At 71.9% G+C, this 57,067-nt stretch carries 52 protein-coding genes and 2 pseudogenes (2 of these 54 cut by a window edge); 36 read left to right on the forward strand and 18 right to left on the reverse strand.

What is annotated here, in order from left to right; genetic code table 11:
* The 12 genes from LIV37_RS37985 to der all read left to right on the forward strand — a co-directional run.
* On the forward strand, window positions 1-964 hold the end of the coding sequence (locus LIV37_RS37985) for a tetratricopeptide repeat protein (RefSeq protein ID WP_020872373.1). 1,301 nt of this gene lie to the left of the window's left edge; the window shows 964 of its 2,265 coding nt (coding positions 1,302-2,265); the start codon falls outside the window, past its left edge; its stop codon occupies window positions 962-964.
* A 226-nt stretch (window positions 965-1,190) separates the two neighbouring features.
* Window positions 1,191-2,306, forward strand: coding sequence for an alanine dehydrogenase (gene ald / locus LIV37_RS37990; protein ID WP_121825030.1), 1,116 nt, complete (start codon window positions 1,191-1,193; stop codon window positions 2,304-2,306).
* Between the two features lie 560 nt (window positions 2,307-2,866).
* Window positions 2,867-3,883, forward strand: a complete 1,017-nt coding sequence (locus tag LIV37_RS37995; protein ID WP_020872375.1) for a ParA family protein — start codon at window positions 2,867-2,869, stop codon at window positions 3,881-3,883.
* Window positions 3,868-4,449: a hypothetical protein gene (locus LIV37_RS38000; protein ID WP_121824037.1), complete on the forward strand. Its 582-nt coding sequence runs from the start codon at window positions 3,868-3,870 to the stop codon at window positions 4,447-4,449. The genes LIV37_RS37995 and LIV37_RS38000 overlap by 16 nt, the downstream gene beginning before the upstream one ends.
* 68 nt (window positions 4,450-4,517) lie before the next feature.
* Entirely contained in the window at window positions 4,518-5,867 is a 1,350-nt protein-coding gene (locus LIV37_RS38005; protein WP_121824036.1) for a segregation and condensation protein A, read from the forward strand.
* Complete coding sequence (gene scpB, locus LIV37_RS38010; protein ID WP_020872378.1) at window positions 5,864-6,520, forward strand: SMC-Scp complex subunit ScpB; 657 nt, start codon at window positions 5,864-5,866, stop codon at window positions 6,518-6,520. Before LIV37_RS38005 ends, scpB begins: the two co-directional genes overlap by 4 nt.
* Window positions 6,521-6,560: 40 nt before the next feature.
* Window positions 6,561-7,667: a pseudouridine synthase gene (locus LIV37_RS38015; RefSeq protein WP_020872379.1), complete on the forward strand. Its 1,107-nt coding sequence runs from the start codon at window positions 6,561-6,563 to the stop codon at window positions 7,665-7,667.
* A gap of 188 nt (window positions 7,668-7,855) precedes the next feature.
* Entirely contained in the window at window positions 7,856-8,218 is a 363-nt protein-coding gene (aroH, locus tag LIV37_RS38020; protein WP_020872380.1) for a chorismate mutase, read from the forward strand.
* Window positions 8,215-9,300 (forward strand): prephenate dehydrogenase, encoded by a 1,086-nt coding sequence (locus LIV37_RS38025; RefSeq protein ID WP_020872381.1) that lies wholly within the window; start codon window positions 8,215-8,217, stop codon window positions 9,298-9,300. The genes aroH and LIV37_RS38025 overlap by 4 nt, the downstream gene beginning before the upstream one ends.
* A gap of 141 nt (window positions 9,301-9,441) precedes the next feature.
* A complete protein-coding gene (gene cmk / locus LIV37_RS38030; protein WP_020872382.1) occupies window positions 9,442-10,146 on the forward strand; it encodes a (d)CMP kinase in 705 nt (234 codons plus the stop codon).
* Window positions 10,104-10,817 (forward strand): lysophospholipid acyltransferase family protein, encoded by a 714-nt coding sequence (locus LIV37_RS38035; protein ID WP_373920725.1) that lies wholly within the window; start codon window positions 10,104-10,106, stop codon window positions 10,815-10,817. The genes cmk and LIV37_RS38035 overlap by 43 nt, the downstream gene beginning before the upstream one ends.
* 55 nt (window positions 10,818-10,872) lie before the next feature.
* Window positions 10,873-12,336, forward strand: a complete 1,464-nt coding sequence (der, locus tag LIV37_RS38040) for a ribosome biogenesis GTPase Der (protein ID WP_020872384.1) — start codon at window positions 10,873-10,875, stop codon at window positions 12,334-12,336.
* A gap of 91 nt (window positions 12,337-12,427) precedes the next feature.
* On the opposite strand, the gene LIV37_RS38045 is transcribed toward der, so the two are convergent.
* Both LIV37_RS38045 and LIV37_RS38050 read right to left on the reverse strand, forming a co-directional pair.
* Entirely contained in the window at window positions 12,428-12,724 is a 297-nt protein-coding gene (locus LIV37_RS38045; RefSeq protein WP_309471182.1) for a hypothetical protein, read from the reverse strand.
* A 167-nt stretch (window positions 12,725-12,891) separates the two neighbouring features.
* Window positions 12,892-13,830, reverse strand: a complete 939-nt coding sequence (locus LIV37_RS38050; protein WP_373920726.1) for a hypothetical protein — start codon at window positions 13,828-13,830, stop codon at window positions 12,892-12,894.
* Between the two features lie 269 nt (window positions 13,831-14,099).
* Here LIV37_RS38050 and LIV37_RS38055 point away from each other — a divergent pair, with 269 nt between their 5' ends.
* From LIV37_RS38055 to LIV37_RS38065, 3 genes are all read left to right on the forward strand, one after another.
* The gene (locus LIV37_RS38055) at window positions 14,100-15,338 is read left to right on the forward strand and encodes a glycosyltransferase family 4 protein (protein ID WP_020872387.1); all 1,239 of its coding nucleotides are present in this window, start codon (window positions 14,100-14,102) and stop codon (window positions 15,336-15,338) included.
* A gap of 41 nt (window positions 15,339-15,379) precedes the next feature.
* Window positions 15,380-16,240 carry a hypothetical protein gene (locus tag LIV37_RS38060; protein WP_020872388.1) on the forward strand — a complete coding sequence of 287 codons (861 nt, stop codon included), beginning with the start codon at window positions 15,380-15,382 and terminating at the stop codon, window positions 16,238-16,240.
* Between the two features lie 76 nt (window positions 16,241-16,316).
* A complete protein-coding gene (locus LIV37_RS38065; RefSeq protein WP_020872389.1) occupies window positions 16,317-17,276 on the forward strand; it encodes a helix-turn-helix transcriptional regulator in 960 nt (319 codons plus the stop codon).
* Here the strand turns inward: LIV37_RS38065 and ctaD are convergent.
* From ctaD to gvpO, 9 genes are all read right to left on the reverse strand, one after another.
* Window positions 17,245-18,954 (reverse strand): aa3-type cytochrome oxidase subunit I, encoded by a 1,710-nt coding sequence (gene ctaD, locus LIV37_RS38070; RefSeq protein WP_020872390.1) that lies wholly within the window; start codon window positions 18,952-18,954, stop codon window positions 17,245-17,247. The genes LIV37_RS38065 and ctaD overlap by 32 nt on opposite strands.
* Window positions 18,955-19,032: 78 nt before the next feature.
* Entirely contained in the window at window positions 19,033-19,263 is a 231-nt protein-coding gene (locus tag LIV37_RS38075; protein WP_243146253.1) for a gas vesicle protein K, read from the reverse strand.
* Window positions 19,264-19,307: 44 nt separating this feature from the next.
* On the reverse strand, window positions 19,308-19,508 hold the full coding sequence (locus LIV37_RS38080) for a gas vesicle protein (RefSeq protein WP_014059691.1): 201 nt from the start codon (window positions 19,506-19,508) through the stop codon (window positions 19,308-19,310).
* Window positions 19,505-20,422: a GvpL/GvpF family gas vesicle protein gene (locus LIV37_RS38085; protein WP_020872392.1), complete on the reverse strand. Its 918-nt coding sequence runs from the start codon at window positions 20,420-20,422 to the stop codon at window positions 19,505-19,507. The genes LIV37_RS38080 and LIV37_RS38085 overlap by 4 nt, the downstream gene beginning before the upstream one ends.
* Window positions 20,419-20,733: a gas vesicle protein gene (locus LIV37_RS38090; protein WP_121825029.1), complete on the reverse strand. Its 315-nt coding sequence runs from the start codon at window positions 20,731-20,733 to the stop codon at window positions 20,419-20,421. The genes LIV37_RS38085 and LIV37_RS38090 overlap by 4 nt, the downstream gene beginning before the upstream one ends.
* Window positions 20,734-20,813: 80 nt before the next feature.
* On the reverse strand, window positions 20,814-21,002 hold the full coding sequence (locus LIV37_RS38095) for a gas vesicle protein GvpG (protein ID WP_420834371.1): 189 nt from the start codon (window positions 21,000-21,002) through the stop codon (window positions 20,814-20,816).
* Between the two features lie 17 nt (window positions 21,003-21,019).
* Entirely contained in the window at window positions 21,020-21,739 is a 720-nt protein-coding gene (locus tag LIV37_RS38100) for a GvpL/GvpF family gas vesicle protein (protein WP_020872395.1), read from the reverse strand.
* The gene (locus LIV37_RS38105) at window positions 21,736-22,185 is read right to left on the reverse strand and encodes a gas vesicle structural protein GvpA (RefSeq protein ID WP_020872396.1); all 450 of its coding nucleotides are present in this window, start codon (window positions 22,183-22,185) and stop codon (window positions 21,736-21,738) included. Before LIV37_RS38105 ends, LIV37_RS38100 begins: the two co-directional genes overlap by 4 nt.
* 49 nt (window positions 22,186-22,234) lie before the next feature.
* A complete protein-coding gene (gene gvpO, locus LIV37_RS38110) occupies window positions 22,235-22,537 on the reverse strand; it encodes a gas vesicle protein GvpO (protein ID WP_020872397.1) in 303 nt (100 codons plus the stop codon).
* 394 nt (window positions 22,538-22,931) lie between these two features.
* On the opposite strand from gvpO, the gene LIV37_RS38115 reads away from it, so the two are divergent.
* On the forward strand, window positions 22,932-23,147 hold the full coding sequence (locus tag LIV37_RS38115; RefSeq protein WP_020872398.1) for a hypothetical protein: 216 nt from the start codon (window positions 22,932-22,934) through the stop codon (window positions 23,145-23,147).
* 222 nt (window positions 23,148-23,369) lie between these two features.
* Here the strand turns inward: LIV37_RS38115 and LIV37_RS38120 are convergent, their stop codons facing one another.
* The gene (locus LIV37_RS38120; RefSeq protein ID WP_121824032.1) at window positions 23,370-24,404 is read right to left on the reverse strand and encodes a phosphatase PAP2 family protein; all 1,035 of its coding nucleotides are present in this window, start codon (window positions 24,402-24,404) and stop codon (window positions 23,370-23,372) included.
* 321 nt (window positions 24,405-24,725) lie between these two features.
* Window positions 24,726-26,012: a membrane protein gene (locus LIV37_RS38125; RefSeq protein WP_020872400.1), complete on the reverse strand. Its 1,287-nt coding sequence runs from the start codon at window positions 26,010-26,012 to the stop codon at window positions 24,726-24,728.
* Between the two features lie 462 nt (window positions 26,013-26,474).
* Here LIV37_RS38125 and LIV37_RS38130 point away from each other — a divergent pair, with 462 nt between their 5' ends.
* On the forward strand, window positions 26,475-28,217 hold the full coding sequence (locus LIV37_RS38130) for an MFS transporter (RefSeq protein ID WP_020872401.1): 1,743 nt from the start codon (window positions 26,475-26,477) through the stop codon (window positions 28,215-28,217).
* A gap of 341 nt (window positions 28,218-28,558) precedes the next feature.
* The gene (locus LIV37_RS38135) at window positions 28,559-29,746 is read left to right on the forward strand and encodes an acyl-CoA dehydrogenase family protein (RefSeq protein WP_020872402.1); all 1,188 of its coding nucleotides are present in this window, start codon (window positions 28,559-28,561) and stop codon (window positions 29,744-29,746) included.
* 30 nt (window positions 29,747-29,776) lie between these two features.
* Here LIV37_RS38135 and LIV37_RS38140 read toward each other — a convergent pair whose 3' ends face one another.
* Entirely contained in the window at window positions 29,777-30,208 is a 432-nt protein-coding gene (locus LIV37_RS38140) for a cell division protein SepF (protein WP_020872403.1), read from the reverse strand.
* A 233-nt stretch (window positions 30,209-30,441) separates the two neighbouring features.
* On the opposite strand from LIV37_RS38140, the gene LIV37_RS38145 reads away from it, so the two are divergent.
* The 10 genes and pseudogenes from LIV37_RS38145 to LIV37_RS38190 all read left to right on the forward strand — a co-directional run bounded on the left by LIV37_RS38145 (window position 30,442) and on the right by LIV37_RS38190 (window position 43,415).
* Complete coding sequence (locus LIV37_RS38145; RefSeq protein WP_121825028.1) at window positions 30,442-31,659, forward strand: DUF5685 family protein; 1,218 nt, start codon at window positions 30,442-30,444, stop codon at window positions 31,657-31,659.
* Window positions 31,660-32,634: 975 nt separating this feature from the next.
* Complete coding sequence (locus LIV37_RS38150; RefSeq protein ID WP_020872406.1) at window positions 32,635-34,623, forward strand: FAD/NAD(P)-binding protein; 1,989 nt, start codon at window positions 32,635-32,637, stop codon at window positions 34,621-34,623.
* A gap of 205 nt (window positions 34,624-34,828) precedes the next feature.
* Window positions 34,829-35,719 (forward strand): amino acid ABC transporter permease, encoded by an 891-nt coding sequence (locus LIV37_RS38155; RefSeq protein ID WP_020872407.1) that lies wholly within the window; start codon window positions 34,829-34,831, stop codon window positions 35,717-35,719.
* A gap of 5 nt (window positions 35,720-35,724) precedes the next feature.
* The gene (locus LIV37_RS38160; RefSeq protein ID WP_167525827.1) at window positions 35,725-36,477 is read left to right on the forward strand and encodes an amino acid ABC transporter ATP-binding protein; all 753 of its coding nucleotides are present in this window, start codon (window positions 35,725-35,727) and stop codon (window positions 36,475-36,477) included.
* Window positions 36,478-36,602: 125 nt separating this feature from the next.
* The gene (locus LIV37_RS38165) at window positions 36,603-37,565 is read left to right on the forward strand and encodes an ABC transporter substrate-binding protein (protein ID WP_020872409.1); all 963 of its coding nucleotides are present in this window, start codon (window positions 36,603-36,605) and stop codon (window positions 37,563-37,565) included.
* A gap of 37 nt (window positions 37,566-37,602) precedes the next feature.
* Window positions 37,603-38,262: pseudogene (locus LIV37_RS38170) on the forward strand (LLM class flavin-dependent oxidoreductase); the annotation flags it as partial.
* Window positions 38,263-38,675: 413 nt separating this feature from the next.
* Window positions 38,676-39,618: pseudogene (locus LIV37_RS38175) on the forward strand (LLM class flavin-dependent oxidoreductase); the annotation flags it as partial.
* A gap of 315 nt (window positions 39,619-39,933) precedes the next feature.
* Complete coding sequence (locus LIV37_RS38180) at window positions 39,934-40,839, forward strand: S1 family peptidase (RefSeq protein WP_020872412.1); 906 nt, start codon at window positions 39,934-39,936, stop codon at window positions 40,837-40,839.
* Between the two features lie 217 nt (window positions 40,840-41,056).
* Window positions 41,057-41,995 (forward strand): slipin family protein, encoded by a 939-nt coding sequence (locus tag LIV37_RS38185; protein ID WP_121825027.1) that lies wholly within the window; start codon window positions 41,057-41,059, stop codon window positions 41,993-41,995.
* Between the two features lie 343 nt (window positions 41,996-42,338).
* On the forward strand, window positions 42,339-43,415 hold the full coding sequence (locus LIV37_RS38190; RefSeq protein ID WP_020872414.1) for a S1 family peptidase: 1,077 nt from the start codon (window positions 42,339-42,341) through the stop codon (window positions 43,413-43,415).
* Window positions 43,416-43,561: 146 nt separating this feature from the next.
* On the opposite strand, the gene LIV37_RS38195 is transcribed toward LIV37_RS38190, so the two are convergent.
* Both LIV37_RS38195 and LIV37_RS38200 read right to left on the reverse strand, forming a co-directional pair.
* Window positions 43,562-44,005: a subtilase-type protease inhibitor gene (locus LIV37_RS38195; RefSeq protein WP_020872415.1), complete on the reverse strand. Its 444-nt coding sequence runs from the start codon at window positions 44,003-44,005 to the stop codon at window positions 43,562-43,564.
* A 437-nt stretch (window positions 44,006-44,442) separates the two neighbouring features.
* Window positions 44,443-44,904, reverse strand: a complete 462-nt coding sequence (locus LIV37_RS38200) for a PPOX class F420-dependent oxidoreductase (RefSeq protein WP_243146095.1) — start codon at window positions 44,902-44,904, stop codon at window positions 44,443-44,445.
* A gap of 237 nt (window positions 44,905-45,141) precedes the next feature.
* Here LIV37_RS38200 and LIV37_RS38205 point away from each other — a divergent pair, with 237 nt between their 5' ends.
* From LIV37_RS38205 to LIV37_RS38215, 3 genes are all read left to right on the forward strand, one after another.
* Window positions 45,142-48,681: a DNA polymerase III subunit alpha gene (locus LIV37_RS38205; RefSeq protein ID WP_020872417.1), complete on the forward strand. Its 3,540-nt coding sequence runs from the start codon at window positions 45,142-45,144 to the stop codon at window positions 48,679-48,681.
* A gap of 38 nt (window positions 48,682-48,719) precedes the next feature.
* Window positions 48,720-49,772, forward strand: a complete 1,053-nt coding sequence (locus LIV37_RS38210; protein ID WP_243146252.1) for a DNA polymerase Y family protein — start codon at window positions 48,720-48,722, stop codon at window positions 49,770-49,772.
* A gap of 251 nt (window positions 49,773-50,023) precedes the next feature.
* On the forward strand, window positions 50,024-50,917 hold the full coding sequence (locus LIV37_RS38215; protein ID WP_121825026.1) for an esterase/lipase family protein: 894 nt from the start codon (window positions 50,024-50,026) through the stop codon (window positions 50,915-50,917).
* A 96-nt stretch (window positions 50,918-51,013) separates the two neighbouring features.
* On the opposite strand, the gene LIV37_RS38220 is transcribed toward LIV37_RS38215, so the two are convergent.
* Window positions 51,014-51,430 (reverse strand): organic hydroperoxide resistance protein, encoded by a 417-nt coding sequence (locus tag LIV37_RS38220; RefSeq protein ID WP_121825025.1) that lies wholly within the window; start codon window positions 51,428-51,430, stop codon window positions 51,014-51,016.
* Between the two features lie 122 nt (window positions 51,431-51,552).
* Between LIV37_RS38220 and LIV37_RS38225 the strand changes: the two genes are divergently transcribed.
* Entirely contained in the window at window positions 51,553-52,080 is a 528-nt protein-coding gene (locus LIV37_RS38225; RefSeq protein ID WP_020872421.1) for a MarR family winged helix-turn-helix transcriptional regulator, read from the forward strand.
* Between the two features lie 48 nt (window positions 52,081-52,128).
* On the opposite strand, the gene LIV37_RS38230 is transcribed toward LIV37_RS38225, so the two are convergent.
* The gene (locus LIV37_RS38230; RefSeq protein WP_020872422.1) at window positions 52,129-53,028 is read right to left on the reverse strand and encodes a LysR family transcriptional regulator; all 900 of its coding nucleotides are present in this window, start codon (window positions 53,026-53,028) and stop codon (window positions 52,129-52,131) included.
* A 131-nt stretch (window positions 53,029-53,159) separates the two neighbouring features.
* Here LIV37_RS38230 and LIV37_RS38235 point away from each other — a divergent pair, with 131 nt between their 5' ends.
* From LIV37_RS38235 to LIV37_RS38250, 4 genes are all read left to right on the forward strand, one after another.
* Window positions 53,160-53,996: an SDR family oxidoreductase gene (locus LIV37_RS38235; protein ID WP_020872423.1), complete on the forward strand. Its 837-nt coding sequence runs from the start codon at window positions 53,160-53,162 to the stop codon at window positions 53,994-53,996.
* Between the two features lie 101 nt (window positions 53,997-54,097).
* The gene (locus tag LIV37_RS38240; protein WP_020872424.1) at window positions 54,098-55,477 is read left to right on the forward strand and encodes an MFS transporter; all 1,380 of its coding nucleotides are present in this window, start codon (window positions 54,098-54,100) and stop codon (window positions 55,475-55,477) included.
* A gap of 110 nt (window positions 55,478-55,587) precedes the next feature.
* The gene (locus LIV37_RS38245; RefSeq protein ID WP_020872425.1) at window positions 55,588-56,517 is read left to right on the forward strand and encodes an MBL fold metallo-hydrolase; all 930 of its coding nucleotides are present in this window, start codon (window positions 55,588-55,590) and stop codon (window positions 56,515-56,517) included.
* 36 nt (window positions 56,518-56,553) lie between these two features.
* On the forward strand, window positions 56,554-57,067 hold the 5' portion of the coding sequence (locus LIV37_RS38250; RefSeq protein ID WP_020872426.1) for a TetR/AcrR family transcriptional regulator. Its footprint extends 110 nt past the window's final position; only the first 514 of its 624 coding nucleotides appear in the window; its start codon is at window positions 56,554-56,556; the stop codon falls past the right edge of the window.

Consider the following 57,067-nt stretch of genomic DNA (forward strand, 5'->3'; position numbering starts at 1 on the left):
GCTGGAGCGCGCCGTACGGCAGCTGCACGCCTGCCGGCTGGCCGCCGAGCCAGCGGGTTCCCCGGGCCGGAAGAAGCTGGCCGGGATGCCGAAGCCGCTGCGGTTTTCGTCGTCGGCGGAGGCGGCCGGCTGGCTGGAGGAGCGGCTGCCCACGCTGATCGAGGCCGCCCGGCTGGCCGTCGAGACCGGTCAACTCGACACCCTGGCACGGCGGTTGGTGGCCGCGCTGACCCACGCCCTGACCGCCCACCGGGGCTTCGACGGCGCGGCGGTGGAGCTGTACGGGCTGCATCAGCTGGTGCTGGACGTGGCCCGGCGCCGCGATCTGCCGGTGGAGCGGGCGGCCGCGCTGCTGAACCTCGGCGATCTGGACGGTGGGGCGGGCCGGGTGGACAAGGCGCTCGCCCGCTACAAGAGCGCCCTGGAGGCCGCCCGCGCCTCGGGCGATCCGTATACGACCGGGCGTGCGCTGGAGTCGATCGGCGGCACGTACCAGGCGCTGGAGGACTGGCACCGGGCGGCCGACTGGTTCGGACGCGCCCTGGAGCTGCGGCTGAGCCGCCGCGACACGCCCGCGGCGGCCCGGCTGTACGCACGGCTCGGCACCGTCCACGGCTACGCCGGGCGGTGGGGCGAGGCGCTGCGCGACTGGCGCGCCGCCGCGGCCGCCTGCCGCCGGGCGGACGACCGGCCGGGGTATGCCCGGGCGCTCAGCGGTACCGCGGACGCCCAGGAGCGGTCGGGCCGGCCGAGGGAGGCGCTGCGCACCTGGGCGGAGACCGCCGCGGCCGCCCGGACCTGCGGTGACACCGGGCTGCACGCCGAGCTGGCGCGCCATGCGGCGGACGCGATGGACCGGCTCGGCGGGGATCCCGCGGTGGCGCGGTCGCTGCGGCGAACCGCCCGGAGGATCGAGGCGGGCGAGGCGGAAGACACCGGTCCGTCACCTCAGAGTGGGGACTGAAACCCTGTCGACCTACGAAATCAGTAGTGGTCTTCCAAAAGATTGATGCATTGCAAGGCTAGACAGCGCGACGTCCTTCATTAGACTGGCTGTACCGCGATTGTTGCGGTCGTCTCCGGCATGCGGACGCATCTGCCGGTTTGCCTGTCTATGGTCGATGGTGTATTGGCCCATGGCCGGCTATGGCGATATGTTCCTTTTCCCCCATTCAAGGACCGTGATCGACGTGAAGGTCGGTATCCCCCGCGAGGTCAAGAACAACGAGTTCCGTGTGGCCATCACCCCCGCCGGTGTGCACGAGCTGGTCCGAGGCGGCCATGAGGTCGTCATCGAGCGGAGTGCGGGCCTCGGCTCGTCCATCACGGACGAGGAGTACACCGCCGCCGGTGCGCACATCCTCGGCACCGCCGACGAGGTCTGGGCCACGGCCGACCTGCTGCTGAAGGTCAAGGAGCCCGTCGCGGAGGAGTACCACCGGCTGCGCAAGGGCCAGACGCTCTTCACCTATCTGCACCTGGCCGCCTCCCGGGCCTGCACCGACGCGCTGCTGGAGTCCGGCACCACCGCCATCGCCTACGAGACGGTCGAGACCGCGAACCGCGCCCTGCCGCTGCTCGCGCCGATGTCCGAGGTCGCGGGCCGGATCGCGCCGCAGGTCGGCGCGTACCACCTGATGCGCTCGGCCGGCGGCCGCGGTGTGCTGCCCGGCGGGGTGCCGGGTGTGGCCGCCGGGCGGGCCGTGGTCATCGGCGGTGGCGTCTCCGGGTGGAACGCCGCCCAGATCGCCATCGGCATGGGCTTCCACGTCACCCTGCTCGACAAGGACATCAACAAGCTGCGCGAGGCCGACCGGATCTTCGGCAACCGGGTGCAGACCATCGCCTCCAACGCCTATGAGCTGGAGAAGGCCGTCCTCGATGCCGACCTGGTCATCGGCGCGGTGCTCATCCCGGGCGCCAAGGCGCCCAAGCTGGTCACCAACGAGCTGGTGTCCCGGATGAAGCCGGGAAGTGTCCTTGTCGACATCGCGATCGACCAGGGCGGCTGCTTCGAGGACTCCCGTCCCACCACCCACGCCGAGCCGACCTTCGAGGTCCACAACTCGGTCTTCTACTGCGTGGCCAACATGCCCGGCGCGGTGCCGAACACCTCCACCCACGCGCTCACCAACGCCACGCTCCCGTACATCGTGGAGCTGGCCAACCGCGGCTGGCGGGAGGCGCTGCGCAGGGACGCCGCGCTGGCCAAGGGGCTCAACACCCATGAGGGCCAGGTCGTCTACGGCCCGGTCGCCGAGGCCCATGAGCTGCCCGCCGTCGAACTGGGCTCGCTGATCGGCTGAATGGCGCCCGGAGTTCACCGGCCCCGGTCGCCGGGGCCCGTCGACCCGGGTTGCCGGACGGTCAACACCGACCGTCAACCACATGTCAACATCGGGCATCCGGCCGGGTCTTGTCGAAGGACGAGGCCCGGCCGAAGGTGTGTCCGCTGTGCCCCGTATCGCCTGCGGACCACCGCTCGGCCAACTCGCCCTAAATGCAACTATTCAGACGCTTTATGCGGTGGTGAAATCTCCGCGGCACCGTTCACACGCCCTTGACATCGGGGTGTTCGATTGCCGACACATCGTGCCGTGTCCGGTGGATTGTGTTGCTGCGGACCGGTGACACGCCATAGAGTCGCCAACCGTCGGCATGGTGTCACGCTGACCTATAGAGAAATTTCCTGGTCACCAAGGAGGTAGGACGACTTGTGAATGAGTCGACATTTTCTCCCGGGGGTGGTCAACCAGGACCGGCTGCGCGGGGCCAGGGCCCCTCGGGGCTCGAGGCTGTCGGCTCCGTCGCTGTCCGTACCTTCGCAACCCGCCAGAGCCCGACGACAGCCCACCAGAGCCACAGCATGGACGGCCATCACGTGAACGCCATGGCCGGCGACCAGGGGGGCACGGATCCCGCCCGCTTCGCCGACTACGACGACCTCCCCGACGGGCACTTCTACGACCCGGACGCGGAGTACGAGCCAGACCCCGAATACGCGGCCACGCTCGCACCCGACGCTGCCCGTCAGCGCCGCGAGCGGATCGGCCCCACCGGGCGTCCGCTGCCGTACTTCCCGATCCCCGGGCCGCTGACCGACCACGGTCCCGCGAAGATCATCGCGATGTGCAACCAGAAGGGCGGGGTCGGCAAGACCACCTCCACCATCAACCTGGGCGCGGCCCTGGCCGAGTACGGCCGCCGGGTCCTGCTCGTCGACTTCGACCCGCAGGGCGCCCTGTCGGTCGGCCTCGGGGTCAACCCGATGGAGCTCGACCTCACGGTCTACAACCTGCTCATGGAGCGGGGCATGTCGGCCGACGAGGTGCTGCTGAAGACGGCCGTGCCCAACATGGACCTGCTGCCCAGCAATATCGACTTGTCGGCCGCCGAGGTGCAGCTGGTGAGCGAGGTCGCCCGGGAGTCGACCCTCCAGCGCGCGCTCAAGCCGCTGATGGCCGACTACGACTACATCGTCATCGACTGCCAGCCCTCGCTCGGTCTGCTCACCGTCAACGCGCTGACCGCCGCGCACAAGGTGATCGTGCCGCTGGAGTGCGAGTTCTTCGCGCTGCGCGGTGTGGCGTTGCTCACGGAGACGATCGAGAAGGTCCAGGAGCGGCTCAACCCCGACCTGGAGCTGGACGGCATCCTCGCCACGATGTACGACTCGCGCACCGTGCACAGCCGTGAGGTCCTCGCCCGCGTGGTCGAGGCGTTCGACGATCACGTCTACCACACGGTCATCGGCCGTACGGTCCGCTTCCCCGAGACCACGGTCGCGGGTGAGCCGATCACCACGTACGCGTCCAACTCCGTCGGTGCCGCCGCCTATCGCCAGCTCGCCAGGGAGGTGCTCGCCCGGTGTCACGCCGAGTGAGTCTGCCGGGAGCCGACGAACTGTTCCGCACCACGGGAGGGATGGGCCTCCAGTCCTCCGCTCCCGCCGCCGGGCGCCGCCAGGCGAACGGCGAGGGCCCCCGGGTGCCCCCGCCCGCCGCCGAACCCGACGTGGGCGCCGAGCCGCGCGAAGGGCAGGAGCAGCGCGGGGACGGTGAACAGTCCGGCTCGGGCGAACACACGGGACGGGAGACGGCCTCCCAGGACGCGGTCGGCGAGCGGCGCCCCGCCGCCGGGGACCGGCCCAAGGGCCGTCAGGCCCAGGGCGGTTCGGCCACGGCCGAGCAGAACGGCCCGGCCCGCCGCCGCGCCCGTACGCCGAACCGCAGGCCCAGCGGGCGCGAGCGCCACGACGAGAAGATCACCGTCTATGTCTCCGCCGAGGAGCTGATGGACCTCGAGCACGCGCGCCTGGTGCTCCGCGGCGAGCACGGGCTCGCCGTCGACCGCGGCCGGATCGTCCGTGAGGCGGTCGCGGTCGTCCTCGCCGACCTGGAGTCGCGCGGCGACGCGAGCATCCTGGTGCGCCGCCTCCGCGGCCGTTGACCGGGCCGGGCGATAGCCTGCCCGGTCGTACGGGCTGCCCCGCCCGGCCCTGAGCACCCTGGACCGCGATGCCGACGAACGACACCCCCGCCCCGCCGCCCCGCCCCTCCCGCCGCACCCTCGGCCGGGGGCCCGGCACGGCGCCGCCCGGGACGGGTCCGGACCGGTCCACCGAGCCGTCGCTTCCACAGGATGCCTCTCAGAGCCCCGCTCCGCCCCCGGCGGAGGATGCGGCCGAAGAGCCGCAGAACGGCGCCCAGACGGCGCCCGAGGCCCCTGCTGAGCCGTCCGAGGCGCCTGCCCCGCCCGTTGCGCTCGTTGCGTCCGCCGTGCCCGTAGCGCCCGAGGAGCGCGGGACGCGCGAGGTCGTCGTAGAGCCCGAGGCGCCCGCCGCACCCGAGGCCGTCGCGGAGCCTGAGCCGGTGCACGCGCGGGCCGACCTCGACGCGGCACCCCCAGCGGGCGGGCACGGCGGTGAGGCGGCCGGGGCGGCGAGCGGCGAGGCTGATGCGAGCAGTAGGGCTGACGCGAGTGGTGGGGGCGGTCAGGGCGAGGCGCCGGCCCAGGACGGTGGCAACCGGTTCACCGTGCGGCTTGACAACTTCGAGGGGCCCTTCGACCTCCTCCTCCAGCTGATCTCCAAGCACAAGCTGGACGTCACCGAGGTCGCCCTCTCCAAGGTCACCGACGAGTTCATGGCCCATATCCGCGCCATGGGGCCGGACTGGGACCTCGACCAGACCACCGAGTTCCTCGTCGTCGCGGCGACCCTGCTGGATCTCAAGGCGGCCAGGCTGCTGCCCGCCGCCGAGGTCGAGGACGAGGCGGACCTGGCGCTGCTGGAGGCGCGCGATCTGCTCTTCGCCCGGCTGCTCCAGTACCGCGCGTACAAACAGATCGCGGACATCTTCAACGACCGGCTGACCGCCGAGGCGGCCCGGCACCCCCGTACCGTCGGCCTGGAGCCGCACCACGCCGAGCTGCTCCCCGACGTCGTCATCAGCATCGGCCCCGAGGGCTTCGCCAAGCTGGCCGTCAAGGCGATGCAGCCCAAGCCCAAGCCGCAGGTCTACGTCGACCACATCCACGCCCCGCTGGTCAGCGTCCGGGAGCAGGCCGAGGTGGTGGTCGCGCGGCTGCGGGAGCTGGGGGAGGCGACCTTCGCCGCGCTCACCGAGGACGCTCCCGACGTCCTTACGGTCGTCGCGCGCTTCCTGGCGCTCCTGGAGCTCTACCGGGAGCGCGCGATCCTCCTGGACCAGCCGGAGGCGCTGGGGTCGCTCATGGTCCGCTGGACGGGCGAGGCGGGTGAGCGGCCACTGGTCACCGACGAGTTCGACCAGGAGGCCAAGCCCCGTAAGGAGCCCGAGAAGGAGACGGCCACGTCCGAGAAGGAGAAGGAAGAGGTAGCGAGTTGAGCGAGCAGCGGACACCCGCCGGGCTCTCCGAGGTCGCCGAGCTGGACCTCAAGCCCGCCCTGGAGGCCGTCCTCATGGTCGTCGACGAGCCCGCCACCGAGGAGAACCTCGCCAAGGTCCTCCAGCGGCCGCGTCGCGCCGTCGCGGACGCGCTGCGCGAGCTGGCCGACGAGTACGCGACCCAGGGCCGGGGCTTCGAGCTGCGGCTGGTCGCGGGCGGCTGGCGCTACTACACGCGCCCGGCCTACGCCGCCGCCGTCGAGGGGTTCGTCCTGGACGGCCAGCAGGCCCGGCTCACCCAGGCCGCTTTGGAAACCCTCGCGGTGGTCGCGTACCGTCAGCCGGTCAGCCGTTCCCGAGTCTCGGCCGTCCGCGGCGTCAACTGCGATGGCGTGATGCGGACCCTCCTCCAGCGGGGCCTGGTCGAGGAGGCGGGCACGGAACCCGAAACAGGTGCGATCCTGTACAGGACGACGAACTACTTCCTGGAGCGGATGGGCCTGCGGGGGCTGGACGAGCTCCCGGAGCTCGCGCCGTTCCTCCCCGAGGCGGACGCGGTCGAGGGCGAGTCCCAGGAGGGCGTGCCGTCGTTCGATCCGGACGCCATCGACAGCGATGACGCGCAGGACGACGCAGAACGCACGACGACGTAGAACACCGAGCCGACAGCGGCCACTCTCAGACGGAAACTTGATGCGAAGCAGCGGCAGGAACAGCAGGGGCAGCGGTAGCGGCGGCAAGAACTACCGAGGCGCGGGGAACAGGCGCGACGAGCAGCAGCAGCGCGCCGGCCGCCCCCGCCCCGAAGAGCGCCGCTACGACGCGGGCGGCGGCCCCAAGGCGGGCCCCAAGGGCTCCCAGGGCGGACCCAAGGGCTCCCAGGGGTCTCAGGGCGGCCCCAGGACGGGCTCCCAGGGCTCCCAGGGCGGCGGCCCCAAGGCCGGTGGCCCCAAGGGTGGCGGCCGTGGCCGCAAGCCGGGCCCGGCCCGTCCGCGCGAGTACGAGGCGCAGATAGAGGAGCGCAACCGTGCCCGCCACGACAAGCCGCGGGTCAAGATGCCCAAGACCTTCGGTGAGCAGGAGGGTGAGCGGCTCCAGAAGGTGCTCGCCCGCGCGGGCATGGGCTCGCGCCGCGCCTGTGAGGAGCTGATCGACCAGGCCCGGGTCGAGGTCAACGGCAAGATCGTGACCGAGCAGGGGCTGCGCGTCGACCCCGAGAAGGACGAGATCAAGGTCGACGGGCTGACCGTGGCCACCCAGTCGTACCTCTTCTTCGCGCTGAACAAGCCCGCCGGTGTCGTCTCCACCATGGAGGACCCCGACGGCCGCCAGTGCCTGGGCGACTATGTGACCAACCGCGAGACCCGGCTCTTCCACGTCGGCCGCCTCGACACCGAGACCGAGGGCATCATCCTGCTCACCAACCACGGTGAGCTGGCCCACCGCCTCACCCACCCCCGCTACGGCGTGCGGAAGACCTATCTCGCCGCCATCCAGGGCCCGCTCCCGCGCGACCTGGGCAAGCGGCTCAAGAGCGGCATCGAGCTCGAGGACGGCTACGCCCGCGCCGACCACTTCCGGGTGGTGCAGAACACCGGCAAGAACTATCTGGTCGAGGTGAGCCTGCACGAGGGCCGCAAGCACATCGTGCGGCGGATGCTCGCCGAGGCCGGCTTCCCGGTCGACAAGCTGGTGCGGACGGCCTTCGGCCCGATCGCGCTCGGCGACCAGAAGTCCGGCTGGCTGCGCCGGCTGACCAACACCGAGGTCGGCATGCTCATGCGCGAGGTCGAGCTCTGATCCGGACCCGGCGCCGCTGACGGACCCGGCGCCGTTGAGGGCCCCGGCCGTCGGCGGGCCGCCGCGTCTCGACCAGCGGTCGCCCCGGGAGCCTGTCCGACCCGCTCGTTACGCTGATCGGGAGTGCGGCCGAACACCGCGGCCGCGTCCGACGCACAACAGGCACAGCGCGCACAGGGGAGCGAGACGTGGCGGTACGAGCGGTCCGCGGGGCCGTCCAGCTGGACCGGGACGAGCCGGAGCACATGCATGAGCAGGTCTCCGCGCTGCTGACCGCCATCCTGGAGCGGAACACCCTCGACCCGGACGACCTGATCAGCGTGTGGTTCACGGCCACTCCCGATCTGCACAGCGACTTCCCGGCGGTCGCCGCCCGCAAGCTGGGCATCACCGACGTACCGCTGATCTGCGCCCAGGAGCTGGACATACAAGGGGCCATGCCCCGCGTCGTCCGCATCCTGGCGCATGTCGAGACCTCCCTGTCCAAGTCCGATGTCGCCCATGTCTACCTGGGCGCCGCCGGCTCCCTCCGCAAGGACATCGCCCAATGAGAACCGCCCTCGTCATCGGCACCGGCCTGATCGGCACCTCCGCCGCGCTGGCCCTGGCCGGCCGCGGCGTCCAGGTGCACCTCGCCGACCACGACGAGGCCCAGGCGCGCACCGCCGAGGCGCGCGGCGCCGGGACTCAGGGCCAGCCCGAGGGGCCCGTGGACCTGGCGATCGTCGCCGTGCCCCCGGCGTACGTGGCGGTGACGGTGGCCGATGTGCTGCGCCGCGGCCTGGCCCGCGGCGTCCTGGACGTCGCCAGCGTCAAGGGCGGCCCGCGCCGTGAGCTGGAGGCCCTGGGCTGCGATCTGACCCGCTACATCGGCACGCATCCGATGGCGGGCCGGGAGCGCTCCGGGCCGCTGGCCGCCACCGCCGACCTCTTCGAGGGGCGGCCCTGGGTGCTCACACCCACCGGCGGCACCGACACCGAGGTGCTCAACCTCGCGCTCGAACTGGTCGCGCTGTGCCGGGCGGTGCCCGTGGTGATGGAGGACGAGGCCCACGACCGGGCGGTGGCGCTCGTCTCGCACACCCCCCACCTGCTGTCCAGCATGGTCGCCGCGCGGCTCCAGGACGCCGATGAGACGGCGGTCCGGCTGTGCGGGCAGGGCATCCGCGACGTCACCAGGATCGCGGCCTCCGACCCCGCCATGTGGATCGACATCCTGTCCGCCAACCCCGGCCCGGTGGCCGATGTGCTCGCCGCCGTCGCCGCCGACCTGGACGAGACGGTACGGGCGCTGCGCGCGCTCCAGTCCGCCGACGAGGCCAAGCGCGGCGGCGGCGCGGCCGGGATCGAGGACGTGCTGCGCCGGGGCAACGCCGGGCGCGAGCGGGTGCCGGGCAAGCACGGCGCCGCCTCGGCCGTCTATGAGACCGTGACGGTGCTCATCGGCGACCAGCCGGGCGAGCTGGCCCGGATCTTCGCCGACGCGGGCCGGGCGGGTGTCAACATCGAGGACGTCCGGATCGAGCACGCCACCGGGCAGCAGGCCGGTCTGATCCAGCTGGTGGTCGAGCCCTCGGCGGCCCCGGGGCTCACCCAGGCCCTGCGGGAGCGGGGATGGTCCATCCGGCAGTAGCGGCGGAGCGGACCCGCCCACGGCCCCGGCCCGGGGCCGTCCCCCAGGGTGCGAAGCCGCCCGGAGGAAGCCAGTAACCTTGTCCGAGGCTCACATGGCCCGTTCAACTCAGCCCCGTGCACACGAAAGGTGTCTGTCACCGTGGAAACCGCCGCCCGGACCGCCCCGGCCGCAGTGATTGTCGCGATCGACGGCCCCGCAGGCACGGGCAAGTCCAGTACCTCGAAGGCCGTCGCCGCCAAGCTGGGCCTGGGCTACCTGGACACCGGCGCCCAGTACCGGGCGATCACCTGGTGGATGGTGGCCAACGGCATCGACGTCGAGGACGCCGTGGCCGTGGCCGACGCCGCGGGCAAGCCCGCCATCGTCTCCGGCACCCACCCGGCCAACCCGACGATCACCGTCGACGGCACCGATGTCTCCGGGCCGATCCGCACCCAGGAGGTCACCTCGCGGGTCAGCGCGGTCAGCGCGGTGCCCGAGGTGCGGACCGTGATCACCGAGCTCCAGCGGACCATCGCCGCCGAGGCGCCGCGCGGCATCGTGGTCGAGGGCCGGGACATCGGCACCACGGTCCTCCCGGACGCCGACCTCAAGATCTTCCTGACCGCCTCCCCGGAGGTCCGGGCGGCCCGCCGCAGCGGTGAGCTGAAGGGCAAGGAGGCCGGCGACCTGGCCGCCACCCAGGCCGCGCTGGCCAAGCGGGACGCCCTGGACTCGGGCCGCAAGACCTCGCCGCTGGCCAAGGCGGACGACGCGGTCGAGGTGGACACCTCCGAGCTCACCCTCGACCAGGTCATCGAGTGCGTGGTCACCCTCGTCGAGGAGAAGCGGACGGTCGCGTGAGCACCACCGACGGGACACTTCCCAGCGCGGCCGGGGCCGCCGTGGGTCGGCGGATCGGCATCGGTCTGATGTACGGGCTGTGGCGGCCGCGGGTGCTGGGCGCGTGGCGGATCCCGTCCGCCGGGCCCGTCATCCTCGCGGGGAACCACTCCCACAACATCGACGGCCCGATGCTGATCGGCACCTCGCCGCGGCCGGTGCACTTCCTGGTCAAGAAGGAGGCGTTCATCGGCCCGCTGGACCCGTTCCTGCTCGCCATCGGGCAGCTGAAGGTGGACCGTACGAGCGCCGACCGTGCCGCGATCGGCCAGGCCCTGGGGGTGCTGGAGCGCGGCGGGGTGCTCGGGATCTTCCCCGAGGGCACCCGGGGCGACGGCGACTTCGCCTCGCTGCGCTCGGGGCTCGCGTACTTCGCGGTGCGCTCCGGCGCGCCGATCGTGCCGGTGGCGGTGTTCGGCACCGCCACCCCGCGTGACGACGGCCGGTCCAGGCCGCTGCCCCGGCTGCGCAGCAGGATCGACGTGGTGTTCGGCGACCCGTTCGAGGCGGGGGACGGCAGCGGCAGGCGGACGCGGGCGGCCCTGGACCAGGCCACCGAGCGCATCCAGAAGCGGCTGGGTGCGCATCTGGGCACCGCCAGGCGACTGACCGGCCGACCGGATCAGACATAGACCCGCGCACCGCCAAGGGTGGTGCGCGGTACTGAGGGACGACGAGGAAATCTTCATGAACGACCAGATCCACAGCGGCGGCGACGAGCACGGGGAGCTTGGCGACGCCGAGTACGCGGAGTTCATGGAGCTCGCCGCGCAAGAGGGCTTCGACCCGACGGAGGTCGAGGGCGACCTCGCCGCGGCCGGGCACGGCCCGCTGCCGGTGCTGGCCGTCGTCGGCCGCCCCAACGTCGGCAAGTCCACCCTGGTGAACCGGATCCTCGGCCGCCGGGAGGCGGTCGTGGAGGACCGCCCAGGCGTCACCCGTGACCGGGTGACCTACGAGGCCGAGTGGTCCGGCCGCCGCTTCAAGGTGGTCGACACCGGCGGCTGGGAACAGGACGTGCTCGGCATCGACGCGTCCGTGGCCGCCCAGGCCGAGTTCGCGATCGAGGCCGCCGACGCGGTGGTCTTCGTCGTGGACGCCACCGTGGGTGCCACCGACACCGACGAGGCCGTGGTCAAGCTGCTGCGCCGGGCCGGAAAGCCCGTGGTGCTGTGCGCCAACAAGGTCGACGGGCCCAGCGGCGAGGCCGATGCCGCGATGCTGTGGTCGCTGGGCCTCGGCGAGCCGTACGCGGTCTCCGCGCTGCACGGCCGCGGCACCGGCGACATGCTCGACGCGGTCCTGGAGGCGCTGCCCGAGGCCCCGGCCCAGACCTTCGGGGCGACGGTCGGCGGACCGCGCCGGATCGCCCTGATCGGCCGCCCGAACGTGGGCAAGTCCTCGCTGCTCAACAAGGTCGCGGGCGAGGAGCGGGTGGTCGTCAACGAGGTGGCGGGCACCACCCGCGACCCGGTCGACGAGATGATCGAACTCGGCGGCATCACCTGGAAGTTCGTCGACACCGCCGGTATCCGCCGCCGGGTCCACCTCCAGGAGGGCGCCGACTACTACGCCTCGCTGCGCACCGCGGCCGCCGTGGAGAAGGCGGAGGTCGCGGTCGTGCTGATCGACGCCAGCGAGTCCATCAGCGTCCAGGACCAGCGGATCATCACGATGGCCGTCGAGGCCGGGCGCGCGCTCGTCATCGCCTACAACAAGTGGGACACCCTGGACGAGGAGCGCCGCTACTACCTCGAGCGCGAGATCGAGACGGAGCTGGTGCAGATCCAGTGGGCGCCGCGGGTCAATGTCTCGGCCCGCACCGGCCGCCATATGGAGAAGCTGGTCCCGGCGGTCGAGACGGCGCTGGCCGGCTGGGAGACCCGCGTCCCGACCGGGCGGCTCAACTCCTTCCTCGGCGAGATCGTCGCCTCCCATCCGCATCCGATCCGGGGCGGCAAGCAGCCGCGGATCCTCTTCGGGACGCAGGCCGGGACCCGGCCGCCGCGGTTCGTGCTCTTCGCCTCGGGCTTCCTGGAGGCGGGCTACCGCCGCTTCATCGAGCGGCGGCTGCGCGAGGAGTTCGGCTTCGAGGGGACGCCGCTGCAGATCTCGGTGCGGGTGCGCGAGAAGCGCGGCCGTAAGAAGTAGCGGTAGCGCGGTCGCGGGACATGGCGGCGGTCGCGGGACATGGCGGCGGCCGCGCCGGGGGGCTCACGCCGCCCCGGCCCCCGGCACCGCGTCAGTACGTGTGACCCGGCTCCTCGCCCCGGCCGGGCGGGAGCGCGGGGACATAGCCGCGGTGGTACAGCTCGTCGGTGTGCCAGGTCCCGTCGTGGTCGTCCGGGCGGCCGTAGCCGCTGACGAGGCCCCGGGGCTGGCCGATGGCGGCGAACGCCACGAACTCCATGTTCTCCTCGTCCGAGCGGTCACCGGGCAGCGCCCGGAACAGCCTGCGGTACTCCGCGTACAACGCGTCGTAGATCGGCGTGGCGGAGTGGCGCCAGGGATCGTGCGCTGCCTCCAGCGCGGGGCGCATGGCCGGAATGCAGCCGTATGAGGGGGAACGGTAGGAGAGGTCGTATGCGTGCACGTATGTGCCAACGACCCGGCCGCCCGTCGGATGCGGCATCGGTGGCGAATGGGCTGCCCACCAAGGATCGGTGAGGTCCGGGGGCAGGCCCGGGACGGCGGCGGCCATGGCGGTCATGTGCCCGCGAGCGGCATCGAAGCGCCGACCAGAGCGCCGCGCGCGGCGGCCCGGTCCAGCGCCGCGCGCAGTTGGTCCTCGCGCGGCTGGGTGCCGATCGTGCCCGCGGCCGCGGCGTAGACCAGCACCTTCCGGGAGCGGCCGACGGCGCTCCGCCAGCCCTCGCTCAGCGGCATCGGGCTGTGCGCCTGCCACCAGGCCACCGGGTGGCCGCCGCCTGGCGCCGGCATCAGCACCGCGTGCAGCCGCCCCATGGCCAGCAGCACCGACCAGCCCGGGTTGGGCGCGGGCGGCCGGCCCAGATCGACCACCGGGGCGAACCCCTGCTCGCTGAGGAGCTGCAGGAATTCATCGCCGTGGCCGATCGAACCGGGGCGGATGATCGGCGCGGTCGGCTCCACCACCAGCGCCGCGCACGCCTCCTGACCGACCAGCACCACGCCGCTGGTCACACCGAGCACCGCCTGCTGCGGCACCGGCGCGGGCCCGGACGGCGCCGGGGTGTGCGCCACGGCGACGGGCGACACCGGTGCCGGGGCCGGGGCGGGCGACGGGGCCTGGGCCGGGGCCGCCGGGCCGGGGAAGTACGACGTGGCGGCGTGCGACCCGGCCGGTACGGGCGGCGCGTGGGAGGCCTCGGCGGCCGGCGGCGCGGTGTCCTCACCCGTGATGGACCGCACCGCACCGCGCAACTGGTCCTCCGAGACCGGGACGACCTGGGAGGGCACGCAGGTGGCGTGCGCGAAGGCCAGCACCGCCGTCTCCTGCCCCACGAAGAGCACGGTGCTGGTCCGCTCCTGCTCGGTGTTGCCGGGGGTGCGGCAGGACGTGCAGTCGTAGGCGCCCGGGGCGTTGTCCCCGGCGAGCAGCCGGTCGGCTTCTTCGTCGCCGATCTCGGCGCGTACGTCATCGCTGACGTCGAGCATGCGCGGCACGGGTGGCTCCTCGGTCTCGGTGGGTGGGCCGAGTGGTTCCCGGCTCATACGTAGACAACGGGCCATGCGGGGCGTGGGTCACGCGCCCGGCCACCCCGCGGTCTGATGCGCCGTCGGGCCGAAAAGTTCCCCCGACTCCCTACCGATTTCACATCTGTTGGGGCACAAGAAGGTGATGAAACCCAACCCTGTGCCACTTTTCCCGGTCTTACATCGTGGTAGGCGGACGACACACCCGTCCGCGGGGAAGCAGTGGGATACGGGGCCGGATGCACATCTCTTTCCTTATTCACAACGCGTACGGGATCGGCGGGACGATCCGGACCACGTACAACCTCGCCCGCACCCTGGGGGAGCAGCACGATGTGGAGATCGTGTCGGTCTTCCGCCACCGCGACCAGCCGATCTTCGACCCCGGTTCGCAGGTGCGGCTCAGCCATCTCGTGGACCTCCGGAAGAACAGCCCGACCTACGACGGCGGCGACCCTGACCACAGTCGCCCGGCGCAGGTCTTCCCCGCGATCGAGGGCCGCTCCAGGCAGTACAGCGCCCTCACCGACCGCCGTATCGCGGATCATCTGCGCTCGCTCGAGGCCGATATCGTTGTCGGAACCCGGCCCGGGCTCAATGTCCACATCGCCCGGGAGGCCCGCCGCGGTCCGGTACGGGTCGGCCAGGAGCATCTGACGCTCAGCACCCACTCCAACGGACTGAAGCGGGCCCTGCGTGCCGTCTACCCCCGGCTGGACGCGGTGACCACCGTGACCGAGGCGGACGCCCGGACCTACCGCGGTCAGATGCGGCTGCCCGGCGTGCGGGTCGAGGCGGTCCCCAACAGCGTGCCCGCGCCCGGTCTCGACCCCGCCGACGGCACCGGCAAGTGGGTGGTCGCGGCCGGCCGACTGGCCCCGGTGAAACGCTACGACCTGCTGATCCACGCCTTCGCGAAGGTCAGCGAGGCACGCCCCGACTGGCGGCTGCGGATCTACGGCGGCGGCGCCCAGCACGCCAAGCTGCGCGCCCTCATCGACAAGCTCGGCCTCTACAACAACGTCTTCCTGATGGGCCCGGCCAATCCGCTCGACCCCGAGTGGGCCAAGGGCTCCATAGCCGCCGTCACCTCCAGCCTGGAGTCGTTCGGCATGACCATCGTGGAGGCCATGCGCTGCGGCCTTCCCGTGGTCTCCACCGACTGCCCGCACGGGCCCGCCGAGATCATCGACAACGGTGTGGACGGCCGTCTCGTGCCCACCGGTGACACCGACGCCATCGCCGCCGCGCTGCTCGACCTCATCAACAACGACGAGCTGCGCCAGCAGATGGGGCAGGCCGCGTTGAAGGACTCGGCCCGCTTCGACCCCTCGCGGGTGGCCGGGCGCTACGAGACGCTGTTCTCCGAGCTGATCGGCCGCAGCGGCCTGCGGGGTTCCCTGCACCGCGCCCGTGGCTCCCTGATCGGCGGCGCGTTCGCCGCCAAGGACTCCCTGCGGAAGGTGCGTGTCGCATGAGTGCACCAGCACAGGCAACGCAGCACGTCGAGGAGGACAGAATGAGTGAGGCCGCCGAGGCCGCCCCCGCCCGCGCCGACTGCGTGGCGGACTCCGCCGGTGGGCTCACCTTCCACATCGCCGACTGGGCCCGCCCGGCCCCGGGCGGCCACGACGACTGGAGCGGTGCGCTGGTGCTGGTCCGCCGGGGCGGGAGGGACGCCCCCGACGGGGAGGTGCGGCTGCCGCTCGGCCCCACCGCGGACGGCGGGCTGCAGGCCGCCCTGCCCAGCACCGTCGCCCTGCCCGAGGGCCGCTGGGACGTCCATGTGGCGTACCGGGACGCCGAGCCGCGGCGGCTCGCCCCCGGCCTGAACGATCTGCGCTCGCTCGTGGACCGCCGTCCTGGGCCGAGCACCTCCCCGCTGTCCGTCCGCATCCCGTACGCCACCAAGCACGGCAACCTCTCCCTGCGCAGCTGGCGGCGGGCACCCCACGCCGAGGCCGGGGAGATCCGGCTGGAGGACGACACGGTGGCGGTGCGGGGGCGGCTCTACCGTGTCGCGTACCCGTCCGAGTGGCTGGCCGACGCGGTGGTCGAGGCCCGCTGCCGCGGGGGCGAGGCCCCGGTGCGCACGGCACCGCTGGAGGTGGAGGGCCCGGACTTCTCCTTCACGCTCTCCTACGCCGAACTCGCGCGGACCTGGGGCGGCGGCGCGGACGTCTGGGACCTGTGGCTGCGCCCGGCGGACCAGACCATGGCCCCGGCGCGGCTCGCCCGGATCCTGGACGATGTCGCGGACAAGAAGGAGATCTTCACCTATCCGCCGCGTACGGTGGCCGGCCGGCACGGGGAGGCACTGGCCCGGCCGTACTACACCCGGGACAACGATCTCGCGCTGCGGATCGAGGCGCCCGCCTGAGCACGGGATCCTGAGAGCGGACCGAGGACAGCCTTGAGGACGAAGGCTGTCCTCGATCGGTGACAGACTCGGCCGCATGCTGGAGACCTCGGCCCGACTGCTCCGCCTGCTCTCCCTGCTGCAGGCCCACCGCGAATGGTCCGGCGCGGACCTCGCCGACCGGCTCGGGGTCACCCCGCGCACCGTGCGCCGCGATGTCGACCGGCTGCGCGAGCTCGGCTACCCGGTGCACTCCGCGCCGGGCACCGGCGGTGGTTACCAGCTGGGCGCGGGCGCCCAGCTGCCGCCGCTGCTGCTGGACGACGAGGAGGCGGTGGCGGTCGCGGTGCGGCTGCGCCAGGCGACCGGCGGCGGGGTCGAGGGCATCGAGGAGACCTCGGTGCGGGCCCTGGCCAAGCTGGAGCAGGTGCTGCCGGACCGGCTGCGCCGCCGGGTGGGCGCGCTGACCGCCTTCACGGTGCCGCTGTCCGGCCGGAGCGGCGGCCCCGGGGTGGACCCCGGGGTGCTGACCGAGCTGGCCGCCGCCTGCCGGGACTGCCATCAGCTGCGCTTCGAGTACCGTGACCACGGCGGTGCGGTCAGCCGCCGCACGGCCGAACCGCACCGGCTGGTCGCCGCGCAGCGCCGCTGGTACCTGGTCGCCTGGGACGTGGAACGGGCCGACTGGCGTACGTACCGGGTCGACCGGATCACCCCGACCCCGCCGCACGGCCCCCGCTTCACCCCGCGCCGGCCGCCCGCCGACGACATCGCCGCCTATGTGGCACGGGGCATCACCACCTCCGTCTACGCCCAGCGGGCCACCGTGCTGCTGCGGGTGCCCGCCGAGCGGGCGGCCGAGCGTTTCACGCCCACGGTGGGGGTGCTGGAGGCCGTGGACGAGCACAGCTGTCTGCTGCACACCGGCGCCCACAGCCTCGATGCGCTGGTGATTCATATCGCGCTGAGCGGCTTCGACTTCGAGGTGCGCGGGCCGGTGGAGCTGAACGACCACATCCGGGAGCTCAGGAACCGGTTGGACCGGGCCCTGGGCTGACCGGGCCCCGCGGCTTCGGCCGCCGGTCCTTCTCCCGCGTCGGGCTCGCCACCTCGGGATGGTTCAGATCGAAGGCCGGCGATTCGGAGCGGACCCGGGGGAGCGTGGTGAAGTTGTGCCGGGGCGGGGGACAGGAGGTCGCCCACTCCAGGGAGCGGCCGTACCCCCAGGGGTCGTCGACCTCCACCTTCCTTCCGTACTTGGCCGTCTTCCATACGTTGTAGAGGAACGGCAGGGTCGACATGCCCAGCAGGAAGGAGCCGATCGTGGAGATGGTGTTGAGCGCGGTGAAGCCGTCGGCCGCCAGATAGTCGGCGTAGCGGCGCGGCATCCCCTCCACGCCCAGCCAGTGCTGCACCAGGAAGGTGGTGTGGAAGCCGGTGAACAGCGTCCAGAAGTGGATCTTGGCCAGCCGCTCGTCCAGCAGCTTTCCGGTGAACTTGGGCCACCAGAAGTAGAACCCCGCGAACATCGCGAAGACGACCGTCCCGAAGACCACGTAGTGGAAGTGGCCCACGACGAAGTAGCTGTCCGTGACATGGAAGTCCAGCGGCGGTGAGGCCAGGATGACGCCGGTGAGCCCTCCGAAGAGGAAGCTCACCAGGAACCCGACGGCCCACAGCATCGGTGCCTCCAGGGACACCGAGCCGCCCAGCATGGTGCCGATCCAGTTGAAGAACTTCACCCCGGTCGGCACCGCGATCAGAAACGACATCAGGGAGAAGAAGGGCAGCAGAACCGATCCGGTGGCGAACATGTGGTGGGCCCAGACGACCATCGACAGCCCGGTGATGGCCATGGTCGCGCCGATCAGCGTCACATAGCCGAAGATCGGCTTCCGCGAGAAGACCGGGATGATCTCGCTGATGATGCCGAAGAACGGCAGCGCGATGATGTAGACCTCGGGATGGCCGAAGAACCAGAAGAGGTGCTGCCACAGCAGCGGCCCGCCGTACCGGGCGTCGAAGACCACCGCCCCGAACCGCCGGTCCGCCTCCAGCGCCAGCAGCGCCGCCGCCAGCACCGGGAACGCCATCAGGATCATGATCGAGGTGAAGAGGGTGTTCCAGGTGAAGATCGGCATCCGGAACATCGTCATGCCCGGCGCGCGCATCGCCATGATGGTGGTCAGGAAGTTCACCGCGCCCAGGATCGTCCCGAACCCCGCCAGCGCCAGCCCCATGATCCACATGTCGGCGCCGATACCGGGGGAGCGGATCGGGCTGTTGAGCGGGGCATAGGCGGTCCAGCCGAAGTCCGCGGTGCCCGTCGGCACCAGCAGACCGGCCACCACGATCAGCCCGCCGAACAGATACAGCCAGTACGACAGCATGTTGAGGCGTGGGAAGGCCACATCGGGCGCGCCGATCTGCAGCGGCATGATCTCGTTGGCGAACCCCGCGAACGCCGGGGTCGCGAACAGCAGCAGCATGATCGTGCCATGCAGGGTGAACGCCTGGTTGAACTCCTCCTGCGAGACGATCTGGAGGCCCGGACGGGCCAGTTCGGCGCGCATCACCAGCGCCAGCACACCGCCGACCAGGAAGAAGCCGAACGACGAGATCAGATACAGATGCCCGATCTTCTTGTGGTCGGTGGTGGTGAGCCAGTCCACCAGCACGCTGCCCTGCCGCGTCTCCCGTACCGGACCGGCGGTCCGCGCGGTCTCTGTCGCCATCGGGACTCCTCCGTGTCCTGGGCGGGTATCGCCATGATCACCCGGTGGGCGGCGTGATCCGGGGAGCTGCCCCGAGCGTCACTCCCTCGGGGACAGGAGCGGACCGAGTGGCCCAAGGTCCAGATTGAGATCGGAGGGCGCGATGCCGTAGCGGTCGCAGAGCGTGACCATCCGGTCCTCCAGGAGCATCAGCGTCAGCCCGATCCGCTCCTCCTGGTCCTCCGTCAGATCGCCCTGGTCCACCCGGCGCAGCGCCTGCCGCTCCATGAGCTGGCGCAGCAGCTCCACGACGGTGAGCACCAGCTTCATCAGATCGCGCTCGACGGTGTCCTGGTCCAGCTCCACCTTGCGGCTCACGGTTCCTCCCAGGGGGACGGCACATTGGCGTTGACCGAGCTGATGAGCGCGCGCAGGTCGATGCGGACCAGATCGACGTCGGCGATCCGCAGGGTCAGGTCACCGGTGATCACCACGCCGCCCGCCAGCAGCCGGTCCAACACGTCCACCAGGGCGATCTGCTGATGGGCCAGGGGGCCCTCGGGGGCCATCGTCATCCGTCCGCCCCCGCGCTCTCGGTCTCCCCTTCCGCACCGGAGGTCTCGTCGATGGCGGTGGAGGTCTCGTCCACGGAGGTGGAGGTCTCGTCCATGGCGGCGAAGGAGTACGGCGCCCAGGGGCCGGTCAGCTCCACCCGCAGCGCGGGGGTCCGCCCGGCCAGCTCACCGACCCGCTCGGCGAAGTCGGCGCTGTCCGCGCGCCGCACCAGATACGCGGCGTTCAGCACATTGCGGTCGGAGATCCCCGACAGCCGGGGGTCCTGCGGCGGATGCAGCCGGGACTGCTCGGCCAGCCCGCTGAGGGTGTCGTGCACCAGCCGCGCGCCCTCCTCCGTATCGCCCCAGCGTCGCTCGGCGGCCTGCCGCTGGGCCTTGCGGCGGCGCAGATAGTCGCGGCCGGACATGGCGCCCGGGGAGTTCGGGGCGCTCGGGGAGTTCGGGGCGTCCGCGGCGTTCGCGGTCCCGGCGGGCGGCTTCTCGGCGACGGGCTGGGTGGCATACGCCTTGACGCCCCATTCGACCCGGCCCTCCAGCCGGTCAAGCGCCGAGACGAACCGTTCCCGCCCGGTGGCGAGCATTCGCCGCAGCCCCTCGTCGCCGTGGCACACGGTGGCCAGCCGGACCGGTATGACACAGGACTCGGCACCGGCGGTGTCGACCACCCGCTGGTGGGCCCGGGCCATCTTCTCCAGCCAGGCCATGTCCTCCAGCCGCTCCCGCAGCGAGCCCTCGTCGTAGTCCTCGGCCGGTACGGCGCCCGCCAGCACGGCGAGCCCCAGATGGCGTACCGCGTACACCGATTCGTCCGCGACGCCGGTCACCCCCTCCAGGGCGGTGAGGGCGTCCAGGGCGGCCTCCGGCGCACCGGTGTCGCGCACGACCGCGTAGGCGTACCGCAGTCCTTCGGTCATTCGGTGGCCTCCCGGCTCTCCCCGCTGGTCACCTCGGCGTCCTCGCGGCCGTCCCGGCGGGTGACCTCGGCCTTCTCGCCGCCGTCCACCCCGGTCCTGGCGCGTGACGAGAGCGACGGGTCGTGCTCCCACCAGTCGATGCCCATCTCCTTCGCCTTGTCGACCGAGGCCACGATCAGCCGCAGCTTGATCGTGAGAAGTTCGATGTCGAGCAGATTGATGCGGATATCGCCCGCGATCACCACGCCCTTGTCGAGCACCCGCTCCAGGATGTCGGCGAGGTTCGCCCCGCCCTCACCCCGTCCGGCCAGGCCGTACGACCCCGAGGAGCCGAGCGACGACGCCGGTGAGCCGTAGGCGCCGGCCGTCGGGGCCACACCGCCCCGGGTGGTCACAGAGTCCCGTTCGCCCACTGGCGCGCCTCCTCCAACCGGTCGAGCAGCACGTCCTCCTGCCGCTCGAACTCTCGTTCGTCGATCGCGCCCTGGTCGAGCTGGGTCTCCAGCTCGGCCAGGGCGCGCTGGATGTTGGCCGGGTCGTAGTACTCCCGCTCCGCGGCGGCGACGACCTGCCTCAGCACCCAGCCGATCATCAGCATCAGGACTCGACGAAGCTGTACGGCGGCAGCGGACCGTTGATCCGCAGCTTCAGCCAGGGGTGGGCCCGCTCCAGTTCGGCGGCCGCCGACAGCAGTGGATCGGCGGCGTCCTTGCCGAGCAGCAGCGACAGGCTCACGAACCAGCCGCCGCTCTCCGGGCCCGGCCGCACCTCTTCGGCGGTCGGTGCCAGCGCCTCCTCCACGAGCTTGGCGTCCCGCACCTCACGGGCCCGTACCGCGCCCGCCATCAGCTCGCCGAAGCGCACCCGGTCCTCGTAGGTGCCGCCGCCCGCCGCCCGGTTGGCCTCCGCCATCATCCGCAGCTCCGGCTCCTCGGCGAGCACCTGGTGGAGCACCGAGTCCTCGTCGTGCACGGCCTTGACGTTGTACTCCACCCGGTCGGTCAGCCGATTCAGCTGGTCCTGGTAGCGGTCGGCGTGCTCGGCCAGCACGCTGCGGACGTCGTCGTCGCTGGAGGACACGCTGCCGAAGCGCATCGGCAGTACCGCGCGGGAGTCGCTGACCTCGGCCAGCACATGCTGGTGGGCCAGCAGATCGCGGCGGCGGGGCTTGAGCTCGGGCGGGCAGTCGCTGACGATCGCGGCCAGCTCGCCCTCGTTCAGCGCCCGGACCGGCAGCGGGGGGTCGCCGATGCCCAGCAGCCGATCGCCCAGGTCCGGGACCTCGCCCCGCGCGATGCCGTAGACATAGGTGGTCATGAGGACTCCTCGGACTTCCGTGGCGCCGCCTTACGGGCCGGACGGCGCCGGCGTGGCTCCTCCTCTTCCTCCTCCGACGGGCGGATCGCGTCGGCCACGGACTGGGCGGCCTTGGAGACGGTGTCGCCGGCGCCGGAGAGGGCGCCCTTGGTCTTGGACCGCGCGCCGTTCTCGGTGATGCCCTCGACGACCTCGGGCAGCCCGGGGGACTTGCTCGGGCCCGACTCCAGGTCGAGACGGTTGCACGCCTCGGCGAACCGCAGATAGGTGTCGACACTCGCGACCACGATCCGAATGTCGATCTTGAGGATTTCGATGCCGACCAGGGAGACTCGGATGAACGCGTCGATCACCAGCCCTCGGTCGAGTATGAGTTCCAGGACGTCGTACAGGCCGCTGGTGCCGCCCCCGCCCCTGGATTGCTGTGCCGGGACAACAGTGGTCATGTCGGGTGTGTTCCTCTCGTTTCCGGTGGCGTCCGGTCCCCCGCCGGTGTCAGCGGCGGTCGCTCCGGCCGCGCTCGTAGCGGCGCAGGCGTCGGTAGCCGGTCAGCAGGCCGTCCGGGTCGAGGGTCACCTCGTAGAGGGCCATCAGGCTCATCGTCTCCGGCACCCGGGCCAGCTCTGTCACCTCGGCCTCCAGCAGCCACCCGTCGTCGGTCCGCTCCAGACGGGGGAGGGACTCGGGGTGCAGGCCCGTCAGCTCGACGAGCTGCTCACGGGCGGCACGCAGGAGTGCCAGCGGACTCGGGTCGCCGGCCGCCGTCTTCTCGGGGGTCTCATCGGATCTGTCAGTCATGTTGGCTCCGGGGCGGCGGGTACCGCGTCCGGGTGGGGGTAAACCTCGGGCTTCGGCCCCCGGCGATTTGTGGTGGAATTGTGCGCTCCGGAGGGGTCCGGGCCGTGCTTTTCCGGTCGCCGCGGGAATTGTTCGACAGATCTCGCCCGCACACCGCCGCCCATACCGGAGCCGGCCGTTTGGCGCGGGATATCGACGGAAACTCGCAATCATCTTCGAGGCGTCAACACAAGCCCCGGAAGAGTGATGAAGTCGTTCACAAACCCGGGCGTGTTTTCTGTGACACAAGTGTGACGAATGGCGGCCGTGAGAGGCATGCGGCGGTGGTAGTCCCGTGGCGGTTCAAGACAACTCTGGGTTTGCCCCCCGTAGGGAGCCACCTACGGTGGCTCTCATGGGACCTGTACCGAACCTTCCGGGCGAACCCGATGACGACCTCGACAGCTATGTGGGCCTCGACGCCGGCACCGCCGAGGAGCGGGCGCGAGCACGCGGCTGGAGCACCGTACGGACGCTTCCGCCGGGCGCGATCATCACCATGGAGTATCTGCGGGGGCGGATCGACTTCGAGGTGGCCGACGGCACGGTGAAGCGCTGCTGGCGCGGCTGACCGGGCGCGGCTGACGGGCCGCCGCCCGCCGAGGGGCCGGCTCGGCGCCCGTACGCGCCGATACGCGTCGATGGGCCGGTGAGCGGATGTGCCGGTGCGCCCGGCGCGGATACGACCACGGCCCCGGAACGCTCTCGGGGGAGCGTTCCGGGGCCGTGGTGTGGGTCTGACCGGTCGGCGCGCGGGAGGAGGTGCGTACCGCCCCGCGGCCCGGTGGCCGGCTCAGCCTCCGGTGGCCGTCCGGCCCCGGGAGGCGCCGGACGGGCCGAAGGGCGCCGTGGCGCGCGGCACCCGGTCGGCGTGCGGCGGCCGGCGGCTGCCGACCGGGGTGACCGGAGTGCGTTCGGAGCGCATCGTGTGCTGGCGGACCGGGTGGAGGGGCCGCCCGTCGGGGCTCCGGCCGGTGGCGGTGCCGGGCCGGACCACGGCCACGGTCTCGCGGGTGGGCAGCTCGTCGTCGCGGGCGGTGCGCGGGGTGGCCAGCGGAGTCCCGGCGACCGGCCGCCCGGACGGCACCGGCACGGGCGCCCGGCGCTCGCGCAACCGGCGCCACAGGGTCAGCAGCAGCACCTCGGCGCGGGCCATGGCGGGCTCCAGCCAGGGCAGCGCCAGCAGCACCAGCACCCCGGCCGCCCAGCCCAGCACCACATCGCTCAGCCAGTGGGTGCCGAGGTAGACGGTGGTCATGCCGACCCCGAAGGCGAAGCCCGCGGCGATCAGCGAGGCGACCCTGCGGGCCACCGGGGTGGTCGCCAGGTAGGCCAGAATGCCCCAGGTGACCACGGCGTTCGCGGTATGACCCGAAGGAAATATATCGCCGGTGCCCCACATCTCGTTGGACCCCACGGTGGTCGCGTAGTGCGGACCGAGCCGGCCGAAGCCGATCTTCACCGCGCCCACGGTGGCGTTCAGCAGCAGCAGGGAGGTGCCCAGCGCCAGCAGCGGGCGCAGGGTGCGCTGCCGGTAGCAGCACCACCCCAGCCAGGCGGCGACGGCCACGGCGGTGGGCCCGCGCTGGCCCATGACCACGAAGTAGTCCAGGAAGGTGTGGAACTCGGGCCACTGCTTGTAGGGCCGGAAGAGCATGACCTGCCAGTCGAGCTTCACCAGCCATGAGGTGGTGAGCACGCCGATCACGGTCGCCGCGTAGACCGCCAGCGTGGTCCCGAGCAGCCAGAAGCGTGTTCGGGTCATGCGCGGTCGCGCGAGATCGGGCCTTCGCTCCTCGGTCGCGGGGAGCTTGTCTTCGGTACGCACCTAATCGACGTTACATTGCGTGACAGGTGGGTTCAGTCGATCAGGTCGCTTTGTGATGACGATGTGATGTGGAGTACGTCTCGTCCACGGCTTTTGGCCGCGCCCTTTCCAAGGAATGCGTGAGGCCCCGGGACTTTTCTGCTCCCCACCTTCCAATGGGCGTGTCTCAGGGACTTTATGGAATTCTTACAGGGCGTGTTTATCGCCTATTAGCCATAGCGTTCCCCGAAGTTTCCCTCGGTGTCGCCGGGTGGCCTGGAGTGATCGTCCGCGGGGCTCCACCCGGCCGGTCGGGGTGGCCGGATCGCGGCGGTGGCCGGATCAGGGCGGCCCGGAGCCATGCAGCCAGAAGGCCCCGTACACCGCCGAGGCGAGCCCCACAGACCCCAGGACCAGCGCGGTGCGCACCGGGCGCAGCCGGGCCAGGGCGACCGCGACCGGCAGCAGCAGCGGGAAGGCCGGTATCAGCAGCCGGGGCTTGGAGCCGAAGTACCCCTTCGCGGCCAGCGCCAGGGCGAGCACCGCCCCGCCGTAGGCCAGCAGCGGCAGCGGCTGGCGCTGCCGCACACAGCGGACCGCGAGCCAGATCAGCGCCCCGACGCCGAGCAGCAGCCCGAGCCCGCCCACGAAGGGCGGCTCGATCAGCAGCCCCCCGATGAAGCCCGCGAAGGCCAGACCGCCGTCGAAGCCGTTGCCCCAGCCGTTCTGCACGTCGAAGTAGCCGGTGACGCTCCCGGTGCGGAGGGCGACCCACACCACATAGCCCAGCCAGCCCAGCGGCGCGAGCACGACGCCCGCGAGAAGCCGGAGAAAGGGCGCGAAGCGCTTCCGTTGGGGGTGGTGGTGGGCGACGGGTCTGAGAAAGGGCGCGAAGCGCTTCCGTTGAGGGTGGTGGTGGGCGACGGGTGGGCCGCTGCGCCACGCCTGGCGCCGGCGCTCGTGCGGCAGCAGTTCCACGGCGGCCGCCACCCAGACCGCGGCGACCACCGCGGCCCCCACCGGCCGGGTGAGCCCCGCCAGCGCCGCGCACAGCCCCGCCCACAGCCACTGCCGGGTGAGCGCCGCGTAGACCCCCCAGGCGGCCAGCGCCGTGAAGAGGGACTCCGAATACGCCATCGACTGCACGATGCCGACCGGCAGCACACCCCACAGCACGGCCAGCGTGACGCCCACCCGCCGTCCGTACAGCAGGTCGCCGATCGCGAAGATCCCCCAGGCGGCGAACAGGGACGTGACCGAGCTCACCAGCAGACCGGCGTCGGCCACGGCCAGCGGGGTTATGGCCGATATCACTCGCTCCAGCGCCGGGAGCAGGGGGAAGAACGCCAGGTTGGAGTGGACCGCGCCGTCGGGCAGATGGAGTGTGTAGCCGTACCCCTCCGCGGCGATGCGGGTGTACCACAGCGAGTCCCAGCGCGCGGAGAGCAACTGGTGCGGGCTCTTGTCCGCGAAGGCTCCCCAGATCGCGAGAACCACAAGCCCGAGCAGGCGCGTCCCCGCATATGCGAGCAGTGCTGGGGCGGCCCGGCGCAGCGCGCGGCCAGCGGCGCGGCCCGGTCGGCCGTCGTCGCTGAGCGGCGCGGTGCCGGCCTGGGCGAGATCAGTCACGGCGACGATTATCGAGGATGATCCGGGCCGCTCGCGGAGCCTGTGGACAACACTCCGCGGAGGGCCGCGGGGGCTGTGGACAACTACGTCGCGGGAACCGCGGCCGACCGCGGGCGACAGAGACCGGCAGCGGTTGACCGCGGCTGACCGCGACCGGGAGCGGACGACAACGCAGGACGAACGGAAGACGGCCGCCAGTGGGACGCCGGTGGGACGCCGGGAGGACGCAGGAGGGACGGCAGAGAGACAGGGGGACAAAAGGGGAAGTCTGGAACGTACGCCTCCGTAACCATCCGCGGGCAGGTCCCAACATGACCTGCGGCACACGCCCCGCGCGGGGACTCGCGTACCCTGACCTCTCACTCGCGCCTTCGCCACCGGGGTCACCCGGCCGTCCCTACGACGTGACGTACCGCCGTCACGACGGCGGACCGCGAGCGCAAGACCCAGGGAGGTGCGTACATGTCCGGGACGACCACGGCCGGCAATCGGCGGACGGCGGGCGTTCCCCGGCAATGGCGCGGCACCGAGGCGAGCGGCGGGTCGAACCGCTGGGTCGTGCTCCTCGTGCTCTGCGTCAGTCTGCTGCTCGTCGCCGTGGACGCGACCGTGCTCCATGTCGCGGTCCCGGCGGTGACCGAGGATCTGCGCCCCGGCGGGATCGAGCTGCTGTGGATCGTGGACGTCTACCCACTGGTCTGCGCCTCGCTGCTGATCCTCTTCGGCACCCTCGGCGACCGCGTCGGCAGACGACGCGTCCTGCTGCTCGGCTACGGGCTCTTCGGCGCCGCCTCCGCGATCGCCGCCTTCGCCCCCAACCCCCAGATCCTCATCGTGGCCCGCGCCCTGCTGGGCGTCGGCGGCGCGATGATCATGCCTGCCACCCTGTCGATACTGCGCCAGGTCTTCCCGGACCGCCGTGAGCGGGCGCTGGCGATAGGCATCTGGAGCGCGGTCGCCGCCGTCGGCGCGGCCGTCGGCCCGCTGCTCGGCGGCTTCCTGGTGGAGAACTTCTGGTGGGGCTCGGTCTTCCTGGTCAACCTGCCCCTGATGATCGTGGCGCTCCCCGTCGGCCGCTGGCTGCTGCCGGAGTCCACCGGTGACAAGAACGGCCCCTGGGACGTGCTGGGCGCGCTCATGGCCGCCTGCGGGCTGTTCTGCGTCGTCCTCGGCGTCAAGCGGGTGGGCAGCGGCGCGGGGCCGCTGGACGCCGTGACCGCCGCCCCGGTGCTGGTCGGGGCGGTGTTGCTGGTGCTCTTCGTACGCCGCCAGCGCCGCCGTACGCATCCGCTGGTGGACCTCAAGCTGTTCGCCCGGCCCGCCTTTTCGATCTCCGTCGGCTGTATCGTGCTCGCCCTGCTGGCGCTCGTCGGCCTGGAGCTCATAGCCGCCCAGTACCTCCAGCTCGTGCTCGGGCTCACCCCGCTCGAGACCGGTCTGCGGCTGCTGCCACTCACCTTCGCCGCCATGGCCGCCGGGCTCGTGGGGTCCCGGATGCTCCAGTGGCTCGGCCCGCGGGCCATGGTCGCGGTCGGCTTCGCGCTCACCGCCCTCGCCGTGCTCTCGCTCACCGCCATGGGCCAGTCCGACCGGCCCGCCGTGCTCGTCGGCGGCTTCATCGTCCTGGGCTTCGGCCTGGAGACCACGCTCTTCAGCGCGTACGAGTCCATGCTCAACGAGGCGTCGTCCGGTTCCTCGGGCGGCGCGGCCGCCATCGGCGAGACCTCCTACCAGCTCGGCGCCGGGATAGGCATCGCCCTCCTCGGCAGCGTCATGAACGCCGCCTACAAGCCCGGCGTCTCCTCGGTGCCCGGCGTCCCCGCCTCCGCCAGCTCCGACGCGAGTCAGTCGCTGGGCGCCGCGTACAAGGTCTCCGACCGGCTCGGCGGCCACGCCGGGGAGGCCCTGCGCTCGGCCTCCCGCGCCGCCTTCGTCCACGGTCTGCACGTCACGCTGGCGGTCAGCGCCGGTCTGCTGACGCTCGGCGCGCTGGCCGCGCTGCGGCTGCCCAAGGTCATGGAGTGCGCCGCCGACGACGAGGAGTCCGCCCAGGGCCCGGCGGATCAGCAGGGGCCGGCGGATCAGCAGGGGCCGGCGGATCAGCAGGCCCCCGCGGATCAGCAGGGGCCGGACGGCACGAACGCCACGAATGCCACGAACGCGCCGGCCCGCCTCGACCGTGCCACCGTCGCCGCCGAGTCCTGACCGACGACCCGGACCGGACCGGACCGGTTTGGGCTGGGCTGGGGCCTACGGGGTGTCCGCCGGTTCTCGGTTCTTTCCCCTACCCGCCCCTTCCCACAACTGGGGCTCCGCCCCAGACCCCGGGATCCAGGGGCATGGCCCCTGCCGTGGGGCGGGGCCCTCCCGCCGGGCGGGGTCCCTGCCGTATGAGGCCCGGCCTCGTCCTGCCCGAGTGCTGCCCGGCCCCTGATGACCCGGCGTGAGCAGGTCTGGACGCCAGGGGTTACCCGGTCGTAGCGTCGGAGCGGCCGGGCTGATCATCCCGGCGTACCCGGAACCGCACTCACCGGAGGCCGCCACCCATGTCCGCTGGCACCCTGCCGTCGTTCGATCCGCGTGACCCGCTGGGGCTCGACGATCTCCTCGACCCCGAGGACCTCGCGGTCCGCGACACCATGCGGCAGTGGGCCGCCGACCGCGTACTGCCGTACGTCGCCGACTGGTACGAGCGCGGCGAGGTGCCCGGCATCCGCGAGCTGGCCCGGGAACTCGGCTCCCTCGGCGCGCTCGGGATGTCCCTCACCGGCTACGGCTGCGCGGGTGCGAGCCCGATCCAGTACGGCCTGGCCTGTCTGGAGCTGGAGGCGGCCGACTCCGGGATCCGCTCCCTGATGTCGGTGCAGGGCTCCCTGTCCATGTACGCCATCCACCGCTTCGGCTCCGAGGAGCAGAAGGAGCGGTGGCTGCCCCGGATGGCCGCCGGTGAGGTCATCGGCTGCTTCGGGCTGACCGAGCCCGACCACGGCTCCGACCCGGCCGGGATGCGCACCTACGCCAAGCGGGACGGCTCGGACTGGGTGCTCACCGGCCGCAAGATGTGGATCACCAATGGCTCGGTGGCCGGGGTCGCCGTGGTGTGGGCCCGCACCGACGAGGGCATCCGCGGCTTCGTCGTCCCCACCGACGCGCCCGGCTTCTCGGCCCCCGACATCAAGCACAAGTGGTCGCTGCGCGCCTCGGTCACCAGCGAACTGGTCCTGGACGAGGTGCGGCTGCCCGCCGACGCGGTGCTGCCCGAGGTCACCGGCCTGCGCGGGCCGCTGAGCTGTCTGAGCCACGCCCGCTACGGCATCATCTGGGGATCGATGGGCGCGGCCCGCTCCGCGTTCGAGTCGGCGCTGGAGTACGCGCGGGAGCGGGAGCAGTTCGGCCGGCCGATCGGCGGCTTCCAGCTCACCCAGGCCAAGCTGGCCGATATGGCGCTGGAGCTCCACAAGGGGGTGCTGCTCGCCCACCATCTGGGGCGGCGCTTGGAGGCGGGGCGGCTCCGCCCCGAGCAGGTCAGCTTCGGCAAGCTGAACAATGTGCGGGAGGCGATCGAGATCTGCCGTACGGCCCGGACGATTCTGGGCGCCAACGGGATCTCGCTGGAGTATCCGGTGATGCGGCACGCCACGAATCTGGAGTCCGTGCTCACCTATGAGGGCACCGTCGAAATGCACCAACTGGTGCTGGGCAAGGCGCTCACCGGAATCGACGCCTTCCGGTGAGCGGCCCCGGGGCCTGGGCCCTGCTCGGGCCTAGCTCTGGTTGAAAAAGCCCGTGGCGTGGCCGGACTGTCCGCTGACGATCTGGAAGTCGGCCGGGGTGAGGAGGAAGACGCGGTTGGCCACCCGGTCGATCGAACCCCGCAGCCCGAAGATCAGCCCGGCCATGAAATCCACCACGCGCTTGGCGTCGGCGGACTCCATCGTCGTGAGGTTCACGATGACCGGTACGCCCTCCCGGAACAGCTCGCCGATGCCGCGGGCGTCCCGGAATCCGTCCGGGGTGACCGTGGCGATCCGGGTGCCCTGGTCCCGCGCGGTCTCGTCGGCCACCCGCGCGCGCGGGTCGGTCATCCAGGAGCCGCCGGGCTCGGACCCCTCGGCGTAGTCGTCGTCGTAGTAGCGCTCGTCATCGCTGTCGTCGACGAGGCCAAGCCAGGCACTTGCCTTGCGTACCGATCCCATGGACGCCTCCTCTCCCTGATGGTGTGTACTGTCCGCCCCTCTATGGTCGTCCATGATGCGGATGGTCTGCCACGTGGATTGCGGCCGCACAGGGGATTCGTGACGTTACTGGTGCACAACGGCTGGCGCCATATCAGAGTTCCACCTGCTTACGAAGGCTGACGGAGCGGTGGGTAGACTCCGCCGCTGCCGGACGGGTGACGTCGGGGACGTACGGGTGAACGGGGATCGTGGTGTTTGGCATTATCCGGCCTTGTCGGCATCGGCTGTCGGAAAACCTGCGCACTGAGTGGATGGCGCATTTGTGCGGGCTGTGCCTCGCGTTGAGGGGTGACCACGGGCAGTTCGCCCGCATCGCCACCAACTACGACGGCCTGGTGATATCGGTGCTGGTGGAGGCCCAGGCCGGGGGGTCGGAGGGCTGGCGGCGGACCGCCGGGCCCTGTCCGCTGCGCGGGATGCGGACGGCGTCGGTCGCCCAGGGCGAGGGGGCGCGCCTCGCCGCCACCGTCTCGCTGGTGCTGGCCTCGGCGAAGGTACGCGACCATGTGGCGGACGGCGACGGGGCGTTGGCCCGGCGGCCGGTCGCCGCGGCCGCCCGCCGGGTGGCCGGGCGGTGGGACCGGGCCGGGGAGCGCAGCGGCGCCGCGCTCGGCTTCGACACCGCGCTGCTGCTCGACGCGGTCGGCCGGCAGGAGGAACTGGAGTCCCTCGCGGGCCCCGGCACCCCCCTGCTGACCGTCACCGAGCCCACCGAGACCGCGACCGCCGCGGCCTTCGGGCACACCGCGGTCCTGGCCGGGCGGCCCGGCAACCGGGCCCCGCTGGAGGAGGCGGGCCGGCTCTTCGGGCGGCTGGCGCATCTGCTGGACGCGGTGGAGGACCTGGCCGAGGACGCCGAGACCGGCGCCTGGAACCCGATCGCGGCCACCGGGACCGACCTCGCCGAGGTCCGCAGGCTGTGCGACGACGCGGTGCACGGGGTGCGGCTGGCGCTCAAGGACACCGAATTCGCGGGCAAGGGGTCCGGGCGGCTCGCCCACGTACTGCTGGTCCATGAACTGGGGCGCGCGGTCGACCGCGCCTTCGGCACCACCGGCTGTGCGCACACCGGAGGCCAGGGCGCGGGCGCTCCGGGCGCCCCGGAGTCCTCCTTCGGGCCGCCGCAGTCGCCGTGGATCAACCCGGGCGGCCCCGGCGGCGCGCCCCCGGAGCCGCCGCACGGCCGTCGGCGGGGACTGATGGCGGGCTGCCTGGTGTGGACCGGGCTCTGCTGCACTTGCCAGGTGTGCTGCCGCGACCCGTACCACGACCCGTGGTCCGGGCAGCCGCGCGAGGGTCTGTGCCATAAGTGCGGTGACTGCTGCGACTGTTGTGACTGCTGCAGCAACTGTAGCGACTGCTGTAGCTGCGACTGCTGTGATGGTTGTGACTGCGGCTGCGACTGCTAGGGGGTTTCCGGCGGCGCGTGACGCCTGCGGCGGGCTGTTCCCCTACCCGCCCCTTCCCGCAACTGGGGCTCTGCCCCAGCCCCCGGGGTGCGGGAAGGGGCGGGGGGTGGGGGAGTCTCCCGTGCCGCGGGCGGGGGCGGGTCGGGTGGCGTCCGACGGATTGTGGCGCCTGCGGCGGGCTGTTCCCCTACCCGCCCCTTCCCGTAACCGGGGCTCCGCCCCGGACCCCGGGCCGGGCGGCCGCGGTGTGCGCGGGCGCCCGCTCGGTCATCGGCTGCGTCGGCGTCCCGATGACGATCAGTCCGCCGGTGCGGGTGTCGACGGCGGTGACGGTCGGCTCGTGCGCCTGTGGCGGGCTGTTCCCCCTCCCCGGCCCTTTCCCGTAACCGGGGCTCCGCCCCGGACCCCGGGCCGGGCGGCCGCGGTGTGCGCGGGCGTCCGCCCGGTTATCGGCCCCGGGGTGCAGGGGCGGAGCCCTTGGTTGTGGGAAGGGGCGGGGAGGGGAACAGCATCGATATGCGGCTTCGCCGTGTGGTCCGCCAGCCGGGAGGCGGACGGACTGAGGGGAGGGCGGAGCACTGACGTGTGTGGGAAGGCCGGAGGCGCGTGACGACGCGGATGTGCTGCGGCCGCACCGGGGAGGGGATCCGGCGGGCGCGGGCGAAGCCTCGAAGCGCTGGGGAAGGGAGTCCCCCTACGGCAGCGGAGGCGGGCGGTCAGCCCGAACAGGACGACGACCACACCCGACCGAAGTCGATGTGGTCGCGCGTGACCAGTCGCTGCCTTGAGTCCATGGGGCAAGTGGAGCAGCCTTCCGCTTCCTCGTCAACCGCGGTGAGACGCGCTGCTCACAGTTCGGACAGTCTTGACAGCGCACCCTGGGGTCGTCTTAATCTCGGGCTCATGCCGGGCTGAGGGGCTCGGCGTGTGTGAAGGCCATGCGTGTGTTCACTTCAGAACTCACGGAGCCTCCGCATGTCCGCGAACCCGGACCATCCCGCGCATCCGGACCACCCCTTCCGATCACCCGCCACGGTCGTCATCGTCGGCGCGGGCCCGCGTACCACCGGCCTGATCGAGCGCATCGCCGCCAACGCCCCCGAGCTGTACGGCGACGGCGCCCCGTTCGAGCTGCACCTGGTCGATCCGCATCCGCCCGGCGGCGGCCGCATCTGGCGCCCCGACCAGTCCCCGCTGCTCTGGATGAACTCCATGGCCGAGGACGTCACCATGTTCACCGACGAGTCGGTGGAGCGCGAAGGCCCGATACGTCCCGGCCCCTCTCTCGCCGAATGGGCCCGTGAGGTCCGTGAGGCGGGTGGGGTCGGTGGGGTCCGTGGAGCGGCGCCGCCGCACGCCCTGCCGCCCGAACTCGCCGCCGAAGCCGCCGCCCTGACCGGGCGGAGCTTCGCCACCAGACGGCTCCAGAGCGCCTATCTGCGCTGGGTGTACGAGCGCTCGGTGGCCGATCTGCCGCCCGGCACCATCGTGCATGAGCACCGGGACCGGGCCGTACGCGTCACCGGGCCGCGTGACGGACGGCAGCAGGTGTGGCTGGAGGGGCGTACCGCGCCGCTCACCGCCGACGCCGTGGTCCTCGCCCTCGGCCACCTCGACGCCGAACCCGACGCCGAGCAGCAGGCCCTCACCGCGTTCGCCGCCGAGCACCAACTGGTCCACCTCCCGCCGGAGTTCACCGCCGACAGCGATGTGAGCGCGCTGCGCCCCGGCGAGCCGGTGATCGTACGCGGCCTCGGCCTCGCCTTCGTCGATCTGATGGTGCTGCTCACCGAGGGGCGCGGCGGACGTTATGAGCGCGGTCCGGACGGCGAGTTGGTCTACCGGCCCTCCGGCCGCGAGCCCGTGCTGTACGCCGGTTCGCGGCGCGGTGTGCCGTACCACGCCAAGATCGGCTACTCGCTGAGCGGTGAGCGGCCCCCGGTGCCGCGCTTCTTCGGCCCCGCCGAGGTCGATGCGTTGCTCTCCCGCCCCGGGCGGCCGGACTTCCGGCGCGACGTCTGGCCGCTGATCGCCAAGGAGCTGGGGTTCGCCCACTACCACCGGCTGTTCACCGCCCATCCGGAGCGCGTGGCCGGGGAGTGGTCCGCGTTCGAGGAGAAGTACGCCGCCTGCCCGCCCGGCGGCCCCGACCTGGACGTCCTGGTCGCCTCGGCCGTCCCCGACCCGGCCGACCGGCTCGACCTCGACGACCTGGACGTCCTGGTCGCCGCGGCCGTCCCCGACCCGGCCGACCGGCTCGACCTCGACACCCTCGACCGCCCCCTGGCCGGGCTGCGGTTCGGCGACCACGAGGCCCTGCAGCAGGCGCTGCGCGGCCATATCGAGGCCGACCTCGCCCGCCGCCACGACCCCGCGCACAGCCCCGACCTGGCCGTCTTCCTCGCCCTGCTCTCCGTCTACGGCCAGCTGATCCGGCTCGGCGACATCGGCGGCTGGTGGCACGGCTTCTTCAGCTTCCTCGCCTCCGGCCCGCCGGGGCCGCGGCTCGAGCAGTTGCTCGCGCTCTCCCGCGCCGGAGTGGTCCGCTTCCTCGGCGCCGAGACGACCGTGACCGCCGATCCGGTGCGCGGGGTGTTCCGGGCGAGCTCCGCCAGTGTGCCCGGACACGCGGTCGAGGCCCGTGCGCTGGTCGAGGCCCGGCTGCCGGAGCCGAGCGTGGATCGCTCCCGCGACACCCTGCTGCGCTCCCTGTACCGCGACGGCGCCGCCGCCACTCCGGCCGGACTGCTCGCCGTCAGCCCCGCCGACGCCCGGGTCCTGGACCGGGCGGGCCGTCCGCATCCGCGCCGCTTCGCGCTCGGCCCGCACACCGACGCCCGCGCCTCGGGCGCCTTCGCCCGGCCCCGTACCAACGCGCCCGCGTTCCGGCAGAACGACGCCACCGCGCGTGCCCTGCTGCGCTGTCTGCGCGAGCTGTCCTGTCGCGCCACGGTCAACGCCTGAGCCTCACCGTCTGAGCCCTCACGGCCTGTGGCTTACGGCTTGAGCCGCACGGCCTGTGGCTTACGGCTTGAGGCTCATCGCCTGAGCCTCACGGCCTGAGCTTCACCGCCTGAGCCCCACCGCCCAGTGCCCCCGGACCTCCCGGAACCCATCCCCGGAATCCGTCCCCCGCACAACCCTCAGTTCTCCCTCCGAAGGACCCTCCATGTCCCTGACCTCCGATCCACCCGTCGGCAAGGCCGCCGCAAGCGGCGCCGAACGCGAGGACTACTCCGCCCTCAAGGTCGTCCCGGTACGCCACCCCTGGCGCTGGGCCGCCGTCGTCGTCACCGCCGTCCTGGTGGCCCAGTTCGCCCACGGCCTGGTCACCAACGCCGGCTGGGAGTGGGACGTCTTCGCCGAGTTCTTCACCACCCGGACCATCCTCAAGGCGGTCTGGATCACCATCCAGCTCACCTTCTACGGCACCGCGCTCGGCTTCGCCCTCGGCATCGTCCTCGCCTTCATGCGGCTGTCCCAGAGCCCCTTCCTGAAGTCGGTCGCCTTCACCTACATCTGGGCGTTCCGCTCCATCCCGCTCATCGTCCAGCTGCTGTTCTGGTTCAACCTCACCTATCTCTACAAGCGGCTCGACTTCGGCATCCCCTTCGGCCCCGGCTTCTTCTCCTTCGACACCGCGGGTCTGGTCGGGGCGATGAGCGCGGCGGTGCTCGGACTCGCGCTCCACCAGGCGGCTTATGCGGCGGAGATCGTGCGCGGCGGCGTCCTCGCCGTGGACGGCGGACAGCTGGAGGCGGCGGCCGCGCTCGGCATCCCGCGGCTGCGGCAGCTGCGCCGGATCGTGCTCCCGCAGGCGATGCGGTCGATCCTGCCGAACGCCGCCAACGAGGTGATCTCGCTCTTCAAGGGCACCTCGATCGTCTCCGTCATGGCGATCGGCGAGCTCTTCTACCAGGTGCAGGTCATCTATGGGCGCAACGGCCGGGTCGTCCCGCTGCTGATGGTCGCGACCGTCTGGTACATCATCCTGACCACCGTGCTCTCGATCGCGCAGTACTACGTCGAGCGCCACTTCTCGCGGGGAGCCACCCGATGACCGCCATGGTCGACATCCGCTCCGTCCACAAGAGCTTCGGGTCGCTCCAGGTACTGCGCGGCATCGATCTGGAGGTGCGCTCCGGGGAGGTGGCCGTCGTCCTCGGCCCCTCCGGCTCCGGCAAGTCCACCCTGCTGCGTGCCATCAACCACCTGGAGAAGGTGGACAGCGGCTGGATCAGCGTCGGCGGCTCGCTGGTCGGCTACCGCCGCCAGGGCGACCGCCTCTACGAGCTGCGCGAGCGCGAGATCCTCAGGCAGCGCACCCGGATCGGCTTCGTCTTCCAGAACTTCAATCTCTTCCCGCATCTGACGGTGCTGGAGAACATCGTCGAGGCGCCGATATCGGCGTTGCGCCGCCCCAGGAAGGAGGCGGTGCGCGCCGCCGAGGCGCTGCTCGACCGGGTCGGTCTGGCCGACAAGGCGGCCGCGTACCCCCGGCAGCTCTCCGGCGGTCAGCAGCAGCGGGTGGCGATCGCCCGTGCCCTCGCCCTGGAACCCGAGCTGCTGCTCTTCGACGAGCCGACCTCCGCCCTCGACCCCGAACTGGTCGGCGAGGTCCTCGACGTCATCAAGGACCTGGCCCACCAGGGCACCACGATGATCGTCGTCACCCATGAGATCGGCTTCGCGCGGGAGGTCGCCGACACCGTCGTCTTCATGGACGGCGGCCGGATCGTCGAGCGGGGCACGCCCGCCGAGGTGCTCGACGCCCCGCGCCATGAGCGCACCAAGGCGTTCCTCTCCAAGGTCCTCTGAGGCCGCCGATGTCCACGAGATCGCCGATGTTCCCGAGATCGCCGATGTCCGCCAGGTCACCGATGTCCACCAGACCACAGGTCTCCACCAGACCACCGCTGTTCACCTACGCAAGGAGCACCCCCGTGAAGACCCGCCGCACCCTCGTCACCGCCGTCGCCGCGCTCACCGCCACCGCCCTGCTCGGCGGCTGCGGCGATGGCGATGCCCAGGAGACGGTGGGCTCCAAGGGGTCGAAGAACGCCATCAACATCAGCCCGGACCAGCACCGCGTCAGAGGGAAGAAGGTCGACTCGATCGCGGCGAAGGTCCCGGCCGCGATCCGGGAGCGCGGCACCCTGCGCATCGGTGGCAGCGCCGACGCCTCCGCCCCGCTCGGCTTCTACGCGACCGACGACAAGACCCGGATCGGCTCCGAGCTCGACATCGCCACGCTGGTGGCCGACACCCTCGGGCTCAAGGTCGACTTCCAGCCGGTCTCCTGGGAGAACCTCTTCGTCGGCCTGGACAGCTCCAAGTTCGACGGCGTGTTCTCCAATGTGACGGTCACCGAGGAGCGCAAGGAGAAGTACGACTTCGCCACCTACCGGCTGGACGATCTCGCCTTCGAGGCCAAGAAGGGCACCTCCTGGCGGGTCAAGGGGCCGAAGGACGTGGCGGGCAAGACCGTCTCGGTCGCCTCCGGCACCAACCAGGAGAAGATCCTGGTCGACTGGAGCAAGCAGAACGAGAAGGCGGGCCGCGAGCCCGTGGACATCAAGTACTTCCAGAAGGACACCGACTACTACCTCGCCCTCCAGTCCTCCCGTATCGACGCCTACTTCGGCCCCAACCCCACCTCCGCCTACCACGTCGCCTCGGCCGGCCAGACCCAGATCATCGGCCGGTTCTCGGGCGGTGGCGACCAGGTGCAGGGCAAGATCGCGGCCACCACCAAGAAGGGCAGCGGGCTGGTCGACGCCTATGCCGCGGCCCTGGACCACGTGATCCAGGACGGTTCGTACGCCAAGGTCCTGAAGCGGTGGGGGCTCTCCAGCGAGGCGGTGAAGAAGTCCGAGATCAACCCGCCCGGGCTGCCCAAGCCGTGACCAGCTGACCCCCGGAAGAACGAGGAAGGCCCCGACCATGGCCGTACCGACCGGCACCCTGCACCTGGCCGCCGCCATCGACGGCAACGGGCAGTACCAGGCGCCGTACTACGTGGAGCTCGCCCGGCTCGCCGAGGACGGCGTGCTCGACTTCATCACCCTGGACGACAGCTTCGGCCCGCCGGGGCCGGGCCGGGGCAGGCTCGACGCGCTCGCCGTCCTCGCGCGTGTCGCGCCCGCCACCGGGCGGATAGGCCTGGTGCCGACGGTCACCACCACCCACACCGAGCCGTCCCATGTCTCTTCGTCCGTGGCCACCTTGGACCGGGTGAGCCGCGGCCGGGCGGGCTGGCGGATCGAGGTGTCGACGACGGACGCGGAGGCGCGGCTGGTGGGCCGCCGCCCCGCCGCCCCCGCCCGGGGAGCTGTGGGCCGAGGCGGGGGAGGTGGCCGATGTGGTGGCCCGGCTGTGGGACAGCTGGGAGGACGACGCCGAGATCCGCGACACCGCCACCGGCCGCTTCGTCGACCGCGACAAGCCGCACTACGTGGACTTCGAGGGCGCCCACTTCACGGTGCGCGGCCCGGCCATCGTGCCCCGGCCCCCGCAGGGCCACCCGGTGGTGGCCGTCGCCACCACCGACCGGTGACCTGGCAGACCGCGGCCCGACACGCCGATGTGGCGTACATCCGCGCCCGGGAACTCCCCGGCCACGGGCGGCGCGCCGGTCCCGCTGACCGACACGCCCGGCGGTCCCCCGCTGTACCGCGGGGGACCGGTGGAGCTCGCGGGACTTGGGCGGCGACACGCATCCTGTGCGTGGTCCGAGCCCGGGAGGCCAGTTTCCCTGTGCGACCTGGCCATGTAGGTACGGCCAGGGGCGACGGGGAGGCCCCGAACCATCCTCTGGCGGAGCGGGGGCCCGCACACTGGCGCCGTACCGGCGTCCCAGATCGCACGATCAGCTAACCCGCCTGGCCCACGGTGCCGCCAGCCCACGAGCCGACCACCACACGATCGAGCTAGCCCGGCCTCGTGCTCAGTCTCCCGTGCGCACAACGGCCGGATCCACGACCTCGACGTGGTCGGCAGGCCCGAGTCGATCAGGCGGGGGCCGCGCCGCCTGGAACGTGGTGACCTCCTCGGACGCCTTCACCGGCGAGAACTTCCGGCGCGGCGGCTTCCTGGACCGGGCCGACCGCTACACCCGGGCCGCCGAGTTCGTCGCCGCCGCCCGTGAGCTGTGGGACTCATGGACGCCGGACGGCACGCCGCGCCCGTTCGCCCGCACCGGCCGGCACTTCACCATCGACGGTGAGTTCGGCGTGCCGCGCCCGCCGCAGGGCCATCCGGTGGTGATCCAGGCCGGGGACTGCGACGAGGGCCGGGAGTTCGCCGCCTCCACCGCCGACGTCATCTTCACCCGGCACGGCTCGCTGGAGGCCGGGCGCGCCTTCTACGCCGACGTCAAGCGGCGGCTCGCGCGGTACGGACGCGCTCCCGGGGAGCTGAAGATCATGCCCGGGGTGACCCTGGCGCTCGGCGACACCCCGGCCGATGCCCGGGAGAAGGCCGCCGAGATCCGGCGGCAGCAGGTGTCACCGCAGACCGCGATCCTCACCCTGGAGCAGGTCTGGGGTGTGGACCTGTCCGGCTACGATCCGGACGGGCCACTTCCGGACATCGCCCCCGACCCCGGATCCCAGCTGGTCCAGGGCCGGGTGCGGCACGGCGATCCGCCGGCCGTGGCCGCCAAGTGGCGGGCGCTGTCGGAGGAGAAAGGGCTGTCCATCCGGCAGACCGTCATCGAGGCGACCGGGCGTCAGTCGTTCATCGGCACCCCGGAGGCGGTCGCGGCGGAGATGGCGGAATCGTCGCCGCCGACGCCGCCGACGGCTTCATCCTCGTACCCCATCTGACCCCCGGCGGGCTCGATGACTCGTGGACCGGGTGGTGCCGCTGCTCCAGGAACGCGGGGTGTTCCGCACCGCGTACAGCGGTCCGACACTCCGCGACCACCTGGGACTTACCGATCCGGGGGAGCGGGGCTGAGCGGCCGCGCGGCGGCCCGGACACCGGGACGCGATACGTCCGCGCCATAACGGAACCCGATCGCCCGCACGTCCGTCTCACCGGATACCCAAGGGGATGGGAGCACAAGCCCCGGTGGCCTGAACCCGCCGGGGCTATGTGGCGTGTGCCCGACGGCTGTTCCGAATTGTCCTCTTGCGCGCTGCGCCCGGAGCCACGAATACTTCCGGAAGCGCTTGTCAGGGGCACGCCGAATCGGTCATATCGGCGTGCTCATTGACTGCGCCTCACGGGCCTGCCCACCCAAGCGGACCCCCGATTCCCCCGGAGGAAGAGTTGAGGATCAAGCGCAACGCCCCCCACAGCAAGCAGGCGAGACGTATCGCCCTGGTGGCCGCGACCTCCGCCCTGGTGGCCGGAACGGCGCTGGCCGCCCCCGCCGCCTACGCCGGTAGCGACGGCGCCCGCACCTTCAGCGCGGCCGAGGCCAAGTCGGCGAGCGGCGCCGTCCTCGAGGCCGATGTCGCGGGCACCGCCTGGTATGTCGAGAAGGGGACCAACAAGCTCGTGGTCACCGCCGACAGCACGGTGTCCCAGAGTGAGATAGCCAAGATCAAGAACACCGCCGGCTCGAACGCCGACGCGATCGAGGTCAAGCGGACCTCCGGCAAGATTCAGAAGCTGATCTCGGGCGGCGACGCGATCTACGCGAGTAGCTGGCGCTGCTCCCTCGGCTTCAACGTGCGCAACAGCAGTGGGGCCAACTACTTCGTCACCGCCGGTCACTGCACCGACGGCGCCGGCACCTGGTGGTCGAACTCCGGCCACACCACCACCATCGGCCCGACGTCCGGCTCCAGCTTCCCGACCAACGACTACGGTCTGGTCCGGTACAGCGGCTCGGTCACCCCCCAGGGCACCGTCGGCAGCCAGGACATCACCTCGGCCGCCAACCCGACCGTGGGCCAGACGGTCACCCGGCGCGGCTCCACCACCGGCATCCACAGCGGCCGGGTCACCGCGCTGAACGCCACGGTCAACTACGGCAACGGCGACATCGTCTACGGCATGATCCAGACCACGGTCTGCGCCGAGCCCGGCGACAGCGGCGGCCCGCTCTACGCCGGCTCCACCGCCCTCGGCCTCACCTCCGGCGGCAGCGGTAACTGCACCTCCGGTGGCACCACGTTCTTCCAGCCGGTCGTCGAGGCGCTGAACGCCTACGGCGTGAGCGTCTACTGATCGGCGCCGTTCCTGAGCTGATCAACTCCGCACCAGGCTGAGCGAGAGCCCCCGTCCGTGCGCCGGACGGGGGCTCTCCGCGTCGGTGGGAAACGCCTTTCCGGGCGGCCCGACGAGGGTTTTCCACAGCCCTCCCCACTGTTCGGCGGGCGGACTATCGTGGACATCAGTACCCCACGAGGGGCATTGTTCGCGATACGGACGGCAGGTGGCCGTGATGGTCGATGCGCTCGTGACATTGATAGTGGTACTGGCTTGCCTCGGCGCCCTGGGCGTGCTGGCCGCGGCCCGAGTGGTCAAGCAGTACGAGCGGGGGGTGGTCTTCCGGCTCGGGAGGCTCCGCTCGGATATCCGGGGGCCGGGGTTCACCATGATCGCTCCGTTGGTCGACCGGCTCCAGAAGGTCAATATGCAGATCGTGACGATGCCCGTGCCCGGCCAGGAGGGCATCACCCGGGACAATGTGACCGTACGGGTCGACGCCGTCGTCTACTTCAAGGTCGTGGACCCGGCCGACGCGATCATCGCGGTCGAGGACTACCGCTTCGCCGTCTCCCAGATGGCCCAGACCTCGCTGCGGTCGATCATCGGTAAGAGCGATCTGGACGATCTGCTCTCCAACCGGGAGAAGCTCAACCAGGGCCTGGAGCTCATGATCGACAGCCCGGCCGTCGGATGGGGCGTCCATATCGACCGGGTGGAGATCAAGGACGTGTCGCTGCCGGAGACCATGAAGCGGTCGATGGCCCGCCAGGCGGAGGCCGACCGGGAGCGCCGCGCCCGGGTGATCAACGCGGACGCGGAGCTGCAGGCGTCGAAGAAGCTGGCCGAGGCCGCCTCCCAGATGGCCGACACCCCCTCGGCGCTCCAGCTGCGGCTGCTCCAGACCGTGATGGCGGTCGCCGCCGAGAAGAACTCCACACTGGTGCTGCCCATCCCGGTCGAACTGCTGCGCTTCCTGGAGAAGGGCCAGCAGGAGATCCCGGCGGCGGTCCGGGCGGAGGGTGGCGCGGAAGGCGGCGCCCCGGCCGCCGGTCCGGCCGCCGCGCCGGAGCGGGATGCCGCGCCCGCGCGGCCCGCCCAGCCGGCCCAGCCCGCTCGGCAGGCGATGCCGACGCTCACCGAGCGCGAGCCGGAGCCGCATACGGTCGAGTGATGAGCCGTGGGAGGTGATCCGGCAGGGAATCCCGCGAGGATCCCGCGAGGGGATTCCATGGGGTGATCCGCCCGGTTTGACGGCTCGTCCGGATACCTGATTCGGTGCCCGTACACCTCGAAGGTGTGCGGGCACTGCCATGTCCGGACATGAGTCCGCAGTGTAAATTTCACGCCCATGACGTGAACGCGCCCTTGTGCGTGCCCGGTGGTGATGGGAATACTCGGCGGCGCAAATTGGCATGGACGCGCCCCCGAGTGGGGAGAAGCGCTATGCCGTTACGCCCTCCGGGCCCTGGCACCCCACTGCCGACGGGCCCAACCCCCCACTGGAAGGCAGAGAGTTGAAGCACCGCCGCATACCCAAGCGTCGTGTCGTCATAGCCGGAGCCGGCATAGCGGCCCTGGTCGCCACGGGCATCACCCTGCAGAGCGCCAACGCCGCCCCCGGTGAGCCCCAGCCCGACACCCTCTCGGTCGGCGCCGCCGGAAAGCTCGCCAGCACGCTCACCTCCTCGCTCAAGAGCGACACGGCGGGTTCGTACTACGACGCCAAGGCCAAGAAGCTCGTCGTCAACGTGGTCAACAAGGGCGTCGTGGACAAGGTCCGGGAGGCCGGGGCCGAGGCCAAGGTGGTCACGAACACCCTGGCCGAGCTGAGCAAGGCGCGTCAGACGCTGAAGCAGAAGGCCACCATCCCCGGCACCTCGTGGTCGGTGGACCCCAGAAGCAACAAGGTCGTCGTCACCGCGGACAGCTCCGTCAAGGGCACCCGGATGGCCACCCTCAACAAGGTCGCCGACGCGCTCGGCGGCAAGGTCGAGGTGAAGCGCTCGGCCGGGAAGTTCTCCACCTTCATCGCGGGTGGCGACGCCATCTGGGGCGACGGTGGGCGCTGCTCGCTCGGGTTCAACGTCGTCAAGGGCGGCCAGCCGTACTTCCTGACCGCCGGTCACTGCACCGAGGCCATCAGCAGCTGGTCGGACTCGCAGGGCGGCGAGGAGATCGGGACCAACGAGGGCAGCGAGTTCCCCGGTAACGACTACGGCCTGGTCAAGTACACCAAGGACACCGACCACCCGAGCGCGGTCGACCTCTACAACGGCAGCTCCCAGGAGATCACCAAGGCCGGTGACGCCACCGTCGGCCAGAAGGTGACGCGCAGCGGCTCCACCACGCAGGTGCACGACGGCGAGGTCACCGGCCTCAACGCGACCGTCAACTACCAGGAAGGGTCGGTCGAAGGGCTGATCCAGACCAACGTCTGCGCCGAGCCCGGCGACAGCGGCGGCGCGCTCTTCGCGGGCGACACGGCGCTGGGTCTGACCTCCGGTGGCAGCGGTGACTGCTCCTCGGGCGGCGAGACCTTCTTCCAGCCGGTGCCGGAGGCGCTCCAGGCGTTCGGCGCCGAGATCGGCTGATCCGGCCGACCCGGTCGGCCCGGCTCACCCGGCGAGCGTTTCGCTCCCGCGTCTCGCTCCCGCGGTTTGCTCCCGTGTGAGCGGAAGCAGGCCCCCGGACACCCGTGGACGGTGTCCGGGGGCCTTCCCCTTTTCCGGTCAGTCCATCAGAACTCGAAGACCATCGTCGGGGCCGCGCTCTTGAAGCAGTTGTTCGCGAAGGTGTGCTCGTACGACACCCGGCGGCCGTCCCAGATCCCCTCGGCGGTGACGGTGATGGGGTGCCATTCCTTGGTGCACACCCGGCCGGACTCCGCCCCGGTCCGCAGCTGGCCGAACATGCCGCCCACGGAGCGGAGTTCGGCGCATGCCTTGGCGGGGGCCGGGTGGGTACCGGTGGGGGTGGGGCGACAGCTCAGAGTCACCGCCCGCTGGACCTCGGTCGTGGCCGCGTCGGCCCCCCAGCCGACGGTCAGGACCAGCGCGGACGGCGGATACAGGCTCTGCGGCTTGGCGGGCGCGGCGTGTGCCGCGCCGCTCGTGCCGATCCCCAGCACGGCGCTCACGGCCAGTGCGGCTCCCAGTCCGATCGCCCCAGTAGTCTTCCGCATTTCGAACACTCCCTTGCTCGTCGTTGCAGATACCGGACGGAGTTCTACGCGGTGCGCGTCAGGAACGCACGTCGATCGAGCACTTCCGGTCGCTACAAGTAGTCGTTCGGTGGCTTATTGTCGCGTGCGGTGGATGTCCGGGTGCGGAACGCCGCGTGGCGACCGGGTGTGCGGCGCCGCGCGCATTGCGCCCCTCGAGGGACCCCGTCCGCCGTCTCGCACTCCTGTGGACGGCGTGCTCAGCGAGGTGGCCGAGGCGCTCAAATCGATTCAAGAGCGCTCAGGTGAGCGAGATCGAGTGATGCTCGTGATGCCTCTGGGGTGAGGGCTTTCGCGTACCACGCTAGGGCGAGAACCTGCCAGGGCAAGCCGACCGGCGGAGTGGGGTCGGAGCCCGGAATCCGTGGCTCCCTGGCCGCCCTGGCCCAGCTCTCCGCCTAGCCGTCCTGGCCCAGCTCTCCGCTCAGGGGGCCGGCCTGTCGCCCCCAGCCGTAACCGCGCTCCGCGCGCAACCGCACCACCAGCCGCCGCTCGGCCACCATCGCCGCGCGGAACTCCTCCCAGTCCGGATGCTCGCCCTGGATCGCGCGGTAGACCTCCACCAGCTCGTCGGCGGTGGCGTCATGGGGACCGGCGGCGACCGGCGTCAGTTCGGCATCGCCCTCGGCCACCAGATAGGAGTAGTGGTCCCCGCTGGTGACGTAGAAGCTCGCGCGCGGATCGCGGCGCAGATTGCGGGTCTTGGCGCGGTCGTCGGTGACGGAGATCCGGATGAGGCGCGTCGCGGGGTCATAGGTGAAGGCGACATTGGACAGCTGTGGCCGTCCGTCCCGCTTGAGGGTGACGAGCGCGCCGGTGCGCTGCTCCCGTAGCAGATCGAGCAGGGATCCCTCCGTCATGGTGATCAGCATACGCACGGGCCGGTGGCCCGCCTACTGATGCGACCCACCGGCTTCCGCGTGCCGCGTTCGCAAGGGTTCACAAGGCGACACGCGGGATTAAAGGGCGTTTTGGGTGCTTATGGTGGAGAGGGAAGCGTCATCGAAGCCGACTCGCACGCGTGTTCGAGAATGGGGTTATGGTGGGGCGTGGGACATGCAGGGTCGGTCAGGGGGTGTGAGCAGCGGGAGGTGCGGATGCCAGGCTTCACGCATCTGCACACCGCGTCCGGGTTCTCCATGCGGTACGGGGCCGCGCACCCGGAGCGGCTGGCGCGGCGTGCCGCCGAGCGCGGCATGGACGCGATCGCGCTGACCGACCGCGACAGCCTCGCCGGAGCGGTGCGGTTCGCCCGGGCGTGTGAGCGCGCGGGGGTGCGGCCGCTGTTCGGGGTGGACCTCGCCGTACGGATGGAGGCCCCGGAGCCGGGGCGCACCGCCCGGCGCCGTGCACCGGTGCGCGGCGGGGCGTTCATCGACGAGTCCGCGCCCCGGGTGGTCTTCCTCGCCCGGGACGGCGCGCCCGGCTGGGCCGCGCTGTGCGGGCTGGTCTCCGCCGCCCACGCGGGGCTCGCCCGCCCCGGAACCGCCCGGACGAATGGCGAAGGGCCGCCCCTGCTGCACTGGCGCGATCTGGTGAGCGACCCCGGCGCGCTCGCCCCGCTGACCGCGCTGCTCGGCCCGGACTCCGACGTCGGCCGGGCCCTGGCCGCCGGACGCCCCGACCGGGCCGCCCGGCTGATCGCCCCCTGGCGCGAACTCTTCGGCGACGCGCTGCGGCTGGAGGCCGTATGGCACGGCCGCACCGGCACCGGCCCGGGCTCGCTGCGGCTCGCCGCCCGTACCGTCGGCTTCGCCGCCGAGCAGGGCGTCCCGGCCGTGCTGAGCAACGCCGTGCGCTACGCCGACCCGGGGGAGGGGCCGGTCGCCGACGTCCTGGACTCGGCCCGCCGGCTCGTCCCCATCGACCCGCGCACCCCCGGGGCGCTCGACAGCGGTGAGCGCTGGCTCAAGGGCCCCCGGGACATGGCGAAGGCGGCCGAGCGGATCGTGGAGGCGGCGGGGATGCGGCGGGACGCCGCGCACCGGCTGCTGGAGGAGACCCGGCGCACCGCCGCCGGGTGTCTGGTCGACCCCGAGGACCACATCGGCCTGGGCAGTGTCCACTTCCCCGAGCCCCGGCTGGTGGGGGCCGGGCGGCGGAGCGCCGAGCGGGTGCTGCGGTCGCGCTGCGCCGCCGCCATGGTGCTGCGGGAGTACGACCGCGACCGGGCGCGCTGGGAGCGGCTGGAGGACGAACTGCGCACCATCGAACGGCTCGGCTTCGCCTCGTACTTCCTCACCGTCGCGCGGGTCGTCGACGACACCCGGGAGCTGGGCATCCGGGTGGCCGCCCGGGGCTCCGGCGCCGGATCGTTCGTCAACCATCTGCTGGGCATCGCCCATGCCGACCCGGTGGCCAACGGTCTGCTGATGGAGCGCTTCCTGTCGGTGCGGCGGGCCGCGCTGCCCGATATCGACATCGATGTGGAGTCGGCGCGCCGGCTGGACGTCTATCGCGCGATCTTCGAGCGGTTCGGGGCGGAGCGGGTCGCGACCGTCTCGATGCCCGAGACCTACCGGGTGCGCCACGCCGTACGGGACGTGGGCGCGGCGCTCGGCATGGACCCGGCCGAGGTGGACCGGCTCGCCAAGTCCTTCCCGCACATCCGCGCCCGCGATGCCCGCGCGGCGCTCGCGGAACTGCCCGAGCTGCGGGAGCTGCGGGAGGCGACCGTCGAGCAGGAACGTTTCGGCAGGTTCTGGGAGCTGGTCGAGGCGCTCGACGGGCTGCCCCGTGGCATCGCCATGCACCCCTGTGGGGTGCTGCTCTCGGACGCCGGGCTGCTGGCCCGTACGCCCATCGTGCCGACCAGCGGCGAGGGCTTCCCCATGTCGCAGTTCGACAAGGACGACGTGGAGGAGCTCGGACTGCTCAAGCTGGATGTCCTCGGAGTGCGGATGCAGTCCGCGATGGCGCACGCGGTCGCGGAGATCCGGCGGGCCACCGGGCGTGTCGTGGACATCGACGACCCCGAACAGGTGCGGCCCGGCGATTCGGCCACCTACGACCTGATCCGCTCCACCGAGACCCTCGGCTGCTTCCAGATCGAATCGCCCGGTCAGCGCGATCTCCTCGGCCGGCTGCAGCCCACCTCCTTCCACGATCTCGTGGTCGACATATCGCTTTTCCGGCCCGGTCCGGTCGCCGCCGACATGGTCCGGCCCTTCATCGACGCCCGGCACGGCCGCAAGCCCCCGCGCTATCCGCACCCGGATCTGGAGGACGCGCTGCGCGAGACATACGGGGTCGTGGTCTTCCACGAGCAGATCATCAAGATCGTGTCGATCATGACCGGATGTGAGCGGGACCTCGCCGACGAGGCGCGGCGCGCGCTGTCCGACCCCGAACGGCAGGGGCGGGTGCGGGCCTGGTTCCACGCGGAGGCGGAGAAGCGGGGTTACGCGCCGGAGGTGCGGCTGCGCACCTGGGAGATCGTCGAGGCGTTCGGCTCGTACGGCTTCTGCAAGGCGCATGCCGTCGCCTTCGCGGTCCCGACGTATCAGTCCGCCTGGCTCAAGGCGCACCATCCGGCCGCCTTCTACGCCGGGCTGCTCACCCATGACCCCGGGATGTACCCGAAGCGGCTGCTGCTGGCGGACGCGCGGCGGCGCGGGGTGCCGATCCTGCCGCTGGACGTGAACCGGTCGGGGGCCGCCTACCGAATCGAACTGACGTCTGGTGATTCTCGTGACAGCGGTAATAAACGCGACAGCCGCCGTAAAGCGGACGCCGGTATCCGGCTGGCGCTGAGCGACGTCCACGGCATCAGCGAGGCCGAGACCGAGCGGATCGCGGCCGGACAGCCGTACTCCTCGCTCCAGGACCTGTGGCTGCGCGCCCACCCCGGGCGGCCGGTCGCCGAACGGCTGGCCCAGGTCGGCGCGTTGGACGCGTTCGGCGCGAGCCGCCGCGATCTGCTGCTGCAGATCGCCGAACTGCACCGGCAGCAGCGGGGCGCCGCCGCCCGGCACAACGCGGAGGGCCAGCTTCCGTTGGCCGAAACCGGCCCCGCCGCCCCCGCCGGGCTCCCCGACCTCGACGCGGACGAACGCCTCGGCGCCGAACTCGGCATCCTCGGCATGGACGTCTCCCGCCATCTGATGGGCGACCACCGGGACTTCCTGGAGGAACTGGGCGCGATCCCCGCGAAGCGGCTGCGCGACGCGCCGCACGGGGAGGTCGTGCTCGTCGCCGGAGCCAAGGCCGCCACCCAGACCCCGCCGATCCGCTCCGGGCGCCGGGTCATCTTCACCACGCTCGACGACGGTACGGGGCTGGTCGACTGCGCCTTCTTCGACGACAGCCACGCGGCGTGCGCGCACACCGTCTTCCACTCCTGGCTGCTGCTCGTCCGCGGCGTGGTCCAGCGGCGCGGCCCGCGCAGCCTCAGCATCGTCGGCTCGGCCGTGTGGAACCTCGCCGAACTGGCCCAGCTCAGAAAGGAGGGCGGCCTCGGAGCGGTCGCCGCCGAACTGGCGGGGGCGGGCCCGGAGACGGACGAAGCGGACTCCGGCCGCCGCATCGAGATGCCCACCGGCTACGCCATGCACCCCTGGGCCGACCTCCGGCCCGCGGGCGACCAGGCCGCCACCGGCCGCAAACTGTGGCACGCCAGCCCGGGGAGCGCGGGATGACTTCCGGCCGACACCCCTTCCCGACCCGTCTGATGGACATGGCCCTGCCGGGCGGCGGCCGGACCGTGGGCCCGGAGCGGGCGGACGAGGTGCCGCATGTGCTGTACGTGCGGTTCCACCCCGCGCCCGGGGAGGACGTCTACCAGGGGCTGCTCACCCTGCTCGGCGAGCTGACGCCCGTCGTCGAGGCGCTGCCGCCCGACGCCGCGCTCGCGGATGTGCGGGGCGCGCTGCGGTACTTCGGGCGGGACGCGGCAGGGCTGGCCGAAATCGTACGGGTCCGGGCGCTGGCCCGGTACGGCGTGGACTGCACCGTCGGCGTCGCCGCCAACCCCCTGCTCGCGCGCATGGCCGCCCACGAGGCCCAGGAGGCCCGGGGTGCTCAGGAGTCCGGGGCCGTCCGTACCGTGCCAGGCGATCCGGACGCCGTCGCCGCGTTCCTGGCCCGTAAGCCGCCCATCGCCCTGCCCGGGGTGGGGCCCGCGACCGCGCGCGCCCTGAGCGCGTACGGGCTGGACAGCGCCGCGCGGATCGCCGCCGCGCCGCTGTCCACCCTGCAGCGCATCCTCGGCGCGGCGACCGCGCGCCGCGTCCACGCCTGGGCGCGCGGTATCGACCCGGCGCCGGTCACCCCGAACGCCCCCGCCCGTGCGATGGGCGCCGAACACCGCTTCCGCCGCGACGAGTTGGACCCCGTCCGCCGTCGCCGCGCGCTGCTCACCCTCGCCGACGGGCTCGGCGTCCGGCTGCGGACGAGCGGGCAGGTGGCGGCCGCGATCAGCCTCACCGTCCGCTACGCCGACCGCTCCACGACCACCCGCACCCGCACCCTGACCGAGCCGACCGCCCACACCCCGGCGCTGACCGCCGCCGCGTACGCGCTGCATGACGCGCTCGGGCTGCAGCGGGCCCGGGTGCGGTCCGTGGCGCTGCGCGTCGAGGGGCTGACGGACGCCGGAGTCGCCTCCCATCAGCTGACGTTCGACCCCGCGGACGAGAAGTCACGCCGGCTGGAGGCCGCCGCCGACCGGGCCCGCGCCCGCTTCGGCGTCTTCGCGGTCCGGCCCGCCGGGTTCCTCGACGTCGCCTGAGTTCCTCGACGTCGCGTAAGCCGCGGGTCCCACCAGTCCCACTGGTTTTCCCCACTTCGCTCAGCCCGGCGCATTCCTGGACGTCACGTGAAAATCGCGTAGACGTTCCTTCACTGACGGATGGCTGGATGGCTTTGCTACTCGCGCGTAATTTCGAGTGAGCGCACCACTTCTTGTGATCCGGATCGCAGGGCGCAGCGCAAGCGCACCGTCAGCGCGACTCTCTCCCCCACCAGCGAGGAGTTCATATGATGCTGCCCTGGAGGCGTATCCGGCGATTCCGGAAGACCAAGACCCGTACCTTACTACCCGCCCTGGCCCTCGCGGTCGCGGCGACCGCGGCGACCCCCACCGCCGCGCTCGCCACGGACACCGCGTCGGATGCGGTGAGCGGCGGCTGGAACAACTACTCCTGCAAGCCGTCGGCCCAGCACCCCCGCCCCGTCGTCCTGGTGCACGGCACCTTCGGCAACTCCGTGGACAACTGGCTGGGCTTCGCCCCCTACCTGGTCCAGCGCGGTTACTGCGTCTTCTCCCTCGACTACGGCCAACTGCCCCTGGTCCCGCTGTTCCACGGGCTGGGGCCGATCGACAAGTCGGCCGAGCAGCTGTCCGCCTATGTGGACCGGGTGCTCGCCGCCACCGGCGCCGCCAAGGTCGACATGGTCGGGCATTCGCAGGGCGGGATGATGCCCCGCTACTACCTCAAGTTCCTCGGTGGCGCGCCGAAGGTGAACGCCCTGGTCGGCATCGCCCCCACCAACCACGGAACCACCCTGTCCGGGCTGACGAAGCTGCTGGACTACTTCCCCGGGGCCGGTGACATCATCGCCAAGGGTGCCCCGGGGCTGATGGACCAGGTGGTCGGCTCGGACTTCCTGCGGCGCCTCAACGAGGGCGGCGACACCGTCCCCGGAGTGCGCTACACCGTCATCTCGACCAAGTACGACGAGGTGGCCACGCCCTACCGGGCGCAGTTCCTCTCCGGTCCGAACGTCAAGAACGTGCTGATCCAGGACCTGTGCCCGACCGATATCTCCGAGCACGTGACCATCGGGCTGACCGACGGTCTGGCCTTCCACGAGGCCGTCAACGCCCTCGATCCGGAACACGCCACGCCGACGACGTGTGCGTCGGACGACTGACGCTCGACGGCGAGTGGATGAAACGCACGTCATGGCGCGCCCTGCCTCGGTCCGTACGAGCAGGGCGCGTCGCCCGTCGGGCCGGCCGACGTCCGATTACTCGGCGATGAGCTCGACCTCGACGTTGCCCCGCGTCGCCTTGGAGTACGGGCACACCTGGTGCGCCTGCTCGACCAGCTTGCGGCCGGTCTCGTTCTCCAGCTCGCCCGGCAGCTCGACGCGCAGCGTCACCTTGAGCCCGAAGCCGTCGTCCGCCGCGTCCTTGCCGATGCCGACCTCGGCGGTGACGGAGATGTCCTTGGTGTCGACCTTGGCCTGGCGGCCGACGAGGCCGAGCGCGGAGGCGAAGCAGGCGGCGTAGCCCGCGGCGAACAGCTGCTCGGGGTTGGTGCCCTTGCCGTTGCCGCCGAGGGCGGGCGGCATGGCCAGCGGCAGGTCGAGCTGTCCGTCGGAGCTCACGGCCCGGCCGTCGCGTCCGTTGGCCGTGGCCACCGCGGTGTAGAGCGCGTCCATGAAGACCATCCCTTTCGTGTTCCGGCAGTCGGAGGGAGGCGGGGGCTCGGGGCGCCCCGTCTCGCTGAGCAGAAGTAGAGCACACAATTAAGTTGCGTACAACTAAAGGGTACGCTGGAGGCATGTCACACCAGCCCGACCGCACCACCGACAGCACTGCCGACCGCGGCACCGACCGCACCACCACCCCCGAGCCGCGGCCCTCCGACGAACTGCTCCGGCTCGACCGGCAGCTCTGCTTCAGCCTGCATGCCGCCTCCCGCGCCTTCGACGGCCTCTACCGCCGGGTGCTGCGCGACACGGGGCTGACCTATCCGCAGTACCTGGCCATGCTGGTGCTCTGGGAGCACGGGGAGATGCCGGTCAAGCGGCTGGGGGAGCACCTGCGGCTGGACTCCGGCACCCTGTCGCCGCTGCTCAAGCGGATGCAGTCGGCCGGACTCGTCCAGCGCGAGCGCAGCGCGCACGACGAGCGTTCGGTGACGGTCCGGCTCACGGCGGAGGGGTCGGCGCTGAAGGAGCGCGCCCAGGGCGTACCCCTGGCGGCGATGGAGGCCAGTGGCCTCGACCTGAAGGAGGCGGTGGATCTCCAGGCGAGGGTCCGGCGGCTGACGGCGGCCCTGGACGCGGCGCTGGCCGAGGAGGCGTGATCACCGAGCCGGAGTGATGGCGGGCGGGGGAGCGAGGAGGGGTGTGCTTCAGGAGTGCTCCGCGAGGTGGCGGTCGACGAGCTGCTCGAACGCGCGCGCCGCCGCTGAGGGGGTGCGTTCCGCCGGGGTGGCGAGCGAGATGGGCCAGTCCAGGTCGGCGTCGGCGATGGTGAGGGTGGTGAGGTCGTCGTCGGGGCCGACGGCGCCGCGAGGCAGCAGCGCCAGGCCGAGGCGGTTGCGTACGAAGTCCACCCCGGCGGCGATATCGGTGATCTCGATGGTCACGTGCCGCCGGACTCCGGCGGCGGTGAAGGCGCGATCGGTCACGGCCCGGTTCCCGTAGCCGGACGGGAAGTCGATGAAGGGCTCGTCGGCCAGGTCCGGGATCGCCGCCGTGCCGCGGCCGGCCAGGGGGTGCTCTCGTGGGACCACGAGATCGAGCCGTACCGAGGTCAGGTGGCGCAGCCGGGCGGTGGCCGGGCACTGCCCGGGGATCGAGACGAAGGCGAGGTCGAGCCGGCCTTCGGCCAGTGCCGTGATGAGTTCCGGCGATCCCCCGCAGGACGCCGCCGTCGCCAGGCGTACGGACACCTCGGGGTGATCGCGGTGGAAGCGGCCCAGCAGGGCGGCCAGGTCGATCAGCCCGAGTGAGCTCATGGTTCCGATGCGCAGGGTGCCGCGCAGTCCGCCCCGAACGGCGTGGACGACATCGCGGGCGTCCCGGACGGCGTCGAGCGCCACTCGGGCCTTGGGGAGGAGTTCGAGCCCGGCGTCGGTGAGGCTGACCTGTCGGGTCGTGCGCACCAGCAGCGGGGAGGCGAGCTCCTTCTCCAGGGCGGCGATGGTGGCCGACACGGTGGACTGCACGATGTGCAACCGGGCCGCCGCGCGGGTGAAGCTGCGTTCCTCCGCGACGGCGACGAAACATTCCAGCTGGCGTAGTTCCACTTCTCCTATTTATAGCAAGTACCGATGGATGTCATCGGCAATCTTCGTTGGACTCGATGGCAAGGCCGCCGCAGGCTGGTGGCCGGCACCGTTCGCGGGCCGTACCCCAGCTATCGCGAGGAGTGGAACACGTGACCCTCTTGATCACCGGAGCCCGTGGCGGCATCGGCACCGGCCTGCTGTGCCGCCTGCACGAATCCGGGCACAGGGTCCGGGCGGCCAGCCGTGCCCCGGAAAAGCTCGAACTGCCCGCCGGTGTCTCCGCCGTCCCCCTCGATCTCGCGGACCCGACGACTTTCGCCCCCGCGCTGGCCGGAGTCACCGATGTCTTCCTCTACGCCGAACCGGCCGGAATCGAGGCACTGCTGGCCGCCGCCGTCCCGGCCGGGGTGCGGCGGGTCGTGCTGCTCTCATCGGACTCGGCGGCCCTCCCCGACGCGGAGCGCAACGCGCTGGCCCGCCACCACCTGCGGGTGGAACGGGCGCTACGGGCCACACCGCTGACGGCGACCGTGCTGCGCCCGGGTGGGTTCGCCACCATGGCGCGGCAGTGGGCCGAATCCGTCCGCGCCGGCCGACCGGTCGAGCAGGCGTATCCGGACGCCCGGCTCGATGTCATCCATCCCGATGACATCGTCGACGTCGCCGAACTGGCGCTCACCGGCGACCGGTTGGACGGTGAGACCGTCAGTCTCGGTGGCCCGGAAGTGCTCAGCTTCCGCGATCAGGCCCGGATACTGGGGCAGTTGCTCAACCGCCCGGTCGAACTGCGCGAACCCACCCGGGAAAGGGCGGCCGCGCACTTGAGCGGCCATGTGCCCGCGCCATTGGTCGAGTCCGTCCTGGACTACTGGGCCGCGCTGCCCACCGGGCACCACGAGGCGGCGCGCTCCACCGAGCGGCTGACCGGCCGCCCGGGGCGTCCGTTCCGCCGCTGGGCCGCCGACAACCTGGACCTCTTCCGGTGAACCGCTCGCCGAGCGTGGCCCTGAGGTGAACTGTCCCACATTTGGATCGCTCGATCCGTAATCCGTTGACGCTCGCGTGGCGCCGGAGTAGGAATTACGGCATGAACGATCCACAATTCATCGCGAGCGGTGCGGACCGCCCTCGCACAGTCCCCGCCGACGGGCCCGGCACCGGCCCTCCGGCCCTGAGCCGGGCGACGGTGCTGCTGTTGGCCGTGGTGTGTGGCGCGGCGGTGGCGAACATCTACTACGCCCAGCCACTGCTGCCCGTGATATCGCGGGCGCTCGGGGTGTCCCAGGGAGCCGGCGGCCTGGTGATCACCGTCTCGCAGATCGGCTACGCGCTCTCGCTGGCGCTGCTGGTGCCCCTGGGGGACGTACTGGAACGGCGCCGCCTGGTGACCGTGCTGCTGGGCCTGAGCGCCCTCGCGCTCCTCGGCGCGGCGGCGTCCCCGTCGCTGGGGCTGCTGCTCGCCGCGATCGCGGTGGTCGGCGCGACCTCCGCGGTGGCGCAGATAGTGGTGCCCATGGCCGCGTCGCTGGCGCCGGACCACCAGCGCGGATCGGCGGTGGGCACGGTGATGAGCGGGCTGCTGATCGGGATCATGATCGCGCGCACGGTCGCCGGGGTGCTCGCCCAGATCGGTGACTGGCAGCTGGTGTTCGTCTTCGCCGCGGTCCTGATGGCGGCCCTGGCGGTCATCCTGCGCCTGGTCCTGCACCCCGTTCCGCGGTCGGAGAGCAGCACCTATCCCCAACTGCTGCGCTCGGTGCCGGCGCTGGTGCGCGGCGAATCGCTGCTGCGCAGGCGCATGGCCCTGGCGGCGGTCGGCATGGGCTGCTTCACCGTCCTGTGGACCGCGTCGTCGTTCCTGCTGGCCGGTCCGCCGTACGGGTTCGGGCCCGCCGTCATCGGCCTGTTCGGCCTGGCCGGGGTCGTCGGGGCCGCCGCGGCGGCGAAGGCCGGCCGGCTGGCCGACCGCGGCCACGGCCGCCGGGTGACCACGGGCGGACTGGTCCTGCTCGCGGTCAGCTGGCCCGTGCTCGCCGTCGCCGGGGTGGGCGGGCCGACCGGCCTGATCGCGCTGACCGCCGGCATCATCGCGCTCAACCTCGCCCAGCAGGCCCTGTTGATCAGCCACCAGAGTGCGATCTACCGCCGGGTCCCGCACGCTCGAAGCCGCGTGACGACGGCCCTCATGGTGTCCGCGTTCGCCGGGGCCACCGTCGCCTCGGCGCTGACCGCGGCGCTGTACCCGATCGTGGGATGGCCGGGAGTGTGCGGGCTCGGCCTGGTCATCGCGCTGGCCGGGGCCGGTATCTGGATTCTGGAGCTGGTCCGCCCCAGCCCCGCCGAACCGTTGGCCGAACCGGCGGCCGAACCATTGGCCGAACCGGCGGCCGCCCCGTCGGCGGCCGTGCGGCAGCCGGTGGGCGCGGGCCGGGTGAGCTCGTGCCGTGAGGAGGTCGGCTGTGCCTGAGCTCCAGCGAGTGGCGATCCCCGACGACTGCGAGGGAGCCGCGCGCCGGTACGCCGACCGGACCACCCACCACCACGTACGGCACCCACGAACACGAAAGGCACGACCCCGTGGCAACGCATGAGCGGCCCATCACGGCGAAAAGCGTCGAGGGCGGCGACGACTCGGGATTCCGGCTCCCCGTCATCTGGCGACGCACCCTGGGCGAACTCACCTTGAGCTACGTCCCCGACGCGGGCGTCGACATGATCCCGACCCGGGTCTACCCGGCCTCCGCCGAGGAGGACTGGCGCGCGCACCGCACGCATATGACCGAGGCGGGCCACCTGCCCATGGGATGCGGGGCGCTGCTCGTCGAGCGGGGCGGCACCCGCCTGCTCATCGACGCCGGCCATGGCCGCATATCAGGCGCGGACCTGGAGCACTTCCAGCACGCCTTCGGCCATGTGCGGGACCTGCCCGAGTCGCTGGCGACCCTCGGCGTGGACCCGGCCGAGCTGGAGACGGTGGCCTTCACCCACTTCCACGGCGACCACACCGGATGGGCCCGGCCCGACGCGGTCGAGGATCCGCGGAGCCTCTTCACGAAGGCGCGCTGGATGGTCGGGAAGGGCGAGCTGGAGAGCGTCCCGCCCGGGACCGGCCCGGTACTGGCCGGTCAGGACGAACGCACCGTGGTCGTGACCGACGGGACCGAGATCGCGGACGGCGTCCGCGCCTGGTCCCTGCCCGGGCACACCCCCGGGCACACCGCCTGGATCCTCGACACCGGCGACGGCCGGGAGGTCGTGGCCTTCGGCGACGCCATGCACTCACCGGTCCAGGTCCAGCACCCGGACTGGGACGTCGTTCTCGACACCGACCGGAAGGAGGCCGAACGGTCACGGCGCCGGCTCGTGGACCACCTGGCCCGGGACGGGGTCTACGGCTTCGGTGTCCACTTCGCCGATCAGCAGCTGGGAACCGTCGACGCCTCCGGCCGCTGGCGCGCCTGGAGCGACGCGGACGTCTGGAACGACGCGGACGTCCCCGCCCGCTAAACTGGACTGATCGTTCCTTTGTGGAGGAGGTACGCCGTGTCCCCCGCCGGCCGCCCCCGCGCCTTCGTCATCGAGGGCGTCCTGGAAGCCGCGATGCGGCTGTTCTGGGAGCAGGGCTATGAAGCGACGTCGATGGCCCAGCTCCGGGAGGCCACCGGCCTGTCCTCGGCGAGCCTGTACGGGGCGTTCGGTTCGAAACAGGGGCTCTTCGAGCGGGCGGTGGAGCACTACCTCGCCGGGCCGGGCAGCGTCACCGACGTCATCGGCGACGAAGCCCTGAGCCCGCGCGAGGCCGTCGCCCGGATGCTGCACGGATCCATCGACATGCAGACCGACACCTCCCACCCGCGCGGCTGCCTCGTGGCCCTGTCGGGTACCGTCCGGGCCCCCGGGGACGACGAAGCCGCGGTGCGCCGGACGATCGTGGCGCGCCGTGCGCTGGACCGGGCACGTATCCGGGACTGCGTCGTCCGTGGCGTCGCGACGGGAGAACTCGCCGAGGAAACCGACGTGGACGGCTTCACATCCATGATCCACGGCTTTCTGCTCG

Source organism: Streptomyces rapamycinicus NRRL 5491 (assembly GCF_024298965.1).
Classification (GTDB): Bacteria; Actinomycetota; Actinomycetes; order Streptomycetales; family Streptomycetaceae; genus Streptomyces; species Streptomyces rapamycinicus.

What these genes read in the sequence shown, in the direction of transcription:
- LIV37_RS37995 (WP_020872375.1), top strand. Translation starts at nt 2,867, where the DNA reads ATGGACGGCCATCACGTGAACGCCATGGCCGGCGACCAGGGGGGCACG.
- LIV37_RS38005 (WP_121824036.1), top strand. Translation starts at nt 4,518, where the DNA reads ATGCCGACGAACGACACCCCCGCCCCGCCGCCCCGCCCCTCCCGCCGC.
- LIV37_RS38015 (WP_020872379.1), top strand. Translation starts at nt 6,561, where the DNA reads ATGCGAAGCAGCGGCAGGAACAGCAGGGGCAGCGGTAGCGGCGGCAAG.
- LIV37_RS38025 (WP_020872381.1), top strand. Translation starts at nt 8,215, where the DNA reads ATGAGAACCGCCCTCGTCATCGGCACCGGCCTGATCGGCACCTCCGCC.
- der (WP_020872384.1), top strand. Translation starts at nt 10,873, where the DNA reads ATGAACGACCAGATCCACAGCGGCGGCGACGAGCACGGGGAGCTTGGC.
- LIV37_RS38045 (WP_309471182.1), bottom strand. Translation starts at nt 12,724, where the DNA reads ATGCGCCCCGCGCTGGAGGCAGCGCACGATCCCTGGCGCCACTCCGCC.
- LIV37_RS38055 (WP_020872387.1), top strand. Translation starts at nt 14,100, where the DNA reads ATGCACATCTCTTTCCTTATTCACAACGCGTACGGGATCGGCGGGACG.
- LIV37_RS38060 (WP_020872388.1), top strand. Translation starts at nt 15,380, where the DNA reads ATGAGTGAGGCCGCCGAGGCCGCCCCCGCCCGCGCCGACTGCGTGGCG.
- LIV37_RS38065 (WP_020872389.1), top strand. Translation starts at nt 16,317, where the DNA reads ATGCTGGAGACCTCGGCCCGACTGCTCCGCCTGCTCTCCCTGCTGCAG.
- ctaD (WP_020872390.1), bottom strand. Translation starts at nt 18,954, where the DNA reads ATGGCGACAGAGACCGCGCGGACCGCCGGTCCGGTACGGGAGACGCGG.
- LIV37_RS38075 (WP_243146253.1), bottom strand. Translation starts at nt 19,263, where the DNA reads ATGAAGCTGGTGCTCACCGTCGTGGAGCTGCTGCGCCAGCTCATGGAG.
- LIV37_RS38080 (WP_014059691.1), bottom strand. Translation starts at nt 19,508, where the DNA reads ATGACGATGGCCCCCGAGGGCCCCCTGGCCCATCAGCAGATCGCCCTG.
- LIV37_RS38085 (WP_020872392.1), bottom strand. Translation starts at nt 20,422, where the DNA reads ATGACCGAAGGACTGCGGTACGCCTACGCGGTCGTGCGCGACACCGGT.
- LIV37_RS38100 (WP_020872395.1), bottom strand. Translation starts at nt 21,739, where the DNA reads ATGACCACCTATGTCTACGGCATCGCGCGGGGCGAGGTCCCGGACCTG.
- LIV37_RS38105 (WP_020872396.1), bottom strand. Translation starts at nt 22,185, where the DNA reads ATGACCACTGTTGTCCCGGCACAGCAATCCAGGGGCGGGGGCGGCACC.
- gvpO (WP_020872397.1), bottom strand. Translation starts at nt 22,537, where the DNA reads ATGACTGACAGATCCGATGAGACCCCCGAGAAGACGGCGGCCGGCGAC.
- LIV37_RS38115 (WP_020872398.1), top strand. Translation starts at nt 22,932, where the DNA reads ATGGGACCTGTACCGAACCTTCCGGGCGAACCCGATGACGACCTCGAC.
- LIV37_RS38130 (WP_020872401.1), top strand. Translation starts at nt 26,475, where the DNA reads ATGTCCGGGACGACCACGGCCGGCAATCGGCGGACGGCGGGCGTTCCC.
- LIV37_RS38135 (WP_020872402.1), top strand. Translation starts at nt 28,559, where the DNA reads ATGTCCGCTGGCACCCTGCCGTCGTTCGATCCGCGTGACCCGCTGGGG.
- LIV37_RS38140 (WP_020872403.1), bottom strand. Translation starts at nt 30,208, where the DNA reads ATGGGATCGGTACGCAAGGCAAGTGCCTGGCTTGGCCTCGTCGACGAC.
- LIV37_RS38150 (WP_020872406.1), top strand. Translation starts at nt 32,635, where the DNA reads ATGTCCGCGAACCCGGACCATCCCGCGCATCCGGACCACCCCTTCCGA.
- LIV37_RS38155 (WP_020872407.1), top strand. Translation starts at nt 34,829, where the DNA reads ATGTCCCTGACCTCCGATCCACCCGTCGGCAAGGCCGCCGCAAGCGGC.
- LIV37_RS38160 (WP_167525827.1), top strand. Translation starts at nt 35,725, where the DNA reads ATGGTCGACATCCGCTCCGTCCACAAGAGCTTCGGGTCGCTCCAGGTA.
- LIV37_RS38185 (WP_121825027.1), top strand. Translation starts at nt 41,057, where the DNA reads ATGGTCGATGCGCTCGTGACATTGATAGTGGTACTGGCTTGCCTCGGC.
- LIV37_RS38195 (WP_020872415.1), bottom strand. Translation starts at nt 44,005, where the DNA reads ATGCGGAAGACTACTGGGGCGATCGGACTGGGAGCCGCACTGGCCGTG.
- LIV37_RS38200 (WP_243146095.1), bottom strand. Translation starts at nt 44,904, where the DNA reads ATGACGGAGGGATCCCTGCTCGATCTGCTACGGGAGCAGCGCACCGGC.
- LIV37_RS38205 (WP_020872417.1), top strand. Translation starts at nt 45,142, where the DNA reads ATGCCAGGCTTCACGCATCTGCACACCGCGTCCGGGTTCTCCATGCGG.
- LIV37_RS38210 (WP_243146252.1), top strand. Translation starts at nt 48,720, where the DNA reads ATGGCCCTGCCGGGCGGCGGCCGGACCGTGGGCCCGGAGCGGGCGGAC.
- LIV37_RS38215 (WP_121825026.1), top strand. Translation starts at nt 50,024, where the DNA reads ATGCTGCCCTGGAGGCGTATCCGGCGATTCCGGAAGACCAAGACCCGT.
- LIV37_RS38220 (WP_121825025.1), bottom strand. Translation starts at nt 51,430, where the DNA reads ATGGACGCGCTCTACACCGCGGTGGCCACGGCCAACGGACGCGACGGC.
- LIV37_RS38225 (WP_020872421.1), top strand. Translation starts at nt 51,553, where the DNA reads ATGTCACACCAGCCCGACCGCACCACCGACAGCACTGCCGACCGCGGC.
- LIV37_RS38240 (WP_020872424.1), top strand. Translation starts at nt 54,098, where the DNA reads ATGAACGATCCACAATTCATCGCGAGCGGTGCGGACCGCCCTCGCACA.